A 45,621-nucleotide genomic window follows, 5' to 3' on the forward strand; every position below is an offset into this window, starting at 1 on the left:
TTTTGCTCCATCACAAAAATTACATCTGCCCAGCGGATTAAATCCGCATTAACAGGGCGCCTCGCATTGCGGCTCGTTCCCGCTGAACGGGTGACCCAACTTTCATGGTTGCGCCAGATCTGTTCAGCGGTTGGACTACGCCATTGGTTTTTACTGCAAATGAATAAAATATTCACGAGTTATTGTGTGTCTCTTCAAGGCTAATACGGGCAAGCTGTATATTACTCACTTGCGGGTATGCCATACCTAATTGGGCTGCACGGATCATTTTTTCGCTTCGACCGTACATCTGTTTCCAGTTTTTTTCAGGTGTATAGCAGTCAACTAGGCGTGAATTTAGTTGATCGCGGGATTTATTGATCCGAGCTTTGGCTCTGCGCCATGCTCTATTTCGGGTATTATCCATATCTTCCTCATTATTTATCGGGGTTCAGCAGCCGCGATAATACGGGTCAGAGTATGACTAACAATGGCATGATAGGTTGTTTCGGCAGCGCTATCAACACGCTGTTAGGTTTTTCAGATTATTGCTTAATTTACAAAGAAAAATCCCCTAGCCGCAGCATAGGGGATAATTCATTAAGCCATTTCAGAGAGATCTTTCAAGTATTGAAAGATTTGTCGATAGGCTTTTGGTGGTTTGTTACCTTCACGCTCTTTTTTCGCATTACGGACTAATGCACGCAGTTGTTGCCTGTCTGTTTGTGGGAACAGGGCAACCACGTCTTCAATGACTTCATCACCGCCATCTAATAAACGGGTACGTAAGTCTTCCAGTTTATGTAAAATGACCACTTGCTGGTTGTGACGGTTTTTAAGCTTATCCAGAGCCTCTGTAATTGGCTCAACTTCACGTGAACGTAATAATTTACCGATCAGTTGCAATTGGCGACGACGGCCTTCACGTTTGATTTTTTGGGCAAGTTCAATGGCTTCAAGTAATTGAGTATCTAACGGGATGCGCTCTAACTCACTTTTACTTAAATCTACGAGCTCAGCCCCTAACTTTTTGAGGATCTCAGCATCGCGTTTAATTTCGCTTTTACTGACCCAAATGATTTCCTCGTCTTCTTCGTCTTGCGGCGCTGGGATATCATCCAGCCAGTCATCAGGCTGTTTGGCCATATCGATTTTCCTTTTTACCGAACACAGTGGTTTAATTACGCGTAATTAATATGATTTACTGTGTTGTGAGTGTTAACATTCATCTATTATATATTGTAACTGGGAAAACCCCTCTATGACTACCTAGCATTTGCTTGTTAGGGCAGAAAATCACGTTTCCCCCACATTATTGATTGGACTAAAGCATGAGTGTAACTGAACAAGTCACCGAACAACGTAAAAAACTCGAAGAAGCCGTCGCACACGCATTAGAATTTGCCAAAACACGTTGTGATGCCGCGGAAGTCGCAGTAAACAAAAGCACAGGGATTAGTGTGAGTACCCGCCAAGGGGAAGTCGAAAATGTTGAGTTTAACAGTGATGGCGCGCTAGGGATCACCGTTTATCATCAACAACGTAAAGGCAGTGCGTCTTCTACAGACTTAAGCCCTGAAGCCATTGAACGGACTGTTCAGGCGGCAATTGATATTGCTAACTACACCTCAGAAGACCCGTGTGCAGGGCCAGCAGACAAATCTTTGCTGGCTTTTGAAGCACCAGACCTCAACCTGTTCCAAGCGAGCGAGCTTTCTCCTGAAGAAGCGATCCGCTTAGCGTCGATTGCGGAAATGTCAGCATTAAATGCAGACTCACGCATTGTAAACACGGAAGGTGGAAGTTTTAACGGCCACTATGGGGTTCGCGTATTTGGTAACTCCCATGGCATGTTGCAAAGTTACTGTTCTAGCCGTTATTCAATGTCGAGCTGTGTGATTGCTGAGCAAAATGGTGAAATGGAGCGTGATTACGCTTATACGATTGGCCGTAGCTTAGGGGCATTACAGTCGCCTGAGTGGGTTGGGCAGGAGTGTGCTCGCCGTACTTTATCTCGTTTATCGCCACGTAAATTACCGACAATGAAAGCCCCTGTTATTTTTGCAGCAGAAGTGGCAACTGGTCTATTTGGTCATTTAGTCGGCGCTATTAGCGGTAGCAGTATTTATCGTAAATCCTCTTTTTTATTGGATAGCTTAGGAAAGCAAATTTTACCAAGCTGGCTAACTATCAATGAGCAACCTCATTTAATGGGTGGGTTGGCGTCATCCCCTTTTGATAGCGAAGGTGTTCGTACCTGTGAACGCAATATTGTTGAAAATGGTGTTTTGCAAACGTGGTTGATGACCAGCTATTCCGCAAGAAAGTTAGGTCTGCAAAGTACGGGTCACGCGGGTGGCATCCATAACTGGCGTATTGCAGGGCAAGGCCTTTCTTTCGATGCATTGCTGAAACAAATGGGAACAGGGCTAATCGTTACTGAATTAATGGGCCAAGGGGTTAGTGGTATTACGGGGGATTACTCTCGTGGGGCTTCAGGTTTTTGGGTCGAAAACGGTGAAATTCAATACCCTGTGAGTGAGATTACCATTGCTGGGAACCTAAAAGATATGTGGGCGAATATGGTCACTATCGCTGATGATATTGAAACTCGTAGCAATATTCAGTGTGGTTCGGTATTGATCCCTGAAATGAGTATTGCGGGAGAATAGTTTTCTACTTTGCTCATTTTAAAGCAACAAAAAAGGCACTCAATTGAGTGCCTGAATATGTTAGAGGACTTACCAGAGTTTTTTAAATAAAACTTTTTTCGCTAAGCCTTCCTTAATTCAGCCGTTGTCGAGATTAACGGTGAAACTCACCAGCCGCTTCTGGCTGATAAACAATTTCAAGTACGCGAACACGTGTTTGAACGCCGTTTGGCAGTTCCCAGCTGATTTCATCGTTGACATGCAAGCCTAATAAGGCCGCACCAATCGGTGCCATAACAGACAGCTGCTCTGCGCTATCTTTCAGTGACGCCGGGTAAACTAAGGTACGTGTGCGCTCTTCGTTGCTGATTAAATCCAAAAAGCGAACGGTACTGTTCATCGTGACCACATCAGCAGGCATTTCTTGTGGGGTCAGAATATCCGCACGGTCAAGTTCATCATTGAGCGCATCGGCAACCGGTGTGCCCGCATAAGCCGGCTGTTCCATCAGTGCATCTAAACGTTCAGCATCTAAATCATTGATAATAATTGTTGGCTTTGTCATACCACACTCCAATAGAGACATACAAAGCAAACACCCCCCACCCATAAGGTAGGGGGTGTCGCTAGAAATAAGTTTGTTTAAAATATTAGGCGCTATACGCTTTAAAGGGAAGAGATCATGATCACGATCTCTAAGCCTACCTTTGTAAAAAATACAGATTGATATTTTTATCGTTAGGTTTGAATTGACTACTCTTCGTCAAACCCACTTTCGAACAGGTTAATAATTGCGGATAATGCCTGATTTTCATCTGGGCCGCTAACCTCAATATCAATATTACTGCCTTGTTCTGAGTCTAACATCAACATCGCAATAACGCTATCGGCCTCAGCCTCAATTTGATTATTATTACGCAAAATAACTCTTGAGTTAAATTGTTTAACTAAATCATAGAGTAACATAGCAGGCCTTGCATGCATTCCAAGCCGATTTTTGAGCGTTATTGTGGCTTTTACGGTCATTGCTGTTACTTGCGTTTTTCCAACGTTCTGTGGCGTGACTGCACATTTTTACCACGAGAGCGGAAATAGTCGGCAAGTTGTTCAGCGACATACACTGAACGGTGCTTACCCCCGGTACAGCCAATTGCGACAGTCAAGTAGCTACGGTTATTGGTTTCTAACATCGGTAACCATAATTCTAAATAGCTACGGGTTTGGTAAATGAAGTTATGGACTTCAGTATGCCTATCTAAGAATGCAGCCACGGGTCTATCAAGGCCTGTCATTGGACGCAATTTCGGATCCCAGTGCGGATTGGGCAAAAAGCGCACATCGAATACATAATCTGCATCAATAGGAATTCCATGTTTGAAGCCAAAAGATTCAAACACCATTGTCAGTTCACGCTCACGTTTGCCCATCAAACGTGTTCTTAGCATCTCAGCTAATTCATGAACGGACATTTCAGAAGTATCGATAACTAAATCAGCCCGAGAGCGTAAAGGCTCAAGTAGCTCATTTTCTTCATCTATTGCGCTTTCAAGTGAAAGATTTTTACTTGAAAGCGGGTGTAGTCGACGGGTATCACTGTAACGGCGAATAAGCGTGTTACGATCGGCATCTAGAAACAATAATTGAGGAGAGAAGGTTGAAGGTAATTTATCAATCGCTTCTTCGAAAATCTCTGGATTGTCGGGCATATTACGCACGTCGATGCTTACCGCTGCTGAAATATTACGATCAGCCAGTGAATTCGCTAACTCCGGTAGTAATACAACCGGTAGGTTATCTACGCAATAGAAACCCATATCTTCCAGCGCACGTAAGGCAACGGATTTCCCCGAACCGGAACGGCCGCTGACTATCATCAGCACCATGAGCTTGCTCCCTTTTGTTTCCTAATAATGTGCTTCTTGAAAAGCAGTATTTGCCAAATAATATTACTTAGAAACCATAACAATATCATTTGCATATGGCAAGATACATAATTTATCACTTACTCTGTAATTATGCGGTATAGCTCTTCATCACTTTGTGCACTGCGTAGGCGTTTACAGAGCGTTTTATCGGCTAATTTTTTGGCGATAAGCGACAATGTATGCAAGTGCGTTTTACATTGGTCTGATGGCACAAGTAACGCGAACAACAAGTCAACAGGCTGATTATCAATTGCATCAAACGCAATCGGCTCCTCTAAATGCAAAAAGACACCGACAGCACGACTACTTTCACCTTCGTTCAGCTTTCCATGAGGAATGGCAATACCACCACCAATACCTGTTGTGCCAACTTTTTCTCTGGTTAATAACGCTTCAAATACCGTATTTTCAGGTAATTCCAATTCAACGGCAGCCAGCTCACTAATAATTTCTAAAGCTCTTTTTTTACTGGTGCACACAATATTATTACGTGTACAGGCTGATGATAAAACAACGTTTAACTGGATTTCTATATCACTATTCATTTTATTGTTCACTTAGGACTACAAAACCAGATGGTGTATCCCACCATCTGGTTTGAAACATTATCCGGCTCATTAATAAGCCGTATCAATGTATTAATGTTGTCTCAGTTTTTCTTTATGTTTGGTTAATTGGCGCGACAGTTTGTCTACGAGTATATCTATAGCGGCGTACATATCGTTTTCTTCCGCTGATGCGTGGAGATCCGCTCCATTGACTTGCACGGTTGCTTCCGCAATTTGCTGAACTTTTTCAACTTTCAAGACAACTTGGATATTATTAATACGATCAAATAATTGTTCCAATTTTTTGAGTTTTTTCTCAACAGTCTCGCGCAATGCAGGAGTAACTTCAATATTGTGTCCAGTAATCTGAAATTCCATACAATCTTCCTTATTTTATCAATTAAACCAGTTGTTTACGCTGGTTAGAGGGCGGAATGGATAACGATTCTCGATACTTAGCAACAGTTCTGCGAGCGACTTGAATGCCTTGTTCAGCCAGCATACTCGTCAATTTACTGTCACTCAATGGTTTTGCTGGGTTTTCAGCAGCAACCAGTTTTTTCACCAATGCTCGAATTGCGGTTGAGGAGGCTTCGCCACCTGTGTCCGTATTAACATGGCTGGAGAAAAAATATTTCAACTCAAAAATGCCTCGTGGGCTATGGAGAAACTTTTGAGTTGTCACTCGTGAGATAGTTGATTCATGCATGTCCACTTGATAGGCGATATCGGCCAGTATCATCGGTTTCATGTACTCCTCTCCCAGCTCAAAGAATTCTTGTTGCTGTTCTACAATACAAGTCGCGACTTTTAATAGTGTCTCGTGGCGGCTCTCAAGGCTTTTAATCAACCATTTTGCATCTTGCAGATGACTACGAATATATTGGGAGTCATCTTCACTCGCTGAATTATTCAGCATCGAAGCATAATGGTTATTAATGCTTAGCTTAGGGATGCTATCTGTATTTAACTCAACTTGCCAGTGCCCTGCGATTTTTTTCACTAAAACATCAGGAATGACGTATTCCGATTCCCCGGTATTGATAGATTGGCCAGGTTTTGGATTCAACGTTAAAATCAGGTCTATTGCGGTTTTGAGCGCATCTTCTTTTAAGCGAGTTAATTTACCTAACTGGCGAAAATCACGGTTAGCCAGTAAATCAATATGGTTACTAATAATGAGCTTCGCATCTTGTAGCCCATCAGTTTCTTTAGGGTAGAGTGACAATTGAATTAATAAACACTCTTTTAAGTCTTGTGCTGCGACACCCAGTGGGTCGAAATGCTGAATACGTTTAAGGACAGCAATGACTTCCTCAATACTAATCTCTGGGTTATCAATCCCTTCATGTATATCAGAAACTGCTGTTGTCAGGTAACCGGAATCATCTATTGAATCAATAATAGCGGTGGCTATTGCCCTGTCCGTATCAGTAAAAGGGGTCAGCTCAGCTTGCCACGTCAGGTAATCTTGCAATGTTTGCGTTGTTTCACCTTGGTAAACAGGGAGTTCATCAAAATTATAATCATTACTGGTCCCTGACGGTGTTCCTGCCGTATATATTTCATCCCAATTAGTATCTAAAGGGAGTTCATCTGGCATATCATGGTTTTCGAGCGCGTCTTTGGTATCGAGCTCACTGGTATCGGAATTTTCATTTAGGGAGTCAATAGATTCAGACTCGGAATTTAACTCTTCTTGTTCAAGAAGTGGGTTGGTTTCCAAGGCGAGTTGAATTTCTTGCTGAAGCTCAAGTGTAGACAGCTGCAACAAGCGAATGGCTTGCTGCAATTGAGGGGTCATTGCAAGTTGTTGACTGACTCTAAGCTGCAAGCTTTGCTTCATGAATCTGTTTTATTCTCCCTAAAAAATGACGATACGCTAATTTATAACCGGAAACCTTCACCCAAGTATACACGTTTCACTTGTTCGTTCTCTAAGATCATGGTTGGTGACCCATGAGCAATTAAGTGTCCTTGGCTGACAATATAGGCTCTTTCACATACATCTAAGGTTTCACGCACGTTATGGTCGGTGATTAATACACCGAGGCCGTAATCCCTTAAGTGCTGAATGATTTTTTTGATATCTAAGACGGAAATAGGGTCAACACCCGCAAAAGGTTCGTCTAATAAAATAAATTTTGGGTTAGCTGCAAGTGCTCGAGCAATTTCAACACGGCGGCGTTCCCCACCGGATAGCGATTGCCCCATGCTGTCCCGAAGATGGGTAATACTAAATTCTTCCATCAGCTCTTCAGCACGCTCTTTACGTTGCTGAGAGTTCAAATCTTCGCGAATTTCTAACACAGCCATTAGGTTATCATAAACACTGAGGCGACGGAAAATGGAGGCTTCTTGAGGAAGATAGCCAATTCCACGGCGTGCACGTTCATGCAACGGTAGAAGGCTGATATCTTCACCATCAATCATAATTTTGCCAGCATCCCGCTGAACAATACCCACAACCATATAAAAGGTCGTTGTTTTACCGGCCCCGTTTGGTCCCAACAAGCCAACGATTTCACCTGATTTAACTTCCAGGCTGACATCTTCAACGACTTTACGTTTTTTATAGGCTTTAGCTAGATTCTCAGCGGTTAGTGTCGCCATAACAGTTATTTACTCTTACTTTCTGATGAATTTTTATTCGCTGCAGGGCCTTTTTCTTGCAATTGGGCTGGCAGTATTACGGTAGTGACGCGTTTGCCTTTATCACTAAATGCTTCCATTTGTTGCGTTGGCACGATATAGGTAATTTTGTCACCCTGAATATTGCTGTCTAATTGCTCAAGATAAGCATTGCCTGTTAATGTGACGAGTTGTTTATCAACCTCATAACGGGCTTTACTGGCATGGCCTTTAATTGGCTTGCCATCATCCTGCAACTGGTAAAAGGTAACTGGGGTCCCGAAGGCCTCAATCACAATTTTATCTGAGTCACTACTTGGGCGTGTAACAACCACTTTATTGGCTCTGATATCAATAGAGCCTTGTTTAATAACAACATCATCTGTAAAAGTGGTGACGTTTTTTTCTAAATCAAGAGATTGTTTGACCGAATTAATCGTCATTGGCTGCTGCGTATCACTTTTTAATGCCATCGCAGGTAGGCTAAGAGCCAAAATTGCACTGGCAACAGCTCCTTGAATAAAACGTTTCTTAGTTACTTGATTCATTTTAATGCTCTTCTGGTTGTAACACATAATGAGTTTTTACATCTTCGATTAATTCAGCCGTTCTTGTACGAAGGTTTCCCTTCATTTTCATACCAGTAGAATTGAGACCTTGTCCAACAATGGTCACTTTATCATCAGATGAAACGTCTTGTGTTGTCAAATTGACAACTGCACTCTCAGTTGTAATTCGTTGGATCTGCGAGTCTTTAGTTAAGCTATCAACTTGAACATCGCTATATAAATAGAGAATTCTATCGTTCGTTAACCTTGCTTTGAAAGCCTTAACTGTCCAGGTAGGCTCACCGGCTTCGTTATAAGTGGTTAGAACAGGTTTCGAAAACCACGTGATTTTCCCTTCAGTGTAGTTATCTATTTTATCTGAAACGAGTTTATACGCTAAATTACCCGTTGGATTATAGACAAAAGTCACTGAATCATCAGTTTGATAATTAGGTTGCCCATCATTAATTACTTTATCCTCTGCGCTGTCGGAATCATTACCCGCTAAATTCCAACCGATAAGTCCTAATACCACCAAGGATAAAATAATAATTAACCACTTCTTCGCATTGCTCATGAATTCAATCTATTCGTTATATTGATAAACCTTTTGCTTCTTCTAGTTTGTCTTGAGAAAGCAAAATAAGGTCACAAAGTTCGCGGACTGCACCTTTTCCCCCGCCAATACGAGTCACGTAATCCGCTTTCGGTAATAGCAAAGGGTGGGCATCAGCGACGGCGACGGATAAGCCTACTTTAGCCATAACAGGCCAGTCAATCAGGTCGTCCCCAATATAAGCTATTTCTTCATCTGATAATTGTAGTGTATCTAACAGTTCGTGATACGCCAAAAGCTTATCGCTTTGGCCTTGGTAAAGATATGTAATGCCTAATGTTTGGGCTCTATCTTCAAGAAGCTTCGCTTTTCTTCCTGTAATGATGGCGACTTCAATACCGGACGTTAATAAGCAACGTATCCCATAGCCGTCACGGACATTAAAGGCCTTGAGTTCTTCGCCATTATTTCCCATATAGACCAAGCCATCGGACATGACACCATCAACATCGCAGATCAGTAATTTGATTTTTTCTGCTTTGATTAAAACAGTATCGGCAACAGGGCCATAGCAGGTTTCCAAAAAGGTAGACGTCATGGTATTTCCTTCTGTTATACAACACCTGCTTGTAGCAGATCGTGCATATGTAGCACACCAACTAATTTGTTATCATTTGCGACTAATAACGAAGTCACGTGTCGAGACTGCATTAAATTGAGCGCTTCAACCGCTAACATGGTTGGCGATACCCGAATTCCACCCGGGGTCATTAAATCAGCAATTTTAGCGTTATTCAGGTCGATACCCATATCAAAAATACGGCGTAAATCCCCATCAGTGAAAATACCTTCAATATTCATGTCATCATCACAAATGACTGTCATACCCAGTTTTTTGCGGGTAATTTCCACTAAAGCCTCACGTAAAGACGCGCTTTTAGGAATATGGGGGATATCATCACCCGTATTCATTAAATCACGAACGAGGAGTAAAAGTTTGCGCCCAAGTGCGCCACCCGGATGCGAAAGCGCAAAATCATTAGCCGTGAAACCGCGCGCAGTTAATAAGGCAATCGCTAATGCATCTCCCATCACGAGTGTTGCTGTTGTACTCGTGGTAGGTGCAAGCCCTAAAGGGCAGGCTTCTTGAGGCACTTTGATGCACAAATGCACATCTGCATATTTTCCCATATTACTTTCAGGGTTGTTAGTCATACAGATTAAAGGCACTTTAATTCTTTTTAAAACAGGGAGTAAAGCTAAAATTTCCCCTGACTCCCCAGAATTTGAAATGGCTAACACAACATCTTTATGCGTAATCATCCCAAGGTCGCCGTGGCTAGCTTCTCCTGGATGAACAAAAAATGACGGCGTACCTGTGCTCGCTAGTGTGGCAGCAATTTTACGCCCAATATGCCCCGATTTCCCCATTCCCATTACGACGACTTTGCCTTCACAGTTAAAAATAAGCTGGCAAGCGCGGTCAAAATCAGTATTGATATATTGTTCTAGGTTTTTTAAACCTTCATGTTCGATATGGAGAACTTCTTTACCTACTTTCTGAAAATCGAAGTTTGACATTTCTAGTTCCATGCGTAGCTTTTAAGTTAATCGGATTAGCGAAATCAAATTGTATAACGAATACTTGGTATCAGTAAGTATTTTGTCAGTTAAGCACTTTTTAATGTTAGTTTTAGACTTAATAAGTATTTTTTGGCACTTCGATGTAGAATTTAATACGTATAAGATGGTTTTATTAGCATCTTGAACCAAAAAAAGATAGGCAAATTCGCGTATCCTCAGTTAGGTAAATCATAGCATTCTAAGAGCTATCTGCTGTTAATAGCGAAAGCTTTTGCTGACTATAAAGAAATTATATTGTTTTTTCTCTGTTTCCTTTAGGTAAAAACAAAGTTGTAATACTAAAAGTCATATTTTCGACGCTATAATACTATAAATTCTATTTTGTTGTGATATTTGACGATTTTCAGTTTATCTTTCGGTAACATCTGAACGGATAAAAATATTTACGCGTGGTGTATAACGAGTTATTTAACAATGCAAGCACAGACAGACAACTTAATTGAAGTACGGAACATGTCATTTACTCGAGGAAATCGGAAAATATTTGAAAATATTAATCTGACCGTTCCTCGTGGGAAAATTACGGCAATTATGGGGCCGTCAGGGATCGGTAAAACCACATTACTGCGCTTGATTGGTGGGCAATTACGGCCAAATGAAGGTGAAATTTGGTTTGATGGTGACAATATTCCTGCACTGTCACGCTCAAAACTGTATCAGTCTCGTAAAAAGATGAGCATGCTGTTTCAGTCGGGGGCGTTATTCACAGACATGGACGTATTCAATAATGTGGCTTTCCCGTTGCGTGAGCACACTAACCTGCCTGAATCGCTGATCCATACTACAGTGATGATGAAATTAGAGGCGGTTGGCTTGCGAGGAGCCGCAAAATTAATGCCATCTGAGTTATCGGGAGGTATGGCTAGGCGGGCAGCTTTAGCGCGTGCTATCGCTCTAGATCCTGATTTAATCATGTTTGATGAGCCTTTTGTTGGTCAAGATCCGATTACTATGGGTGTTTTGGTTAAATTGATTGATGAGCTTAATCAAGCATTGGGTGTCACCTGTGTCGTGGTTTCCCATGATGTTCCAGAGGTATTGAGCATTGCAGATAATGCTTATATTGTTGCGCAGCAGCATGTCATTGCTCAGGGAACGGGTGAAGAATTGCGTGAAAACCAAGACCCTCGTGTGCGACAATTCCTTGATGGTATTGCGGATGGGCCTGTTCCATTTCGTTTTCCCGCCAATGATTATCTAGCTGATTTATTAGGGTAAATAAAATGATAATAAAGGCGATTGCAGCCTTCGGACGCCGATGGATTGACATATTTTCCGCGTTTGGTCGAGCAGGCTACATGCTGTTTCGCGCCTTACTTGGCAAACCAGAGTTTCGTAAACAATGGCCATTATTGATGAAGCAATTGTACGCCATTGGTGTGCAGTCATTGCTGATCGTTGCCGTCTCAGGGTTATTTATTGGGATGGTTTTAGGGTTACAAGGTTATTTGGTTCTCACGACGTTTAGTGCTGAAGCTAGCTTAGGTATGATGGTGGCGCTTTCACTATTGCGTGAACTAGGCCCTGTTGTGACTGCCTTGTTGTTTGCCGGACGAGCGGGTTCAGCGTTAACAGCTGAAATTGGCTTAATGAAAGCGACTGAACAGATTTCTAGCCTTGAAATGATGGCAGTTGACCCTCTTAGGCGTGTCATCGCCCCACGTTTTTGGGCTGGTTTTATTAGTATGCCATTGTTATCTCTAATTTTTGTTGCTGTCGGTATTTTAGGTGGTGCATTAGTTGGGGTTGACTGGAAGGGTATTGATGAAGGCTTTTTTTGGGCTTCAATGCAATCTTCCATTGATTGGCGGCTAGATTTAGTCAACTGTGTGATCAAAAGCTTAGTCTTTGCCATCACGGTTACTTGGATCGCATTATTTAATGGCTATGATGCCATCCCAACTTCGGAGGGGATAAGCCAAGCTACAACAAGAACAGTTGTACATGCGTCATTGTCTGTTTTAGGACTGGATTTCGTACTTACCGCACTGATGTTTGGGAACTAAGTCATGCAAAGTAAAAAAAGTGAAATATGGGTTGGTTGTTTTATGTTGCTGGCGATTGCCGCAATTATCTTTTTATGTTTAAAAGTCGCTGATTTAAAATCGATAGGAAGCCAATCCACCTATCAAATATCAGCATCTTTTGAAAATATTGGTGGCTTAAAAGAAGGCTCTCCAATCAAAGTGGGCGGTGTGGTGATTGGTCGAGTTGCCAGTATCACATTAGATAAAAAAAATTATGTTCCTGAAGTGAAAATTGATTTATTGAGTGAATACGACAATATTCCTGATTCGAGCTCACTGTCAATTCGCACATCAGGTTTGTTGGGTGAACAGTATATTGCAATGAATATCGGCCCAGATGATGAAGAATTAGGTATCGCAATCTTAAAAAATGGCGGGCGCCTTGAAGATACGAAGCCAGCTATGGTATTAGAAGACTTAATTGGCCAGTTTTTATATAAAAGTGGTGATAGCCAAGGTGCAGAGCCAGAGTCAACTGCACAGTAATTTGATGCTCCCTTTGAAGAATAAAGGAATGAATTATGTTTAAACGTTTAATGATGGTTGCTATGTTGGCAATTGCGCCATTTGCCATGGCAGTAGACCAAACCAACCCTTATAAATTAATGGATGAAGCGGCGGCGAAAACGTTTAACCGCTTGAAATCAGAGCAACCAAAAATTAAGCAAGACCCCGAGTATCTCAGAACAATTGTTCGTGAGGAACTATTACCTTATGTACAAGTTAAATATGCAGGGGCTTTGGTGCTAGGAACCTATTATAAAGGGGCTACCCCTGCCCAGCGCGAGGCTTACTTCAACGCGTTTGAAGATTACCTTGAGCAAGTTTATGGCCAAGCATTGGCGATGTATCATGGCCAAACGTATCAAATTGCACCAGAGCAACCACTGGGTGATAAAAACATTGTGGCTATCCGTGTGACGATTATTGATACCAACGGTCGTCCTCCCGTACGTTTAGATTTCCAATGGCGAAAAAATAGCAAAACAGGTTATTGGCAAGCTTACGACATGATTGCAGAAGGCGTGAGCATGATTACGACTAAGCAAAATGAATGGGGTGATATTCTACGTAAGCAGGGTGTCGATGGCTTAACAAAACAGTTAGAAATCAGTGCAAAAGCGCCAATTACTTTAGAAGAGAAAAAGTAATATGAGTCAGTTGTTAGCATGGGAACTCAATGAAACAACACTGTATCTCACCGGGACATTAGACCGTGATTCGTTAATGTCGTTTTGGGATAAAAAAAACTCATCGCTGGAACAGGTTGAAAATATAGATGTTTCTGGTCTTAAGCACGTGGACTCAACAGGGTTAGCGATGCTGGTTCGCTTAAAAAGTGAACTCCAAGCTAAAAACCGTTCACTGAATATTATCGGTGTCAGTGATAACTTGAATACATTGATTGAACTATATGGGGTTCAAGCGATTATCCTCAATTAGGTTAAACATCCTAAATTGGGTCAAGTTATGTAAAAATAAGCGCCTCTATGTGCTTTTCGGCACGAGAGGCGTTTTCTTTGGTTTAAGTGTTGAGCCTAATCCTTTAGGATAGGGGATTAAGCTCTGAGTATTCTTATTGGGATGCTTCTGTACGCTATGCATGCAATTTGCACTATTTAGAGTAAAATTATAAATCACAAATAATTAATAAATTGAGTCATTATGGATACCAACGAAATTAAGCAAGTATTGATGGAAAAACTGTCTCTGAATGAGGCTATTGTTACTGGTGATGGTAGCCACTTTCAGGTTATTGCTGTCGGTGACATGTTTGACGGTATGAGCCGTGTTAAGCAACAGCAAGCAATTTATGCGCCTTTAATGGAGTATATTGCGGATAACCGCATCCATGCTCTGTCTATTAAAGCGTACACCCCTGCGCAATGGGAGCGCGATCGTAAACTTAGTGGTCTTTGATTTCAAAGCCTAAGCGAACAGACTGTAAAATTCGACATACGAGAATACTTGAATGGATAAGTTTTTAGTTAAAGGACCAACCCGCTTACAGGGTGAGGTCACTATATCTGGCGCAAAAAATGCGGCATTACCAATCCTGTTCGCTGCTCTATTGGCTGAAAAGCCAGTAGAAATACAGAATGTCCCTCATTTGAGGGACATTGACACAACGATTAAATTATTGAATCAACTAGGTACTAAAGTTAAACGCAATGGCTCAGTTTACGTCGATGCAAGCACTGTAACGACATACTGTGCGCCTTATGACCTCGTTAAAACCATGCGTGCATCCATCTGGGCTTTAGCGCCATTGGTCGCTCGTTTTGGCCACGGTGAAGTTTCTTTACCTGGAGGCTGTGCTATTGGTGCTCGCCCAGTTGATTTACATATTTCTGGTTTAGAGCAATTAGGCGCAAAAATTGTTTTAGAAGATGGTTATGTGAAAGCCACGGTTGATGGTCGCTTGAAAGGTGCTTGCATTGTGATGGATAAAGTCAGTGTGGGCGCGACAGTCTCTATTATGACGGCTGCGACCTTAGCTGAAGGAACCACAATCATCGAAAATGCGGCACGTGAACCTGAAATTGAAGATACAGCCAACTTCTTAAATACTCTTGGCGCAAAAATCACAGGCGCAGGTACTGACCGTATTGTTATAGAAGGTGTTGAACGTTTAGGTGGGGGGGTCTATAAAGTACTGCCTGACCGTATTGAAACAGGAACATTTTTAATTGCTGCAGCGGTTTCACGTGGCAAAGTCATCTGCCGTAATGCACGTCCAGATACACTCGATGCAGTGTTAGCTAAACTACGTGAAGCAGGAGCTAAAATTGAAATCGGTGATGACTGGATTAGCTTAGATATGGAAGGCAAGCGTCCAAAAGCAGTGACATTACGTACAGCACCACACCCTGGGTTCCCAACTGATATGCAAGCACAGTTTAGTTTACTCAATCTTGTTGCTGATGGGGCGGGGATGATCACTGAAACCATTTTTGAAAATCGTTTCATGCATATCCCTGAGCTAATTCGTATGGGTGCTCACGCTGAGATTGAAAGCAATACTGTGTTATGTCACGGTGTTGAAAAATTAACCAGCGCACAGGTAATGGCAACAGATTTACGCGCTTCTGCGAGTTTAGTTATTGCTGGCTGTATTGCTGAAGGGACAACAACAGTTGACCGTATTTATCATATTGACCGTGGTTATGAGCATATCGAAGATAAACTACGTGGCTTAGGTGCTGATATTCAGCGCGTGCATTCAGATGATTAATGCTTTGAAAAGGTGAATGAAGTGTTGGCTTCATTCATCTATTTGATAAATCAAAAAAGGTTGTTCGATATCGAACAACCTTTTTTACGAAAGACCGTTTTAAAATGATTATCCTGCCTGTTCATCAGGAATTTCTTCGATAATCACATCAATATTTTTAATTTCGCCATCTCGTAAAATCTGTACTGCGGTTTTGCTCCCGGGGCGGATTTCTGCAACTAAGTCCATGGTTTCTGCGGCTGAAATAGCCGGTTTGCCATCAACGGATAAAATGATGTCTCCTTGCAATATCCCCGCTTTGGCTGCGGGCCCGTTTGGGGCAACCTGGAAAACCCGTAACCCTTGTATTTGGTTAATATTATTGTTATTTGACCTAATTTGAGGCAGTTCGCGTGCTGTAATACCAATATAACCACGGATAACTCGACCATCACGAATTAGTTTATCCATGATTTTAGTCGCAAGGGCAGTAGGAATGGCAAAGCTTAAACCTTCAGAGCTAATGCCCTGGCCAGCAGTGAAAGAAAGCGTGTTGATTCCGACTAACTCACCTTCGGTATTAATTAATGCCCCACCAGAGTTACCCGAGTTGATTGAGGCATCTGTTTGCAGGAAATTTTGCCGGCGAGTAGAGCTTAGCCCTACGCGACCCGTTGCACTGATAATCCCCTGAGTAACAGTTTGACCTATATTGTAAGGGTTACCGATTGCAAGTACGACATCACCAACATGAGTGACTCGTTGTGTATTAATTGGAATAACAGGTAGGTTATCAGCGTCAATTTTCAGTACGGCGAGATCAGTTAATGGATCAGAACCAACCAATAGGGCATCAAAAATAGCACCATCTTGTAAAGCCACTAAGATTTGGTCTGGGTTATCAACGACATGTTTATTCGTGATAATGTAGCCATTTTGGCTCATGATCACACCTGAACCGAGAGACTTTAATTCACGTCCTGACTGGGAGAAGCTTCCTTTTGAACTGCTGTAAACATAGACCACTGCAGGTGCAGCACGACGTACAGCTTTGTTATAACTGACGGGTTCACTGCTTGTTTTACCATATAGTAAATCGGCTAAACCTTGAGGGCGCAAAGAAGGAACCGCAACGATAATAATCAATGCAGTCAACAGGCCAAGCATGACAGATAAAGTTAGCTTCTTCACCATAGGATATAGAATATTTAGTTATTGCTTAAACATGTTCTGAGCATAACACAAAAAAAAGGGTACAGCAGAGTGATACTGTACCCGTTTATTGATTTTCAGAGGGTTTTTGATGAATTAATTTTTCATCAGTAAATATAAGGTTTCACCATCACGTAATACTTTCATTGCTAACACCGGAGGTTTAGCGTCGATAATCTTACGGAATTGCTCAATAGTCTCAACACGAGCGTCATTGACACCAAAGATTAAATCACCTTTTACGAGGCCAATGGCTGCGGCTGGCGATTTTGGCGCCACGCTGTCAACTTGTACACCTTTAGTGTTGCTAACGGTTGCATTAGAAATTGTTGCACCTAATAACGATTCACTCAGTTTTTCTGCTTTTGTTGCTGAGCCTTCGTCGTTCTCAAGAACCACTTTGACTTCCATCGGTTTGCCTGAGCGAATTAAACCAATAGTGATCTCTTTACCAATTTGGCTGGTACCGATTTTAGCTCTTAACTCAGCAAAGCTATTAATGCGTTTACCATCAACAGAGACTAAAACGTCACCGGATTTAATACCTGCTTTAGCAGCCGATGATTTAGGTAAAACTTCACTTACGAAAGCACCACGCTGTGCATCAATATTAAATGCTTTAGCGATATCGGAGTTCATCTCGGTACCTTTGATACCTAAGATCCCGCGTTTTACTTCACCATGCTTAATTAACTGCTCGCTAAGGTTTTTAGCCATATTACTTGGGATCGCAAAACCGATACCGATATTACCGCCACCTGGTGCCAAAATAGCGGTATTAATACCGATTAATTCACCATTTAAGTTAACGAGTGCACCACCAGAGTTACCACGGTTAATGGAAGCATCGGTTTGGATAAAGTTTTCTAACCCTTCAAGGTTTAAGCCACTACGCCCCAGCGCAGAGATAATCCCTGATGTAGCTGTTTGGCCTAGGCCAAATGGGTTACCAACCGCAACAGCGAAGTCACCAACACGTAATTTGTCGGAGTCTGCAATACTAACCGCAGTTAAGTTTTTGATATCTTTTGCATTGCTTATTTTCAATAACGCGATATCAGTTTGTGGGTCTTTGCCAATTAAGTTAACCGCAATTTCACGGCCATCATTTAATTGAATTTGAATTTTGTCAGCACCATCAATTACATGATTGTTAGTTAAAATATAACCTTGCTGGGCGTCAATAATGACACCAGAGCCCAAGCCTTCAAATGGACGCACGCTTTGTTGTTGCTGTGGTATATTTGGGCCAAAAAAGAATTTAAGCTCTTCTGGAATTTGTTGGTTCTGTACGCGAGTACCAGACACATGAATATTCACTACAGCAGGCAATACTTTTTCAAGCATAGGGGCCAAGCTAGGCATGTTCTGGCTTTGTGCTGTAGCCGGTAAAGTGGCGGGTAATGCTGCACTGCTAACAGCAGGAATAGCCGCTAAAGATAACCCTAAACTCATTGCTACTGCGGTAAGAAAAAAGTTTTTTCTTTTCATAATTCAGTCGATTCTCTCAAGAATAAATTATTAACTCACTGTGAATGCAATTTTAGAAGAAACACAATGCGTTGATATAATATTGGTTGGTATCAGATTCAATTTTACTGATGACTATGACTACCGATTATGCGCAAAAGTTCCCATGACGGGTAGCGAATATCTACTCTTTTACATCTATTTACATGTGCTTTAAGTGAAACTTTAACTTCTATACACTATATAAATGAATTGTTAAATTATATTTGGATGGAAATCTTGTTCAGAATTATTAAATAAAAATTTAATAATGGAAGACATACGGAAAGTGACTAAATTTAGTGCGTTTTATAGAAAATCACCAGTAAGTGGTGCTTACTGGTGATAAAAGATAAAAATTTACTTTTCTTTCTCTTCGATAGGACGGAAAAGACCCGAAGCACCATCTGAGTAATCTCTTGGTGGCATTTTAACTGGCGCTTGGTCGTTATCCGCTTCAGATTCGGTTAAACGATAGTTAAATGGGTTGTCTTGTGCTGGCATATCAGGCATTAATTCAGATGAACTTTGTGCCATGTGTTGATATAGCTGACGGTAGTCACGCGCCATTTTATCCAATAATTCTGCGCTACGAGCAAAATGGCTAACAAGTTCTTTACGGTACTCTTCGAGTTCAGTACTTTTTTTGTCTAGCTCAGCTTGCGCTGTTTTTTGTTGGCGAAGCTTTGGGTTGCCATAGCGCACAACTAATGCACCGATGATAAAACCCACAATCAATCCGATTAATGCATACTCCCAGGTCATGCTGACTCCTTCATTACTTCAATGTTCACAGATTCAATGTTCGCAGAAATTAGTGTTGTTACCGTTACTATACCTTAAATAATTCAAGTTGCATGTAAGCGTCAAGTAAAGCACCTTAACATATTGTAATCTGACTAGTTAAGTGATGACAAAATCTACAAGCCTTGAAGTCGACAGGTTAAATTAGCCAACAACTTATTAAGAGTGGAATCTTAAATCGAATTTCCTTACTCTATAGCGGCTCGTTAACCGAAAGTTAAATGATAACTGAATCTGGTTATAATAAAGGCAGTGTATATCAAATAACGGTAAAAAAACCGAAAAATTTTTAAGGATTATTCAGTTAATGTCGCAGATGACCCCTACAATGCGTTATCAACAAGCGCTTGCTGATGGCAACTATCAGCCAGATGACGTCCAAAGGCTCGCTGTGGAACGCTTGGATAAAATATATCAGCAGCTTGTTAATGCAACTTCTTCCACTTTACAAGATAAGCCTTCAGGTTTAAAGCAACGCTTTAGTCGTCTTTTAGGTAAAACGTCAACAGCACCGATTATCCCCGTGCAAGGGCTCTATATGTGGGGAGGGGTAGGACGTGGGAAAACATGGCTAATGGATATGTTTTACGAAAGTTTACCAGGTACCCGTAAACTTCGCTTACATTTTCATCGCTTTATGAAAAAAGTACAAGAAGATTTGATAGCATTGCAAGGGCAAGAGAACCCGCTAGATATTATTGCGGATGAGTTTAAAAAACAAACAGATGTGTTGTGTTTTGATGAGTTTTTTGTGTCAGACATTACCGACGCTATGATCCTTGGCACTTTGCTTGAAGGGCTCTTTGCTCGAGGCATTACACTGGTCGCTACCTCAAATATCATCCCTGATAATCTCTATCGTAACGGTTTGCAGCGAGCGCGTTTCCTGCCTGCTATTGAGCAAATTAAAAAATACTGTGATGTGATGAATGTCGATGCAGGCATTGATTACCGCTTAAGGACTTTAACTCAAGCACATCTTTTTTTATCCCCGATTAATTCTCAAAACCGTCAGCATTTGGATGAGGTTTTCATTAAATTGGCAGGTAAGAAAGGAGAACAACATCCCGTCTTAGAGGTTAACCATCGTAAGATGCAAGCTATTCATGCAGCGGAAGGGGTGTTAGCCATCGAGTTTAAAGTGTTGTGTGAAGAGCCTCGTAGTCAAAATGATTATATTTACCTATCAAATTGCTACCACACCGTGTTGTTGTACAATGTGCCCGTGATGGGAACAACAGATGAAAACCCAGCACGTCGTTTTTTGGCATTAATTGATGAGTTTTACGAACGAAAAGTTAAATTGGTTATTAATGCGGAAGTGCCAATGGAATCGCTGTATCAAGGGAAACTTTTGGCTTTCGAGTACCAGCGTTGCTTGTCTCGATTACAAGAAATGCAAAGTGAAGAGTACTTGAAAATACCGCATTTAACTTAAGGGAGTAATCAAACAGGGTTGTTAGCAAAAGTTACCTGGATTGCATAATTTAAGTACAAAATGCGATGTTTATTCGAGCAAACGTAAAAAAAATGCATTTGGGGTCGATTTTTGTTTCTGACTTCTCTATAATCTTGCGACCCCACGTTACAGCGTTATTTTTTATTTCCCAAAAAATAACGCATAAATGCCAGTTAGGCTGCTCGAAGGGGTAGGTTTACTGGACAAAGAGTCGTGTGAACCTCAGAAAGCTTATGAACATGAGTGTTCACCAACGTGTAACTTCAATATTGGGTAAGTTTTAATGAAAACTTTTACAGCTAAACCAGAGACCGTAAAACGCGACTGGTACGTTGTTGATGCAGATGGCAAAACTTTAGGCCGTCTTGCAACTGAAATTGCTAGCCGTCTGCGCGGTAAGCATAAAGCGGAATACACTCCGCACGTGGATACTGGTGATTACATCATCGTTCTGAATGCAGAAAAAATTGCTGTTACCGGCAATAAACGCGAAGACAAAATCTACTATCGCCACACTGGCCATGTAGGTGGAATCAAGCAAGCAACTTTCGAAGAAATGATTGCTCGCAGTCCTGAGCGTGTGCTTGAAATCGCGGTTAAAGGCATGTTGCCAAAAGGACCTCTGGGTCGTGCAATGTACCGTAAACTGAAAGTTTACGCAGGTAATGAGCACAACCACGCGGCTCAACAACCGCAAGTTCTTGACATTTAATCGGGATTATAGCAATGGCTGAAAATCAATACTACGGCACTGGTCGCCGCAAAAGCTCATCTGCTCGTGTCTTTATTAAGCCGGGTAGCGGTAACATCACAATCAATCAACGTACACTGGAACAATACTTTGGTCGCGAAACTGCGCGCATGGTAGTTCGTCAGCCGTTAGAATTGGTTGAAATGTTGGAAAAATTGGATCTGTACATCACTGTTAAAGGTGGTGGTATTTCAGGTCAGGCAGGCGCAATCCGTCACGGTATTACACGTGCACTGATGGCTTATGATGAGACTCTTCGTTCTGATCTGCGTAAAGCTGGTTTCGTTACCCGTGATGCGCGTTCTGTTGAACGTAAAAAAGTGGGTCTGCGCAAAGCACGTCGTCGTCCACAGTTCTCCAAACGTTAATTTATTACCCTTTGGGTATAAAATTGATGAAAAAACCCGTCTTAATGACGGGTTTTTTATTGTCTATTGTTTTACTTATATTTTTATTATTAATGATAGAATAACTGCGACTAATCATGATGCTTTATAAAAGAACGAATATATAGTTTAAAGAGAAAATAATAGTTTAGCCTAAAATTAAAAATAATTATTAGTTAACTGAATTGGCATATCTTTAATGAATACGACTCAAAATATGGAGTTAACTTTAGGGTTTTTATTCTTTATTTTTGATTTAATTTTTAATTAAATTCTAGTTTCCTTCCTGTTTCTTTCTTGTTATGAAATAAATCTATGATTTTTTCGATGTGCCGCCCCTAAGTTGTACAAAATCTGTTAGAATATGCCCCTGTTTTTTTATTTCACATTTCTCGCCTTTACTGTGCGGGAGGGTTGTGTTGACTTTCAATATGGATAAATGAAAGTTAAACACAGGGGATTTTAAAATGGGTAATGGGTAATTAAAAATTAATTACATTTCGTCCATTTTGTATTTTGGAGGTTTTAATGGCTGTCGCTCCTAATAAACGTTCGGTAATGACATTGTTCTCTGGCCCTACTGACATTTTTAGCCATCAGGTACGTATTGTGCTGGCTGAAAAAGGGGTAAGTGTTGAAATTGAACATGTCGAACCCGGTCATCTGCCTCAAGATCTGATCGATCTCAACCCATATCAGAGCGTTCCAACATTAGTTGACCGTGACCTGACTCTCTATGACCCACACATTATCATGGAATACCTTGATGAGCGTTTTCCTCATCCGCCATTAATGCCAGTTTACCCTGTTGCGCGTGGTACTAGCCGTCAATTGATGCACCGCATTCAAAATGATTGGTATTCATTAATGAGTAAAATAGAGAACGGCAGTGCGCAAGAAGCCGCAAATGCTCGTCGTCAGCTGTCTGAAGAGTTGATCGCTGTTTCTCCTGTTTTTGCTGAAATGGAATTCTTTATGAGTGAAGAATTCAGTCTCGTAGATTGCTATTTAGCACCATTATTATGGCGTTTACCTGTTCTTGGTATTGAATTGAACCCATCTAGCAGCAAATACTTGCAGTTATATATGCAACGTGTGTTTGCACGTGACGCATTCTTAGCATCGTTGACTGAATCTGAGCGCGAAATGCGTTTGTCTACAAGAGGCTAAAAGAATGATGGAAATGACAGCAATGTCACCACGTCGCCCTTATTTGTTACGTGCCCACTATGAGTGGTTGCTTGATAACGATATGACTCCGCATTTGGTGGTTGATGTCACCGTTCCTGCTGTTAACGTTCCTATGGAATTTGCCCGTGATGGGCAAATTGTGTTGAATGTTGCGCCAAGAGCTGTTGGTAATTTTGAAATAACCAATGATGAAGTGCGTTTTAATGCTCGTTTTGGTGGAATACCTCGCCAAGTTTATGTCCCTATGGCCGCAATTATGGCGGTATATGCACGTGAAAATGGGGCTGGAATGATGTTTGAGCCTGAAGCTGCTTATGATGCAGAGTTATCAGCAGGTTTTGAACACGTTGAAGAACCTGAAGACAACATTACTTTAGTTCATGAAGCTGAATCTGTGGATGAAAAGTCACATGAGCCATCAGGGGATGAACCACCACGACCACCAAAAGGTAGGCCTTCTTTAAGGGTTGTTAAATAACCTATTAGGCGGGTTAGCAGCAAATTATAAGAACAGGGGGGAAACCCTCTGTTTTTATATTCCCTCTATGTTCAAATAAATGGATAACTAAACCCCTAGAAATAACAAAATACCTTCAGCAGCATTACGCCCATCATCAATCGCAGTCACAACAAGATCTGAACCTCTTATTATATCTCCACCAGCAAACACTTTTTCATGGGAAGTTTGAAAAGGGATGGGACTATTACGGTTTGCTAAAATATGACCATACTTATCACGCTTGATTAACGCGTTATTCAACCAAACTTGGTCATGAGGTGCAAATCCATAAGCCACAATTACGGCATCGGCTTCGATAAAAAATGTTGAATCATCAATGAGTTCTAATTGATAGCGGCCATTTTCTAATTTGCCATTTTGTGTGCGAGTGGCGTAAACCCCTGTAAGCTGTTGTTGCTCATTAACGACAAACTGAGTGACTTGCAAATTAAAGTGGAACTGAGCGCCTTCATCTAATGCATTGACGACTTCTTTTCGTGAGGCTGGCAGACTTTGTTCATCTCTACGATAGAGACAACTAACTTGCTTCGCTCCTTGGCGAATAGCGCTACGAACACAATCCATCGCGGTATCTCCACCTCCTAATACGATAACGCTTTTTGAGTGTAAATTGATATAGGGCTCATCATTAGGAATAGGAAGTTGCATTAAATGGCGCGTATTTGCGATTAGGTAGGGGAGTGATTCAAAAACGCCTTGAATCGGTTTTTTAGGCACGTTGCCTCGAATTGCTTGGTAAGTACCAGTACCAATAAAAATAGCGTCATAAGTGCAAAGAAGCTCATCTAGAGAGATATCTGTACCCACCTCGGTATTCAATTGAAACTGAATGCCCATTTCTGTAAATATTTCTCGTCTTTGGACCATTAATTTCTTTTCTAATTTAAATGAGGGAATGCCAAAAGTTAGTAATCCCCCTATCTCAGGGTGTTTATCAAAAACGACGACATTTACACCATTTCGAATAAGTACATCAGCGCAAGAAAGGCCTGCAGGGCCTGCACCAACAATGGCGACACGTTTGTTTACAGAGCGAATAGGGGAAGAGGTTGGACGCCATCCCATCTCAAAGGCGGTATCATTAACATATCGTTCAATATGACCGATAGTAACAGAACCTGTTGTATCATGAAGTACACATGCTAATTCGCAGAGTTTTTCTTGTGGGCAAACGCGCCCACAGATCTCAGGTAAGCTATTGGTATGATGAGATAATTCAGCCGCTTCAATTATTTTTCCTTCAGCAGCAAGTTTGAGCCACTTTGATATTGGGTTATGTAACGGGCACTTCCATTCACAAAAAGGGCTACCACAAGCGAGGCAGCGGCTCGCTTGCTGTTGTACATCAACGGCATTATCGGACTCATAGATTTCAGTAAACGCTATTTTGCGGATTGCCAGCGCTTTTTTGAGCGGTTCGCGACGTTGGTGACCGAAAATATTCGAACTCATGGTATTCCTTACTGAATTTTGTCTGATTTTACTTGAGATAGCTTGGGCTTTTACTGTGATTTTAGCGGCCTTACCCAAAGAACAATAGTGCTATTATTTTGATTTTTATGTGATTATGATTAAAAGTTATCCGAAATGAACTTTTACTTTATCTAATAGAAAGAAAATACCTGATTGTTTTTTATCATTAATCGTAAAAAATGGCTATTGAATGAGCAGGATCGACATTTCGAGTGAATAATCATCCGAAACTGCCTTGTTTGATATATGATTCAAAGAGAATTTAACTAAGGGGTGGTTATGAAAGTACTTCGCGGCCTGGCGCAATACTATGTCGATTTAATGATGAAGCTCGGTCTAGTGCGTTTTTCTCTGTTACTTGCAGCTGCATTGGTTGTTCTCGCCATGATAATGCAAATGGCAGTGACAATTGTTTTAAGAGGGCATGTTGATAGCCTCGACATGGTGGGGTCAATTTTCTTTGGGTTAATTATTACTCCATTGGCCGTCTATTTTTTGTCGGTGGTGGTTGAGCAACTTGAAGAGTCTCGGCAGCGTTTATCGCGAATGGTTGATAAACTTGAAGTTATGCGAAAGCGTGATGCGGATTTAAACATTCAATTGCAGGGAAATATTGAACAACTTAACCTTGAGATTCTCGAACGAGAAAAGGCCGAGCGCGCTCACTTAGAGCTCCTTGAGCAATTAAAACAAGAAATGAAATACCGTGAGCAGACACAGATTGAACTTGAGCAGCAATCTGTATTACTTCGTTCATTCTTAGATGCTTCTCCTGACTTAGTCTATTACCGCAATGAAAATAATGAGTTTTCGGGATGTAACCGAGCAATGGAACTGTTGACTGGGAAAAGTGAAAAACACTTAGTTGGGTTAACGCCATTAGATATTTATGATGTTGAAATTGCCTCCAAGGTTATGGAAACCGATGAAAAAGTTTTTCGTCATAATGTTTCTCTCACTTATGAACAATGGCTGGTATATCCAGATGGCCGTAAAGCCTGTTTTGAGCTCCGTAAAGTGCCTTTTTATGACCGAGTTGGCAAACGACATGGCCTGATGGGCTTTGGGCGTGACATAACGGAGCGTAAACGCTATCAGGAAGCGTTAGAGAACGCGAGTAGGGAGAAAACCACCTTTATTTCTACAATCAGCCACGAGCTTCGTACACCCCTTAACGGCATTGTTGGTTTGAGTCGAATTTTATTAGACACCGATTTAACTTCGGAACAATCTAGCTATTTAAAAACTATTCATGTTAGTGCCGTCACTTTGGGTAATATATTCAATGATATTATTGAGATGGATAAAATTGAACGCCGTAAAGTTCAGTTAGATAACCAGCCAATCACATTATCTGAATTTGTGAATGACTTAGAGAATTTAAGTGGGTTATTGGTACAGCCAAAAGGGCTTAAATTTGTCATGGACGTTGCGCCTGCATTACCCAAAACGGTTTTAACCGATGGGACTCGTTTACGGCAAGTCCTATGGAATTTAATTGGTAATGCAGTTAAGTTCACGCAGAAAGGTGAAGTGAAGCTTAGTATTTGGCAAGAAGCTGAAAATAAATTGTTTTTTAGAGTTCAGGATAGCGGCATAGGCATACCGAAAGATGAGTTAGATAAAATCTTTGCAATGTATTATCAAGTAACAGATTCTGCTGGTGGTAAACCCGCTACGGGGACGGGGATTGGGCTTTCTGTATCTCGTCGCTTAGCACAAAATATGGGAGGCGATATACAAGTTGAAAGTGAAATAGGCCAAGGTTCCACTTTTACTTTATCCATTACAGCGCCAGTTGTTGAAAATAATGTTATTGAACAGCAAGATCCTGAAGACGATTACCCATTGCCAGCATTGCATATTCTACTCGTAGAAGATATTGAACTGAATGTTGTTGTTGCTTGTTCTGTATTAGAAAATTTAGGCAACACGGTCGACGTGGCAATGAATGGTAAAGATGCCCTCGAGATGTTTGCCCCTGGGGAATATGACTTAGTTTTATTGGATATTCAATTACCTGATATGACAGGCTTAGATATCTCAAGGCAACTAAAACAGCAGTATGATAAGCAAGACCTGCCACCATTAATTGCATTAACTGCAAATGTTCTCAAAGATAAGAAAGAATACTTTGATGCAGGTATGGATGGCGTATTGAGTAAACCATTATCAGTTCCTGCATTGACCCAAGTTATTGAGCAATTTTGGGGTGAGCAATCTGTTCAACCTGAAGAAGCATCGAATGACCGTGAGGCTTCAAGTGTTGATGAGTCAATATTAGATTGCGATATGCTAGAGCAGTATATTGAATTAGTTGGCCCTAAGCTTATTTATGATGGGCTAGATGTCTTTGAAAAAATGCTTCCAGGCTACTTAGCTATTCTTGACTCGAACATGGTGGCTAAAGACCAAAAAGGCATTGTTGAGGAAGCCCACAAAATCAAAGGAGCGGCAGGCTCTGTTGGCTTAAAGAACTTACAGAAAATAGCACAACAGATTCAATCTCCTGAATTACCAGCATGGTGGGACAATGTACAGGAATGGGTGGATGAACTAAAACAAGATTGGAAAGCAGATATAGAAACTTTGAGAAACTGGGTTGATGAACGTACCAAAAAATAACCCCAACCGAAGTTGGGGTGCGCGAATACTGCGCCAACACCAGGGAAATCGTTGATCTGCATGTGTTTTTTGTTTTTTGCAAATCATTAAATTAGGTATATCACTGTAAAGGGCAACATCAAGATACCAAAATTTAGCGAATCTGTTACAAGATTCATTAAAATCTGTGATGAAGATTGATGTTTATGCACCTTAGCGCTTGAGAGATAATTTACTACAAATGGAGGAAGATATGAAATCAATTGCGGTTATTTTAAGTGGCTGTGGTGTTTTTGATGGAAGTGAGATCCATGAGTCAGTGCTAACTATGTTAGCTTTGAGTCAAAATAATGCTGAAATTCACTTTTTTGCACCTGATGAGCTACAACCTACTGTTATTAATCATATGACTGGGGAGTCTAAATCAGAAAAACGCAATCAAATGGAAGAATCTTCACGTATTACACGTGGGAAAATATCGCCTTTGTCATCAGCTGATGCTTCAACGCTAGATGCCCTCATAATTCCTGGTGGTTTTGGTGCCGCAAAAAATTTATGTGATTTTGCAGTTAAAGGAAGTGAGTGTGTAATTAATAAAGAACTATTAAGTTTAGTACGCCAAATGCACCAACAGAAAAAGCCGCTAGGGCTGATGTGTATTGCTCCTGTGATGCTTCCTAAAATGTTAAATACATCAGTAGTACTAACTATTGGTAATGATAGTGAAACGATTGCTCAAATAGAAATTATGGGAGGAAAGCATATTGAATGTGCTGTTGATGACATTGTAATTGATGAAGTTAACCGAGTTGTTACAACACCTGCTTATATGCTGGCTCAATCAATTTCTGAAGCAAATACGGGCATTAATAAGCTTGTTAAGAAAGTATTGGAAATGGCGTGATTATTTGAATGCGAACTATTGTTTCTAAATTATGGCACTGGTTAAAGAAGATCACATTTTCATTACTTGTGGTGTGGATTTGTTCAGTCGTTTTATTTAAATACATACCAGTGCCTTTTTCTGCGGTGATGATCGAACGACAAATTACCGCATGGGTAAACTTAAATTTTTCTTACGTATCTCGTTCTGAATGGGTAGACGAAAATCACATTTCTCCGTATGTTTATTTAGCGGTAATTGCTGCAGAAGATCAAAATTTTCCTCATCACTGGGGTTTCGACCTTGATGCAATCGAGCGTGCTTACAAACACAACTTGAGCAATAAACAAACAATTAGAGGGGCTTCAACTATCTCCCAGCAAACAGTAAAAAACTTGTGGTTATGGGATGGGAGAAGCTGGCTAAGAAAGGGCCTAGAGACAGTAATGACTCCTGTTATGGAGCTGTTGTGGTCAAAGCAAAGGGTTTTGACTGTTTATCTTAATATAGTTGAGTTTGGTGATGGAGTTTTTGGGGTTGAAGAGGCTGCAAATAAATTCTTTAATAAGCCTGCTAGCAAGCTCTCAATGAGTGAGGCTGCGCTATTAGCTGCAGTTCTTCCTAATCCTCATAGATATAGCGTAAAAAAACCATCTTCTTACGTCCTCAAAAGGCAAGCTTGGATCTTGAATCAAATGCACTTATTAGGAGGTAAGAATTATCTGAAAATAAACCAATTGATGGATGAATAAGAAAAAAGCCATGGTTTTTCTCTCACGGCTTTTGTATTTATAACAATATATTATTGTTTATGATTAATTAAGATAAGTGAAAGCAGTCGTTACTCGACGAACACCATCTGTTTCACTGGCGATTTTAGCCGCCGCATCACCTTCTTGCCTTGTTAAAACACCTAGCAAGAAAACCTCACCATTTTCAGTAATAACTTTTACACTACCAGATTTAACACTATCACTAGCAAGGATTTTAGATTTCACTTTGGTTGTTAACCAAGTGTCTTTTGAAGCAGTTCCCAAATCAACGGGCTCTCCACTACGGACTTCATTATAAACTGCGATGGTGCCATCAACGTTAGAGGCTATTTGTTTTGCTCGTTCAGCCCAAGCCATATCAGGGCTTTGGCCAGTTAACAGCACATTACCTTTATAAGCGGTCGCAATGATACGAGCCTTACCTGTGATATCCTTATCTTTATTCAGTTGTCCACTAACCCTAGCTTCTAAGGTCCCATCGTCAACTTGTTGACCAACTGTACGAGGGTCTGTGGCACTTTTCGTTGCAACGGCCGCAGAACCTACGACGGCAGCCCCTATACAGCCTTGTAATAGAACAGTACTGATGACTATGGCAAAAATTGGTATTAATCGCATTTTGTCTCCTTAATCGTCCTGATGTGGGAAAAGAGTATTATCTATGAGGTCACACAGACAATTTACAGTAAGAAGATGAACTTCTTGAATTCGAACACTTCGTTGGGATGGAATACGAATTTCAACATCTTGGGGGCCAAGTAAACCCGCGAGTTCCCCTCCGTCATAGCCTGTTAAGGCGACAATTGTCATGTCTCTAGTGACTGCAGCTTCAACAGCTTTAATAATATCACTGCTATTACCATGGGTTGAAATTGCCATCAAAACATCGCCATGCTGGCCTAATGCTCTAACTTGTTTCGCATAAATTTCAGAAGGTTGCTTACTACCCGAAATGGCAGTTAACACGGCATTATCGGTATTAAGTGCTAAAGCGGGTAAGCTAGGGCGCTCGGTTTCAAAGCGATGGATCATACTCGCAGCAAAACGTTGTGCGGTAGCAGCGGAAGCGCCATTACCACAACATAAAATTTTGTTGCCATTAAGTAAAGACTGAACCATCATCATCGCGGCTCTTGAAATGGCATCAGGCAGCGCTTCAGCGGCTGCTATTTGAGTTTGGATGCTTTCAGTAAAGCAAACTTTTATTCGGTCTAGCACGAGTTTTTCCTTTGTCGCCTCGATATAATTCAAATCATTTTGTGTATTACCATTATATTTGAATTATAGCGTTGTTGACTGCATGAACAGTGTATAAAGCTGACTATCTTATCTGTTAATAAACATCATTTTCGTTGAATGCATTTTGTACCCAGTCAAATCGGTTTCCCGTGATGGCACAGATATCAAAACGGCATGCGCTAGTTTCAAAACTTTCTTGTCTTTTTGAGAGCCAAATTTTAGCAGCAGCTAATAGTTTTCGACGTTTGTGCCAGTTTACTGATAAAAGTGCATCTCCATAGTCACAATTTTTGCGAAAACGAACTTCAACAAATACCCAACCTGTATTATCTCGCATGATGAGGTCGATTTCTCCGCCTCGGTTCCTTGCATTACGTTCGACAAATGTTAATCCCTGTTGTTGCAGGAAAGCGAGTACTTGGTTCTCATAGTACCGGCCTGTTAACCATTGTATGGCTTTTGGCATAATTTTCATGACGTCCTTGTCTGAAAAAAAGTGAAGTATTGAATGATGCTATTGCGCCGAAACCACTTTACCTTGTTTAAATTGCAGCCAAGGTAATTCTCGGTACACCACACAGTTTGGTGTTGTGCTTAAGATCCCGGATGCGCCATTGATACGAAATTGCCCAGATTGTTGCAGCTTGTCGTAATTGTTGGCTAAAGACCATGCATCAATACCCATGGCATATAAACGGAATAAAGAGTAATCATTACTCAGCTTTTGTTGAGCTTGTTTACGTAAGTTATTGTTTGCGCCTGCGAGTAAAGGGATTTCGCTAAATTTAACGCCATCCATTTCAAAGCGATAGTCTGCACCAGACCCTGCTTGGTTACTACGGGAGCTTGTATAAAGCGCAGGACGAGAGCGGGAGCTAATCGCCATTTCAATCATTGGTTTGATTAAGGTGAGCTCATCACGAGTAGCAACAATATAAACGCTGTCAATCGCCCCTGTTGAATCGATATATTGTGGATCTATTGATTGTGTATCTATCGACTGTGTACCCGCATTCACTGGCGTTCCAGTCATACGGATCCCTGTACCACGATTAATTGACTCTTTTAAAGAAGGGACTGAGCCAAAGGTTTGCATTAGAACGGTCCCGCCGCCTTTTTCTTGCCACCCTTGGGCAAAGGCTTTGGCTATCCTATCACCGAAAGCATTAGCGGGAACTAATACCAATGGCATTTGCTTGCCCTCAGCTTTCATGTAAGCCGCCGCATTTTGTGCTTCATCTTCTGGCGATAATGAAAAATAGCAAAGATTTGGTCGAGGCTGTAATTGGTTCGCATCAAGTTCATTGAGCGCGAGCACACTAACAGGTGCCCCCATTTGGGTAATGGTTTGAACATCACTTTTTAATAATGGCCCAACAATGAGATTAAAGCCTTCATTTTTTGCTTGTTCAATAAGCTCAGGCATTTGCTTGTTTGTCGTATCAAACACCTTGACGCTTTGGGTGTTCACAGGGGCGGCATCGATACGCAAAGCGGATGTCACTACATCGCTATCGCTAGTAGTAGGGGCATTACCTGTGGTTGCCGCAACTTGTTCATAGATTTGGTCGAGGACATCATTTCCACTACTCGCTGGTGTTACGGCAGCTTGAGGGGCAGACCCTTGAGGTAGGCCTTTTTGCGCATCCATAAAGCCTTGCATGATCGCTTGGCCAAATACTTGCCCTTGGCCACTCATGGGTAAAAATAAAGCAATCTTAGGGGTTTTACCCACTTGAGGTATCATGGCTTGCTGCAAAAGAGTCGGCGTTGTCGTCACTGCTGGGTTATTTGAATAACGCATTTTCCAATCGTTATAGCCAGCGAGTAAGGCATCTGTGTCATCTCGGTTATTTTGATAAATATCTAAAAGATCGACCCAGCCTTGGAGAATATTTTCATCGGCACCAACGCCATGAATTTGTTCTGGCGTTAACTGTGTTAACATCTGCCATAACCCATCAATATTAGCTTGGCGTTCAGCGGCTGTTTTTAATAAAGGTTCTTGGCTAATGTAGGCGCGTATCGCCTCCATTGAAGGCTTACCTTGTGCAGCATCGATGATTGCTTGGTAATGGCTAGCATTATCAGATGTGCTTTGCTCAGGCGTTTTTTGGGTTGACGGAAAATATTCCGAGACAATTTGGCACCCTGACAGTGCAAATGTGGACAGCATTGCTGTGCACATTAACCCTTTTTTCAAATGCAAAAAAATTGAAGGACGCATACTGTATCCAATGGTGTATTTTTCAATTGCTTAATTTTAAACCGGCTATTTGGATGAAACAATGAACCAACCTAATCAAGCTGTGGTTATGGCATCCACGCTGTATATCGTTCCTACCCCAATTGGTAATATGAAGGATATCACGCAACGCGCGTTGGATGTTCTTAAACATGTTGACCTTATTGCTGCAGAGGACACTCGGCATTCAGGCATTCTATTACAGAATTTTGCGATAAATGCACGGTTGTTTGCTCTGCATGATCATAATGAACAGCAAAAGGCAGATCAATTAATTAGTCGACTTCAACAAGGCGATAGTATCGCATTAGTCTCCGATGCTGGTACACCTTTAATTAATGATCCGGGTTATCATCTCGTCAATCGTTGCCGCGAAGCGGGTATTCGAGTTGTACCTTTACCGGGGCCTTGTGCCGCTATCACTGCGTTATCTGCCGCAGGTTTGCCCTCAGACCGTTTTTGTTATGAAGGATTTTTACCCGCAAAAACAAAAGGCCGTAAAGATGTTTTACAATCACTCGAACAAGAAACTCGCACGCTGATTTTCTATGAATCAACCCACCGTTTGTTAGACAGTTTAGCAGATATGGTGGAAGTCTGGGGACCGGAGCGCCATGTTGTTTTAGCGCGAGAAATCACTAAGACGTGGGAGTCCATTGAAGGCCGCCCCGTAGGGGAGTTGCTCGCTTGGGTAAAAGAAGATGAGAATCGTCACCGCGGCGAAATGGTGTTAATTGTTGAAGGGTATAAGAAGCCTGAAGATGATTCTGCAATTTCACCGGATGTGGTTCGTACCTTGAATTTATTACAAAAAGAGTTACCACCGAAAAAAGCGGCTGCAATCACGGCTGAAATTTATGGCCTCAAGAAAAATATGTTGTATAAATTGATGCTTGATAATCAAGCTGATGAATGATTCTTGAGCAAATAGACGAGTTCATTTATATAAGTGGTAAATGAAAGTCGTTAGAGTCTGTACAAGACACAGTAAAGTGCCTATAATTCGCCGCGGAGTTGGCCAGACAACCGCTGCTTTATCGTAGTCCCTTCGGGAGACGGGTAGAGGGGAGGAAAGTCCGGGCTCCATAGGGCAGGGTGCCAGATAACGTCTGGGAGGCGCGAGCCTACGACTAGTGCAACAGAGAGCAAACCGCCGATGGCCTGTTTACAGGATCAGGTAAGGGTGAAAGGGTGCGGTAAGAGCGCACCGCGCGACTGGTAACAGTTCGTGGCACGGTAAACTCCACCCGGAGCAAGACCAAATAGGGGTTCATATGGTGCGGCCCGCATTGAACTCGGGTAGGTTGCTGGAGCCAGTGCGCAAGTGCTGGCCTAGATGAATGGTTGTCCATGACAGAACCCGGCTTATCGGCCAACTCCCTTTTTTCTTCATATTTCGCGCTGTACCTTTGTTGGCTGCATTCAGCCACCTCGGTACAACACGAACTATTTAGAAAAAATCATAATCTTTTTATTTAATATAAAAATATTTCTCTTGTTTGTCTTCACCATTTGCTATGTCAAACCATCTACATCACAACCCTCTGATGCAAATCAATACGCTCTCTGAATATGTAAATAGAATAGTGGTATTTATAATGCATGTTAAAGAGATGTGCGGATATGATAGAAAAACCACGTATAAGGTACCAACGTCGCCCCGGTACAACAGGAGGAAAGCTCCCTTGGAATGATTGGCGAAACGCGTCAACTTGGCGTAAATTTGTACAGGTAACACTGTTAGCAATTAACCTTTATATCGGTATTACTTTCTATTACTGGGTTCGTTACTACGAAACGGGTGGGGCAACGCTTTATCTTCCTCGCCCTGGTGGAATTGAAGGCTGGCTGCCGATTGCTGGGTTAATGAATTTAAAATATACGTTGGAAACGGGCAGCTTTCCTGTCATTCATGCGGCCTCAATGTTTCTTTTAGTTTCTTTTATCGTGATTAGCTTGCTGTTCAAAAAAGCATTCTGTTCATGGATGTGCCCGATTGGCACAATATCAGAGTACACAGGTAAGTTAGGGAAAAAACTCTTTCGTTATCAAAACCAAATCAGTTTACCTAAATGGCTCGATATCCCTTTAAGAGGCCTAAAATATTTATTATTAGGTTTCTTTCTTTATATTGCATTTTCCATGTCTGCGCAGATGATCCAATATTTTATGATGTCCCCTTATGGGATCATTATTGACGTAAAAATGTTGGATTTCTTTCGCTATATTAGCTTATTTGCGCTTATCACTGTGGTCGTTTTAGTGGTGGCAAGCTTGTTTATTCGTAACGCTTGGTGCCGTTATTTATGTCCTTATGGTGCATTATTAGGGCTATTTTCGTTATTTTCACCGTTTAAAATTCGCAGAAATAGGGAAAGCTGCATTGATTGTGGAAAATGTGCGAAAAATTGCCCGTCACGGATCCCTGTCGACAAGTTAATTACGGTAAGAACAGTGGAGTGCACGGGATGTATGACGTGCGTGGAATCTTGCCCTGTTGCATCAACGCTAGATTTTTCATTGCAAGTGCCAACAAAAAAACGTCAGTTTCGGTTATCGGGTATGCTGATGGCCATTTTAACCTTAGCAATTTTATTTATAACCATTGGAATTGCCATGTATTTTGGCGTTTGGGGTAGCCCAGTGCCTGATAATTATTGGTTTCATATTATACCGAATGCAAGAACGATAGGTCATTAACTCATAGTAAAAAATCCCCCGCTCATATTTGATGAGTGGGGGATTTATTGTTCTGTCATTGTGACAATGACTTATATTATAACGTCTCGCTTATATTTATTTTCTTACTTACTACTCACTACCGCATCAATTAACCGCTTGCTTAACCATCTGCAATAATTGACGCACATCTTCTGGACGAGTATTGCCCGACTCTTTATCAATGATTGAACTATAAATATGAGGAATGATTTTCTTCACGCCAGCATCGAGGGCAATTTGCAAAATTTCGGCAAAATTATCTAAATCAATACCGCCTGTAGGCTCTAAAGAAAAATCAAATTCAGCACACGCTTTGGCGATGGCTTTATATTCTTCAATATAAGTTAGCCCTTTCATATTAAAGAATTTAACAGAGTCAGCTCCCATGTCTTTAAGCATCATAATGGCAGTTTCAATCGGCACAATGCCATCTGGCGCTTGAGAACTTAGTGGGCCAGTTGAAATTTTAACCATACCAACGGTACCTGTTGGTGAAATCAATGCGTTAACGAAGGTTTCATTTTGGCCTAACAATGCACGGCTAATCGGTGCACCAGTAAAGACTTGGTTTACGTGCTGTGGCTGAACTTCTTTTGAAATCAACGATACCATAGTGGATTGGTTTGGATCGCCAGCACCAAGGCCAACAGATAACGCATTATCCGTTTCTTGTGCATAAATGCGCATATCAGCAATCGCGCTTTCTAAATCAGGGTAATTTTTAGATAAAACACCAACAACAACAAAGGTTTCTGCTGCGGCATAGATATCTTTTGCATTTTGATGGCTGCCCGCCAAAACGTTTAAACAGACACGGTCACGATAAAAATTCGGTGACAATTTCATCTTAAATTCCTTCTACTAACAAACGAATATTCTTTGAAATAACATTAAGTTGCTCAGTACTGACACTACGAATGTCAGCTTCTACTTTTCCTTCGTTGGCTTTGTATTCACGGAAGTAAATCGCGGTATCACCTTGCTTTAATTCAGCCATGATTTGGTAAGTGGTTTTGCCTATCGTTTTTTCATCAAAGCTAATTTCAGTGCGAGCAATATCACGTCCCGCAGCATCCCAGACAATTTGGGCCGAGATACCTTTAATCGCATTTAAATCGCTGATGAATTGACTCATTCGATTGACCATCTCTGCGCCCGTCTCTTTTGTCGCAGTGAGATACTGTTCGATAGCAAGGGTGAGGCCCAAAATACCTTCTTTGCCCACTTTCATCGCACGGCCAATACCTTGGCTTTGGCGTTTTACCCACTCAACATACTGTTTTTTACCGATAACAAGGCCGCTTGTTGGGCCTTCAATCGCTTTTGCGCCACTGTAAATCACAATATCACCACCAGCTTGGTAGTAAGCCGTGAGCTCTTCTTCAGCAGCAGCATCAACAATCAGAGGGAGCTGGTGTTCATGAGCCACTTTGGCGGCTTGTTCAACCGTCAACATGCTTTTTTGTACGGTATGGTGCGATTTGATATACAAAATAGCAGCGGTATTGGGGGTGATTTTTGCAGCTAATTGAGCAGCGTTGCACTCATTAGCAAAACCCGCTTCTACCACTTTACCACCACCTAAGCTCACCATTGTGTCGACAGGGGCTCCAAAGTTAACGTTATGGCCTTTAGGTAAAATAATTTCACGTGGAACCACTTTGTCGGATGAATGCAAATTGAGCAGTAAATCATCGTTATCTTGTACAATGACTGCCGCAACCGCTTGTGCAATACCAGCAGATGCACAGGAAACAACAACTGCAGCTTCAACGTTTAATAGACTAGCAATGTATTCGCCAGTTTTGTTAACTAAGTCTTTAATTTCAAAATAATTATTTAGGCCGTAAGCAACACGTTCGACAACTTCTGGCGTTGGCGTTGAAACACCAAGGATTGTCATGCGGCCAGAAGCATTAATAACGTGTTTTAACTGATATTTATCATAAATCGATTGCATGTTCGGATTCACCTTGTGCATGAATAATGTGTTTTCCACCGACGATAGCGGCCAGCGGTACGAAGCGGTGTGTGCCTATACGCTGTTCGCCTTCTGCATCGGTGAGCTCAGTTTGCTCTTCTTTGAGGTCAAAAAGGGTAATGTCGGCATCAAAGCCTGGCCTTAAATACCCTTTCGCTGGCAAAGATAAGAAATTGGCCGCTTTTTCGGTCACACAGCGAAGCACTTGTTCCGCACTAAAACCCATGCACAGGAATTTAGTCATCACAAAAGCGAGACTATAAACTGGGCCATTAACGCGGTTGCGGTGGTAAATATCTGAACTGATGATGTCAGGGTAAGTGCCGATACGCATTGCTTGTTCGGCAACTTTAAAGCTGAAACTTTCACCACCATGGCCAACATCCAATATGACACCGCGCGCTAAAGCGCGAGCAATTGACGGTTTTAGATAGCCATCTTCGCCTAAAATTTTATTGGGTTTACCGTTAAAGCAGTGAGTGATGATATCGCCGCGCGTCAGTAAGTCAGCGACTTCATCGATATCCGGTGGGTTGTTGCCAATGTGTACCATGAGTGGAAGATGATGTTTTTTTTGCATTTCTTTGGCTTTAACCAGTGGGGCAATGCCATTTTCACCCACCACGCTTTTACTCATACGGGCTTTCATACCAACGACAAAGCCTGAGTGGCGTTCGATAGCGTCTTGAAAGCAGGTTTCATTGATGTTGTTCATATCGGACAGTTCATTTTGTGCAATGATGCCAATACGCGAAATATTCAGTAGAGAAAAGACATTCGTTTTTGATTTCTGGGTGAGCTGATAAAATTTATCAATATCATCAGCACCGACACTACCTGCATCAACCAGTGAGGTAACTCCGCCAGCGGCTCCTGCTAAATCAGGGTCATCGAAGTAAATAGGTGACTCAACAAAGCAATGAGCATGAGAGTCAATCCACCCAGCACTGACATAAGTTTTTCCTTGTAGGTCAATGACTTTTTCGGCTTGCTGATTATTCGCTAACTCAGGGCCTGCCGCTTCGATTTTTCCATCTCTAATAAGAATGTCGATTATGGTGCCATCGATACATTTGCCATGCTTGATGATTAGGGTGTACATAGTTGTCCTCTTTATGATGTCAACCGCAGCGTTGTTGGTTACTCTTATGCTACTCTTTGAACTATTTCGAGCCTGTTTTTAATGATGTTATTTAGTGACCCGGAGCAGATGCTCCGGGAGGATACGAGTTAGGCGACGATTGGGAAGAAATAACCGAACAACATCGCCCCTAAAATTGCCCCGCCGGCAACGGGTTTTTGCCATACATAGAAAATCAATGCGCCAATTAAAGAGCCAATTCCGATTGGAATGGATGCGGCCATCGCGGCTAAAATAATTAGTGGACCTAAGAAACGGCCGGAGGTATTACCCGCGCCCATCATGACGTCAGCACCAAAGGTTGAGTTAGCCTGAGCAATCGTGAATTTGCGTGCAAATACAATCAGTAAGCCGATTAATACGCCAAGGAATAAGCCAGTTATTAACGACATCCAGAAGTTAGTGACTAAAAAATCCCAACCCGCGGCTAAAAATAAGGCGGGAACACCGAGGCCAATACCGGTTTGTAGCGCGCCACCGATATCTAAAATACCTACCAGTGAGCCTTCGATAATCCGAGCAAATAGGAAACTCGCACCAAATGCGGCAACCGCACCATAAACTCCGGTATCTAAGCCCGCACGTAACATGGCGACGAACGCCACTTCGTTAAATGCTCCAAAGCCGTAGACGACATACATGTGGGTACCTGCGAAGATCCCTGCTGATAACAGCCCAACAAAAATCGGGAAGGACCACTCTGCATACCAAAAATCTTGTTTGTTAATTTCAGTTGTCATGATTATTTCCCGCTCAGCAGACCGTGGACGTATTCAAGCCACAATGGTTTATCTAGGTTGAAAGAGGTGATCATCTTCAGGTCGAATTCACGGAAGAAGCCGCTAAGAACAAACAGCAGAACGACTGTTACCATCATTGTGCGAGTGATACGGTTCCAGCCGTTGTCATCAACGCCTTTACCGATCAAGATACCTAAAACTAAACCAGGGATGGCATTACCCATGATTAATTGGGCACAACCACCAAATAGCGTTGCCCAGAAACCTGAACGGCGGCCTGCATCCATAGCGGCTAACCAGAAGATAACAGGCATCACTGTGTTAACGAGCAAGTTTGCGGCAGGCACTAGTACATTAATGGCTGTTGTTTGCAGAGCAGCCGGAACTGCAGAAGCGGTAGTGTTCAAGAAGGCAACAACGAGTGCCCCGATGATGGCACAAGCGATAGCCATTTTTTTCGGGTTATGCAGTGTGTCAGCAACGCTACGGTTTTTGGTTAGTAACGCTGCGGCCCCCCAGTTTGGGATGATGCGGTGGTCAACGTCTTGTGTAAATGCCCCTGCAGCAACTGACGATGCCCATGCGTTAAAGAAGAACCCTAAGCCGAAAGAAAAGTGAGATGCGGGATCGCCTTCACAAGCGTTCAGCTCACCCAATGTACGGAATGCCCCCATGCCCTGTATGGTTGGCGCGTGGAACATACGCGCAGCCCCTGCGCCTAAGCCAAAGCCGCAGAGCCCACCGATGATTAGGGACATACCCAATATTTCTAAAAAAGATGCAGTTTCACTCATGGAATTAACTCCAGACCTGATTGCTATTATTGTTCTGTAAATGGTATTTCGTTGACAGAAAGTAAAGTGACATCCAGCGAAACGTCGAGTACAACACGAAAATGTTCACGTTTGCGTGGCAAAAAGAGAAAGAGAAATTTTTCTGTCCGCGAATGAGAGTGAGCACTAATCACTTCAACATCCTTTGGTTCTATCCGTAGGATGATGTCTGTGCTGTTTTTAAGTACGGTTTTTTGAATTGAATTTAAGGCGTCAGCTATCGCTTTTTGCTTAGTGTCGCCTTGCCCTGTTACCCGCACAACCGTTTCGATAGATTTTTTCATTAAGCGTTGCCGTATTTTTTATTGAATGCTTTTACCAAGCGCTCGCCTAACTCTTCCTTGTCCATAAAACCGAAACCTAATACATTGCAACCGTCTGCAATCGCGGTTTCTCCCTCTTCAATAGAGCGCATCCCATAGCGAGCTTTATAGCCATATTTCGTTTGAGCGGTAATTGCGCCAGCGCCACCACTACCACAAAATGAGATACCTAAATCAGCTTGCTCTGCGTTCATGACATCACCGAGTTTCATGTCAGCAGCGACACCCGGAACAACAACAGCTTTACCACCGGCAGCTTCAACACCTGCAGCCACTTTTTGGCCTTTACCTAAACGGTCACCGATAACAACAACTATCTGTTTCATAAAATATTCTCCAAATCCTACAAAATTAGTAATTAATCATTTGAACGTGCGACTTCAAAGTGAACAGAGAGTAAATAGGTCTCTTCAGGTGCTAAACCGGGAAGTGTGTCAACGACCCGTTGTGCGAGCGTAATCGAATGTTCAGAAATTTCATCGAATAGGCTGATATCGACTTCTGGTAAGGCTTCACCCGTTTTTGCTCTACCGACCATGGCACGTAAATGAGACTCCAACATTTGTTGTTGTACATCTGTGGTATAGCAGCCCTCCTGCTTGAGCCAGTCAGTAATCACTGCTAGCAGTTTTTGTGTCACCTCATCAATATCAAGGTTATGTTCTAACATTTTAAAAACGACAACTGATTCACTCATAACTATTTAAAATCCAAAGTAATATTGCAAGTTAGACTACTCTGTTCCTTCATGTCTTATACATTAGACGCTTATTCGTATTTTTTGCAGGCAGGGAATTTCCACTTGTAAGTGGAAATTTTTTGGAAGCTAATGAGTGTATATTTGGTGTGTTTTTTGTTCTATTTGGAAGTTAAGTGGAAGAATTGACATTAATCAACTCTCTGAAAAGGATGAAAATAACAATACTTTGAATAAAATATGTTATTTATCAATTGATTATTTTTTTAACTAAAAAATGGAAACAAAAAAATGAACTGGAAAGGAAAGTGGAAATTATAAATGGAAATTATTTTACATTAGTTGTAATTGCTTCCACTTAGTCGTTTTGTGTGTAAAACAGGCCGTTTAGGATAGGAAAATATTTGCGAGAGTTGTGGTTAGGATCACGTAAAAATCAGCAACCTCCTCTTTTCCGCTAAAAAGTGGAAGTTGCTATCAAATTAAAGGATACGCGCCAAGCTATCTTTAGCTATCACCTGGAATTCATTGAAATTTTTGACACTGACTAAGCGACGAGTCGTTTTTTCTTTTACAAAGGTAACGAATAAATCATAAATAGCCATTGCTTCTTCATAGTCTGTTTTACTTATCGCGAGTAAGAAAATGACATAAGCGTTCTCTTTGGTTTCTTTATTCCACTCAATGCCTTTGGGGGCGACAACGGTTGCAACTACCGTTTTATTGGCAAGTAGCCCTAAAGAGTGGGGCAATGCAATGCCTTCCCCGAGCAATGTGGAAACAATTGACTCACGCTCTTGCAGTGAAGGGTGAAAATCGGGTGTAACATAGCCTTCTTGCTGTAATTTATGGCAAACCATTTGAAAGAGCGCTTCTTGGCTAATTTTTTCATTAATGACCATGAAGAACCGTTCATCAAAAAAACGCTCGATAATATAAGGGCGAGTTTGGTCAACCATGGCGAGGCGGCCAACTTGCTCTAGCTGATAGGGGGTCGGAAAAGGCGCGATTTTAATGACAGGCTTGTTTTTCTCTGAAATTCGCACCGTGGTAATGACGAAATCTTCAGAGACTTCATCCAAGGACTCGTACTCTTGTAACGTTAACCCTCGGCTAAATTTGAGCTGTGGAAATTCACGCATGATTTTAGATTCAACCACGCGAAACGTGGAGTTTCCTGCATCTGTTACCACCAGTACTTCCGTTTGTCGTATTGAGCCTGCGCCATAATTTCTTTCAAGACTGACACCGATATGCACCGCTAAATAACCTAATTCGTCCTCGCTGATTGGATGAGGGAGTAACTGCTTGCTGGCACTGGTCAATGCGCTCAGTGTGACGTCATAGGCAAAAGGATAATATTGTTTAATATCAGAAAGTAATGGATTTGGTGTGGAAATATGGTATTGCAAGCGAGTGATCAACGCAGCGAGATGCGTATTGAGATCTTTTTTGAGCTTTTCATCGTTACGCAAATCATAATTATATAATTCATTAATATAATTTAAAATATATTCGCATAGCTCATTATGCGTTCCATTTTTTTGCGTGCTAGAGTCTTGGTGACTAATGCGTTGGGCGATAATTTGGTCATGTAAATAGCTAAGTTCTGCCCCTGAAAGGTCATTGCCAAGGAAGTAGATTAATCCTTTGGATATTTCACCACAGGCTTTGCGGATCGCTTCTTCACTGTCATCATCTTTGACAGCGGTGGTGAGTTCATGGCCGCGAGTGATGCGTAAAATAGTGACTGCACAATTAAAAACCAAGTACAAATGCCCTTCATTACTAATACGAATATCAAAGCGATTCATACTGTTATGCAAAACTTTATCGATGTATGTCAGGTCTAAATTATCAAGGCAATCAGGACGGAAAGTGGATAAATCAGGCGTTATCTGTGCGGAATAACGACGCCATAAAGTTTCGGTCATACAAGCTCGAACCGCCCACTCGCTACCGTTTAAACGAATGCCTTGATGAGGAATACTTTCTAACGCAATTTGGTATTTCTGAAGCTGTTCTCGCACCGCGCCCATATCTTGCTGTAATGTACCGCGGCTGATAAACCATTCTTCAGCGATATCATCAAGCTTTACGGGGAGTGATAGCATTAAGAGCTTTAATAGCAGCGCATCAATGCGCTCTTTGCTCGTACGAGGAATATGATTGTCTTCATCATTTTGCTGCGTAAAAGTGGCAAATAGGGCTTCATCTTCAATTTTCAATCGGTAACCACGACCTCGCTCATACACAATATGTGCACTATATGGCTGTATCAATTCATTGATTTCATTGATATCAGAACGAATAGTTCGAGTAGAAACCGAAAAGTTTTTTGCTAATTCGTCTTGAGGCACAACCTCATTAAGAATTTGAGCAAAAATTTGATTATGTCGCTGTTGAGTGAATAGAGCCACGGAAACACCTTTAAAATCAAAACAAAAAAGCATTTGAGCAAGAAAATTACGTGTTTTTTGCTCGCTAATGGCAGGACTCTAACACAAGCGTGTCAATATGTAGGATATGTAAATCATGAAATTTGCGAATCCGTTCGCAAAATTCATGCTGTTATAGCTGGAAGGGGGGAGTTTTTATTCCCCAAGGTCGATTAACAGGCCTCTAAACGGTTTATCTGCACTAATGATGACTTGATTATCGTCTTGGATAAACGCCCCGTCATTGCAATTCATTCCTAACTGCTCGCCTTTTGGTGTACGCAATGTTGCTCCACCATGTATAGATTGAAGGAATGAGTTCCTTCCTTTTAGCGTTATCGATGATGACTCATTGGCTGCCAAATGAATTTGGGTGATCCAAATTTGTTGACGTAATTGAATACTTTGTTCCTCCCCGTCAGGAGATGCGATAAGTTTGTTCTCATTTTCATTAATGGTTATTTTTTGCAAAGGTAACGATTCTTGCTGTGGGCAAGCATTTAGCCAGAGCTGTAAACGCGTTAGCGGTGTTTTGGGACACACATTTTGTTCACTGTAGCTGAGGTCTGGGCGCGGTGAAAAACGCACACATTCACCTTCATTCGCTTGGATAGTATTACCTGAGCTATCACGATACTCCGCATGCCCTTTTAGGATGATATTTAAGATATCGACATGTGGGTAGGTTCTTGGCTGTAATGCATTTTGTGGCGCGATAACTTCTTGATTCAGCACTCTGAGTGTTTTAAAACCCATAAAGTCTGGGTCAAAATAATGACCAAATGAAAAGGAATAACGCGCTTGTAGCCAACCATAATCAGCTTTGCCGCAATGATTAGCGGGTCTTAGTATCATCATAATGGTTAACCCCCTATCGAAAATAAATAAGTTAATAATCTATTGTTATAATAAATAGCTGGACGTTGAATTGTTAGCCAGTTAATCTGTTTCCCTTATTCAAATTTCCTGAAAGAGAAGCTTCATGAGTAAAGAGAGAGCATTAACACTTGAATCATTAAGGGTTATGGATGCAATCGACCGCCGTGGTAGTTTTGCTGCAGCCGCTGAAGAATTGGGGCGAGTTCCTTCTGCGCTGAGTTATACCATGCAAAAATTAGAAGAAGAGCTCGATGTCATTTTATTTGACCGTTCAGGGCATAGAACTAAGTTTACTAATGTCGGTAGGATGTTACTTGATAGAGGGAGGATCCTACTTGAAGCCGCTGATAAGCTAACATCTGATGCAGAAGCCCTGGCAAAAGGATGGGAAACGCATTTAACCATCGTGTGCGAGGCGCTAGTTCCTGCTCATTCTCTTTTTCCGCTGGTGGAACGATTGGCGGAAAAATCAGAAACACAGTTATCTTTAATTACTGAGGTTTTAGCGGGCGCATGGGAGCGCCTTGAAAGTGGTAAAGCGGATATCGTGATTGCCCCTGATATGCATTTCCGATCATCTTCAGAGATTAACTCTAAATCGTTATATACCATTAATCATATTTACGTGGCGAGCCCGGATCATCCCATTCACCAAGAGCCAGAACCGTTATCTGATGCGACTCGAGTGAAGTACCGTGGGATCGCAGTGGCTGATACCGCACGTGAGCGGCCTGTGATAACGGTGCAGTTGTTGGATAAGCAACAACGATTAACGGTGTCGACGATTGAAGATAAACACAATGCACTGTTGGCCGGCCTTGGTGTTGCGACGATGCCGTACCCAATGGTTGAGCAAGATATTCGTGAAGGGCGTTTGAAGGTGGTTGGCGCTGAGTTTAGCCATGAGACGAATATTATTATGGCGTGGCGTAGAGATAGTATGGGGGAGGCTAAGTCGTGGTGTCTCCGAGAGATCCCAAAATTATTTAGAGTGTAAACTCGTTATATTTTGAGCCGTAGGGGTGTTGGCTTTATTGAGTCACCCGAGTCACATACTTATGTATGCTCACGGGATGACTCAATTTGCCGCCTACCT

Annotated in this window: 51 protein-coding genes and 1 other RNA gene (1 of these 52 cut by a window edge); 20 read left to right on the forward strand and 32 right to left on the reverse strand. The window is 41.7% G+C overall.

All coding sequences use genetic code 11. The annotated features are described in order from the left end of the window. From PR809_RS12785 to yjgA, 3 genes are all read right to left on the reverse strand, one after another. On the reverse strand, positions 1-176 hold the 5' portion of the coding sequence (locus PR809_RS12785; protein ID WP_102137939.1) for a low molecular weight protein tyrosine phosphatase family protein. Its footprint begins 154 nt before the window's first position; 176 of the gene's 330 nt are visible here — the first part of the coding sequence; the start codon lies at positions 174-176; the stop codon falls past the left edge of the window. Next, positions 173-406 (reverse strand): hypothetical protein, encoded by a 234-nt coding sequence (locus PR809_RS12790; protein ID WP_102137938.1) that lies wholly within the window; start codon positions 404-406, stop codon positions 173-175. The genes PR809_RS12785 and PR809_RS12790 overlap by 4 nt, the downstream gene beginning before the upstream one ends. A gap of 173 nt (positions 407-579) precedes the next feature. Next, a complete protein-coding gene (gene yjgA / locus PR809_RS12795; protein ID WP_004258329.1) occupies positions 580-1,125 on the reverse strand; it encodes a ribosome biogenesis factor YjgA in 546 nt (181 codons plus the stop codon). A 185-nt stretch (positions 1,126-1,310) separates the two neighbouring features. On the opposite strand from yjgA, the gene pmbA reads away from it, so the two are divergent. Next, positions 1,311-2,651, forward strand: a complete 1,341-nt coding sequence (pmbA, locus tag PR809_RS12800; protein ID WP_102137937.1) for a metalloprotease PmbA — start codon at positions 1,311-1,313, stop codon at positions 2,649-2,651. Between the two features lie 133 nt (positions 2,652-2,784). On the opposite strand, the gene rnk is transcribed toward pmbA, so the two are convergent. The 11 genes from rnk to kdsD all read right to left on the reverse strand — a co-directional run bounded on the left by rnk (position 2,785) and on the right by kdsD (position 10,419). Continuing rightward, entirely contained in the window at positions 2,785-3,195 is a 411-nt protein-coding gene (rnk, locus tag PR809_RS12805) for a nucleoside diphosphate kinase regulator (RefSeq protein WP_102137936.1), read from the reverse strand. 188 nt (positions 3,196-3,383) lie between these two features. Continuing rightward, on the reverse strand, positions 3,384-3,656 hold the full coding sequence (gene npr / locus PR809_RS12810) for a PTS phosphocarrier protein NPr (RefSeq protein ID WP_102137935.1): 273 nt from the start codon (positions 3,654-3,656) through the stop codon (positions 3,384-3,386). Positions 3,657-3,661: 5 nt separating this feature from the next. After that, positions 3,662-4,513 (reverse strand): RNase adapter RapZ, encoded by an 852-nt coding sequence (rapZ, locus tag PR809_RS12815; protein WP_004258318.1) that lies wholly within the window; start codon positions 4,511-4,513, stop codon positions 3,662-3,664. A 119-nt stretch (positions 4,514-4,632) separates the two neighbouring features. Continuing rightward, on the reverse strand, positions 4,633-5,100 hold the full coding sequence (gene ptsN, locus PR809_RS12820; protein WP_102137934.1) for a PTS IIA-like nitrogen regulatory protein PtsN: 468 nt from the start codon (positions 5,098-5,100) through the stop codon (positions 4,633-4,635). Between the two features lie 93 nt (positions 5,101-5,193). Further along, on the reverse strand, positions 5,194-5,481 hold the full coding sequence (gene hpf, locus PR809_RS12825) for a ribosome hibernation promoting factor (RefSeq protein WP_102137933.1): 288 nt from the start codon (positions 5,479-5,481) through the stop codon (positions 5,194-5,196). A gap of 22 nt (positions 5,482-5,503) precedes the next feature. Then, a complete protein-coding gene (gene rpoN / locus PR809_RS12830) occupies positions 5,504-6,949 on the reverse strand; it encodes an RNA polymerase factor sigma-54 (protein ID WP_102137932.1) in 1,446 nt (481 codons plus the stop codon). Between the two features lie 41 nt (positions 6,950-6,990). Further along, the gene (gene lptB / locus PR809_RS12835) at positions 6,991-7,716 is read right to left on the reverse strand and encodes an LPS export ABC transporter ATP-binding protein (protein WP_166264317.1); all 726 of its coding nucleotides are present in this window, start codon (positions 7,714-7,716) and stop codon (positions 6,991-6,993) included. Positions 7,717-7,721: 5 nt separating this feature from the next. Further along, positions 7,722-8,282 carry a lipopolysaccharide ABC transporter substrate-binding protein LptA gene (gene lptA, locus PR809_RS12840; protein WP_102137930.1) on the reverse strand — a complete coding sequence of 187 codons (561 nt, stop codon included), beginning with the start codon at positions 8,280-8,282 and terminating at the stop codon, positions 7,722-7,724. A 1-nt stretch (position 8,283) separates the two neighbouring features. Then, positions 8,284-8,859 (reverse strand): LPS export ABC transporter periplasmic protein LptC, encoded by a 576-nt coding sequence (gene lptC, locus PR809_RS12845; protein ID WP_102137929.1) that lies wholly within the window; start codon positions 8,857-8,859, stop codon positions 8,284-8,286. 16 nt (positions 8,860-8,875) lie between these two features. Continuing rightward, entirely contained in the window at positions 8,876-9,436 is a 561-nt protein-coding gene (gene kdsC, locus PR809_RS12850; protein ID WP_102137928.1) for a 3-deoxy-manno-octulosonate-8-phosphatase KdsC, read from the reverse strand. 14 nt (positions 9,437-9,450) lie between these two features. After that, positions 9,451-10,419: an arabinose-5-phosphate isomerase KdsD gene (gene kdsD / locus PR809_RS12855; protein ID WP_166264319.1), complete on the reverse strand. Its 969-nt coding sequence runs from the start codon at positions 10,417-10,419 to the stop codon at positions 9,451-9,453. A 477-nt stretch (positions 10,420-10,896) separates the two neighbouring features. On the opposite strand from kdsD, the gene mlaF reads away from it, so the two are divergent. The 7 genes from mlaF to murA all read left to right on the forward strand — a co-directional run bounded on the left by mlaF (position 10,897) and on the right by murA (position 15,744). Beyond that, on the forward strand, positions 10,897-11,700 hold the full coding sequence (mlaF, locus tag PR809_RS12860; protein ID WP_102137926.1) for a phospholipid ABC transporter ATP-binding protein MlaF: 804 nt from the start codon (positions 10,897-10,899) through the stop codon (positions 11,698-11,700). Between the two features lie 5 nt (positions 11,701-11,705). Continuing rightward, positions 11,706-12,488, forward strand: coding sequence for a lipid asymmetry maintenance ABC transporter permease subunit MlaE (gene mlaE / locus PR809_RS12865; protein ID WP_102137925.1), 783 nt, complete (start codon positions 11,706-11,708; stop codon positions 12,486-12,488). 3 nt (positions 12,489-12,491) lie between these two features. Further along, positions 12,492-12,995 carry an outer membrane lipid asymmetry maintenance protein MlaD gene (mlaD, locus tag PR809_RS12870; protein WP_102137924.1) on the forward strand — a complete coding sequence of 168 codons (504 nt, stop codon included), beginning with the start codon at positions 12,492-12,494 and terminating at the stop codon, positions 12,993-12,995. 35 nt (positions 12,996-13,030) lie between these two features. After that, complete coding sequence (mlaC, locus tag PR809_RS12875; RefSeq protein WP_102137923.1) at positions 13,031-13,660, forward strand: phospholipid-binding protein MlaC; 630 nt, start codon at positions 13,031-13,033, stop codon at positions 13,658-13,660. A 1-nt stretch (position 13,661) separates the two neighbouring features. Then, a complete protein-coding gene (gene mlaB / locus PR809_RS12880; RefSeq protein WP_102137922.1) occupies positions 13,662-13,952 on the forward strand; it encodes a lipid asymmetry maintenance protein MlaB in 291 nt (96 codons plus the stop codon). Between the two features lie 222 nt (positions 13,953-14,174). Then, on the forward strand, positions 14,175-14,429 hold the full coding sequence (ibaG, locus tag PR809_RS12885; RefSeq protein WP_004258269.1) for a BolA family iron metabolism protein IbaG: 255 nt from the start codon (positions 14,175-14,177) through the stop codon (positions 14,427-14,429). A gap of 52 nt (positions 14,430-14,481) precedes the next feature. Next, positions 14,482-15,744, forward strand: coding sequence for a UDP-N-acetylglucosamine 1-carboxyvinyltransferase (gene murA, locus PR809_RS12890; RefSeq protein WP_102137921.1), 1,263 nt, complete (start codon positions 14,482-14,484; stop codon positions 15,742-15,744). 108 nt (positions 15,745-15,852) lie between these two features. On the opposite strand, the gene degS is transcribed toward murA, so the two are convergent. The 3 genes from degS to zapG form a co-directional block, all read right to left on the reverse strand. Next, positions 15,853-16,917 (reverse strand): outer membrane-stress sensor serine endopeptidase DegS, encoded by a 1,065-nt coding sequence (degS, locus tag PR809_RS12895; protein ID WP_195697720.1) that lies wholly within the window; start codon positions 16,915-16,917, stop codon positions 15,853-15,855. A gap of 114 nt (positions 16,918-17,031) precedes the next feature. Then, the gene (locus PR809_RS12900) at positions 17,032-18,426 is read right to left on the reverse strand and encodes a Do family serine endopeptidase (protein ID WP_102137919.1); all 1,395 of its coding nucleotides are present in this window, start codon (positions 18,424-18,426) and stop codon (positions 17,032-17,034) included. Positions 18,427-18,804: 378 nt separating this feature from the next. Beyond that, positions 18,805-19,209, reverse strand: coding sequence for a Z-ring associated protein ZapG (gene zapG, locus PR809_RS12905; RefSeq protein WP_004908297.1), 405 nt, complete (start codon positions 19,207-19,209; stop codon positions 18,805-18,807). Between the two features lie 346 nt (positions 19,210-19,555). Here zapG and zapE point away from each other — a divergent pair, with 346 nt between their 5' ends. The 5 genes from zapE (at position 19,556) to sspB (ending at position 23,513) form a co-directional block, all read left to right on the forward strand. Further along, a complete protein-coding gene (zapE, locus tag PR809_RS12910; RefSeq protein ID WP_206277133.1) occupies positions 19,556-20,686 on the forward strand; it encodes a cell division protein ZapE in 1,131 nt (376 codons plus the stop codon). A gap of 304 nt (positions 20,687-20,990) precedes the next feature. Next, positions 20,991-21,419, forward strand: a complete 429-nt coding sequence (gene rplM / locus PR809_RS12915) for a 50S ribosomal protein L13 (RefSeq protein WP_004258237.1) — start codon at positions 20,991-20,993, stop codon at positions 21,417-21,419. A 14-nt stretch (positions 21,420-21,433) separates the two neighbouring features. Then, positions 21,434-21,826 carry a 30S ribosomal protein S9 gene (gene rpsI / locus PR809_RS12920; protein ID WP_004258235.1) on the forward strand — a complete coding sequence of 131 codons (393 nt, stop codon included), beginning with the start codon at positions 21,434-21,436 and terminating at the stop codon, positions 21,824-21,826. Positions 21,827-22,372: 546 nt separating this feature from the next. After that, positions 22,373-23,014: a stringent starvation protein SspA gene (gene sspA, locus PR809_RS12925; RefSeq protein WP_004258227.1), complete on the forward strand. Its 642-nt coding sequence runs from the start codon at positions 22,373-22,375 to the stop codon at positions 23,012-23,014. Positions 23,015-23,021: 7 nt separating this feature from the next. Continuing rightward, positions 23,022-23,513, forward strand: a complete 492-nt coding sequence (gene sspB, locus PR809_RS12930) for a ClpXP protease specificity-enhancing factor (RefSeq protein WP_181490174.1) — start codon at positions 23,022-23,024, stop codon at positions 23,511-23,513. Between the two features lie 87 nt (positions 23,514-23,600). On the opposite strand, the gene PR809_RS12935 is transcribed toward sspB, so the two are convergent. Next, on the reverse strand, positions 23,601-25,007 hold the full coding sequence (locus PR809_RS12935; RefSeq protein WP_206276419.1) for an FAD-dependent oxidoreductase: 1,407 nt from the start codon (positions 25,005-25,007) through the stop codon (positions 23,601-23,603). A gap of 300 nt (positions 25,008-25,307) precedes the next feature. On the opposite strand from PR809_RS12935, the gene arcB reads away from it, so the two are divergent. The 3 genes from arcB (at position 25,308) to mtgA (ending at position 29,267) form a co-directional block, all read left to right on the forward strand. Then, positions 25,308-27,653, forward strand: coding sequence for an aerobic respiration two-component sensor histidine kinase ArcB (gene arcB, locus PR809_RS12940; RefSeq protein ID WP_206276420.1), 2,346 nt, complete (start codon positions 25,308-25,310; stop codon positions 27,651-27,653). A 232-nt stretch (positions 27,654-27,885) separates the two neighbouring features. Further along, positions 27,886-28,536 carry an isoprenoid biosynthesis glyoxalase ElbB gene (gene elbB / locus PR809_RS12945; protein WP_102137914.1) on the forward strand — a complete coding sequence of 217 codons (651 nt, stop codon included), beginning with the start codon at positions 27,886-27,888 and terminating at the stop codon, positions 28,534-28,536. 8 nt (positions 28,537-28,544) lie between these two features. Further along, complete coding sequence (gene mtgA, locus PR809_RS12950) at positions 28,545-29,267, forward strand: monofunctional biosynthetic peptidoglycan transglycosylase (protein WP_166264327.1); 723 nt, start codon at positions 28,545-28,547, stop codon at positions 29,265-29,267. A 63-nt stretch (positions 29,268-29,330) separates the two neighbouring features. Here the strand turns inward: mtgA and dolP are convergent, their stop codons facing one another. The 4 genes from dolP to PR809_RS12970 all read right to left on the reverse strand — a co-directional run bounded on the left by dolP (position 29,331) and on the right by PR809_RS12970 (position 32,754). Continuing rightward, the gene (gene dolP / locus PR809_RS12955; RefSeq protein ID WP_102137912.1) at positions 29,331-29,906 is read right to left on the reverse strand and encodes a division/outer membrane stress-associated lipid-binding lipoprotein; all 576 of its coding nucleotides are present in this window, start codon (positions 29,904-29,906) and stop codon (positions 29,331-29,333) included. Positions 29,907-29,915: 9 nt separating this feature from the next. Further along, positions 29,916-30,506, reverse strand: coding sequence for a DnaA initiator-associating protein DiaA (diaA, locus tag PR809_RS12960; RefSeq protein ID WP_004908326.1), 591 nt, complete (start codon positions 30,504-30,506; stop codon positions 29,916-29,918). Between the two features lie 115 nt (positions 30,507-30,621). Further along, entirely contained in the window at positions 30,622-31,002 is a 381-nt protein-coding gene (locus PR809_RS12965; RefSeq protein ID WP_102137911.1) for a YraN family protein, read from the reverse strand. A 39-nt stretch (positions 31,003-31,041) separates the two neighbouring features. Then, positions 31,042-32,754 carry a penicillin-binding protein activator gene (locus tag PR809_RS12970; protein ID WP_166264329.1) on the reverse strand — a complete coding sequence of 571 codons (1,713 nt, stop codon included), beginning with the start codon at positions 32,752-32,754 and terminating at the stop codon, positions 31,042-31,044. Positions 32,755-32,815: 61 nt separating this feature from the next. Between PR809_RS12970 and rsmI the strand changes: the two genes are divergently transcribed. The 3 genes from rsmI (at position 32,816) to PR809_RS12985 (ending at position 35,472) form a co-directional block, all read left to right on the forward strand. After that, on the forward strand, positions 32,816-33,688 hold the full coding sequence (gene rsmI, locus PR809_RS12975; RefSeq protein WP_166264331.1) for a 16S rRNA (cytidine(1402)-2'-O)-methyltransferase: 873 nt from the start codon (positions 32,816-32,818) through the stop codon (positions 33,686-33,688). Positions 33,689-33,782: 94 nt separating this feature from the next. Beyond that, an RNA gene (rnpB, locus tag PR809_RS12980) (RNase P RNA component class A) lies at positions 33,783-34,156 on the forward strand. Between the two features lie 239 nt (positions 34,157-34,395). Further along, positions 34,396-35,472 (forward strand): 4Fe-4S binding protein, encoded by a 1,077-nt coding sequence (locus tag PR809_RS12985; RefSeq protein ID WP_206276421.1) that lies wholly within the window; start codon positions 34,396-34,398, stop codon positions 35,470-35,472. A gap of 126 nt (positions 35,473-35,598) precedes the next feature. Here PR809_RS12985 and dagF read toward each other — a convergent pair whose 3' ends face one another. The 10 genes from dagF to PR809_RS13035 form a co-directional block, all read right to left on the reverse strand. Then, entirely contained in the window at positions 35,599-36,339 is a 741-nt protein-coding gene (dagF, locus tag PR809_RS12990; RefSeq protein ID WP_102137907.1) for a 2-dehydro-3-deoxy-phosphogluconate aldolase, read from the reverse strand. Position 36,340: 1 nt separating this feature from the next. Further along, entirely contained in the window at positions 36,341-37,453 is a 1,113-nt protein-coding gene (locus tag PR809_RS12995; RefSeq protein ID WP_206276422.1) for a DgaE family pyridoxal phosphate-dependent ammonia lyase, read from the reverse strand. Continuing rightward, positions 37,437-38,576: an amidohydrolase/deacetylase family metallohydrolase gene (locus PR809_RS13000; protein WP_166264337.1), complete on the reverse strand. Its 1,140-nt coding sequence runs from the start codon at positions 38,574-38,576 to the stop codon at positions 37,437-37,439. Before PR809_RS13000 ends, PR809_RS12995 begins: the two co-directional genes overlap by 17 nt. A 128-nt stretch (positions 38,577-38,704) precedes the next feature. Beyond that, the gene (locus PR809_RS13005; protein WP_206276423.1) at positions 38,705-39,355 is read right to left on the reverse strand and encodes a DUF4310 family protein; all 651 of its coding nucleotides are present in this window, start codon (positions 39,353-39,355) and stop codon (positions 38,705-38,707) included. A 2-nt stretch (positions 39,356-39,357) separates the two neighbouring features. After that, positions 39,358-40,149 carry a DUF4311 domain-containing protein gene (locus PR809_RS13010; RefSeq protein WP_102137903.1) on the reverse strand — a complete coding sequence of 264 codons (792 nt, stop codon included), beginning with the start codon at positions 40,147-40,149 and terminating at the stop codon, positions 39,358-39,360. A gap of 26 nt (positions 40,150-40,175) precedes the next feature. Next, the gene (locus PR809_RS13015; RefSeq protein ID WP_004258180.1) at positions 40,176-40,472 is read right to left on the reverse strand and encodes a DUF4312 family protein; all 297 of its coding nucleotides are present in this window, start codon (positions 40,470-40,472) and stop codon (positions 40,176-40,178) included. Then, positions 40,472-40,837 carry an SFCGS family glycine-rich protein gene (locus tag PR809_RS13020; protein ID WP_004258177.1) on the reverse strand — a complete coding sequence of 122 codons (366 nt, stop codon included), beginning with the start codon at positions 40,835-40,837 and terminating at the stop codon, positions 40,472-40,474. The genes PR809_RS13015 and PR809_RS13020 overlap by 1 nt, the downstream gene beginning before the upstream one ends. Before the next feature lie 32 nt (positions 40,838-40,869). After that, positions 40,870-41,208 carry a transcriptional antiterminator gene (locus PR809_RS13025; protein ID WP_102137902.1) on the reverse strand — a complete coding sequence of 113 codons (339 nt, stop codon included), beginning with the start codon at positions 41,206-41,208 and terminating at the stop codon, positions 40,870-40,872. Positions 41,209-41,690: 482 nt separating this feature from the next. Next, complete coding sequence (locus tag PR809_RS13030; protein WP_206276424.1) at positions 41,691-43,661, reverse strand: BglG family transcription antiterminator; 1,971 nt, start codon at positions 43,659-43,661, stop codon at positions 41,691-41,693. Positions 43,662-43,802: 141 nt separating this feature from the next. Then, positions 43,803-44,504: a pirin family protein gene (locus tag PR809_RS13035; protein WP_102137900.1), complete on the reverse strand. Its 702-nt coding sequence runs from the start codon at positions 44,502-44,504 to the stop codon at positions 43,803-43,805. Between the two features lie 124 nt (positions 44,505-44,628). Between PR809_RS13035 and PR809_RS13040 the strand changes: the two genes are divergently transcribed. After that, a complete protein-coding gene (locus PR809_RS13040; protein ID WP_102137899.1) occupies positions 44,629-45,522 on the forward strand; it encodes a LysR family transcriptional regulator in 894 nt (297 codons plus the stop codon). The last annotated feature ends 99 nt before the right edge of the window (positions 45,523-45,621 follow it).

The sequence above is a fragment of the Providencia sp. PROV201 genome, from assembly GCF_028479545.1.
Classification (GTDB): domain Bacteria; phylum Pseudomonadota; class Gammaproteobacteria; order Enterobacterales; family Enterobacteriaceae; genus Providencia; species Providencia huaxiensis.

Bases quoted from the DNA above. Each gene is read 5' to 3' on its own strand.
- PR809_RS12790 (WP_102137938.1), bottom strand. From the start codon at position 406: ATGGATAATACCCGAAATAGAGCATGGCGCAGAGCCAAAGCTCGGATC.
- yjgA (WP_004258329.1), bottom strand. From the start codon at position 1,125: ATGGCCAAACAGCCTGATGACTGGCTGGATGATATCCCAGCGCCGCAA.
- pmbA (WP_102137937.1), top strand. From the start codon at position 1,311: ATGAGTGTAACTGAACAAGTCACCGAACAACGTAAAAAACTCGAAGAA.
- rnk (WP_102137936.1), bottom strand. From the start codon at position 3,195: ATGACAAAGCCAACAATTATTATCAATGATTTAGATGCTGAACGTTTA.
- npr (WP_102137935.1), bottom strand. From the start codon at position 3,656: ATGACCGTAAAAGCCACAATAACGCTCAAAAATCGGCTTGGAATGCAT.
- rapZ (WP_004258318.1), bottom strand. From the start codon at position 4,513: ATGGTGCTGATGATAGTCAGCGGCCGTTCCGGTTCGGGGAAATCCGTT.
- ptsN (WP_102137934.1), bottom strand. From the start codon at position 5,100: ATGAATAGTGATATAGAAATCCAGTTAAACGTTGTTTTATCATCAGCC.
- hpf (WP_102137933.1), bottom strand. From the start codon at position 5,481: ATGGAATTTCAGATTACTGGACACAATATTGAAGTTACTCCTGCATTG.
- rpoN (WP_102137932.1), bottom strand. From the start codon at position 6,949: ATGAAGCAAAGCTTGCAGCTTAGAGTCAGTCAACAACTTGCAATGACC.
- lptB (WP_166264317.1), bottom strand. From the start codon at position 7,716: ATGGCGACACTAACCGCTGAGAATCTAGCTAAAGCCTATAAAAAACGT.
- lptA (WP_102137930.1), bottom strand. From the start codon at position 8,282: ATGAATCAAGTAACTAAGAAACGTTTTATTCAAGGAGCTGTTGCCAGT.
- lptC (WP_102137929.1), bottom strand. From the start codon at position 8,859: ATGAGCAATGCGAAGAAGTGGTTAATTATTATTTTATCCTTGGTGGTA.
- kdsC (WP_102137928.1), bottom strand. From the start codon at position 9,436: ATGACGTCTACCTTTTTGGAAACCTGCTATGGCCCTGTTGCCGATACT.
- kdsD (WP_166264319.1), bottom strand. From the start codon at position 10,419: ATGTCAAACTTCGATTTTCAGAAAGTAGGTAAAGAAGTTCTCCATATC.
- mlaF (WP_102137926.1), top strand. From the start codon at position 10,897: ATGCAAGCACAGACAGACAACTTAATTGAAGTACGGAACATGTCATTT.
- mlaE (WP_102137925.1), top strand. From the start codon at position 11,706: ATGATAATAAAGGCGATTGCAGCCTTCGGACGCCGATGGATTGACATA.
- mlaD (WP_102137924.1), top strand. From the start codon at position 12,492: ATGCAAAGTAAAAAAAGTGAAATATGGGTTGGTTGTTTTATGTTGCTG.
- mlaC (WP_102137923.1), top strand. From the start codon at position 13,031: ATGTTTAAACGTTTAATGATGGTTGCTATGTTGGCAATTGCGCCATTT.
- mlaB (WP_102137922.1), top strand. From the start codon at position 13,662: ATGAGTCAGTTGTTAGCATGGGAACTCAATGAAACAACACTGTATCTC.
- ibaG (WP_004258269.1), top strand. From the start codon at position 14,175: ATGGATACCAACGAAATTAAGCAAGTATTGATGGAAAAACTGTCTCTG.
- murA (WP_102137921.1), top strand. From the start codon at position 14,482: ATGGATAAGTTTTTAGTTAAAGGACCAACCCGCTTACAGGGTGAGGTC.
- degS (WP_195697720.1), bottom strand. From the start codon at position 16,917: ATGGTGAAGAAGCTAACTTTATCTGTCATGCTTGGCCTGTTGACTGCA.
- PR809_RS12900 (WP_102137919.1), bottom strand. From the start codon at position 18,426: ATGAAAAGAAAAAACTTTTTTCTTACCGCAGTAGCAATGAGTTTAGGG.
- zapG (WP_004908297.1), bottom strand. From the start codon at position 19,209: ATGACCTGGGAGTATGCATTAATCGGATTGATTGTGGGTTTTATCATC.
- zapE (WP_206277133.1), top strand. From the start codon at position 19,556: ATGTCGCAGATGACCCCTACAATGCGTTATCAACAAGCGCTTGCTGAT.
- rplM (WP_004258237.1), top strand. From the start codon at position 20,991: ATGAAAACTTTTACAGCTAAACCAGAGACCGTAAAACGCGACTGGTAC.
- rpsI (WP_004258235.1), top strand. From the start codon at position 21,434: ATGGCTGAAAATCAATACTACGGCACTGGTCGCCGCAAAAGCTCATCT.
- sspA (WP_004258227.1), top strand. From the start codon at position 22,373: ATGGCTGTCGCTCCTAATAAACGTTCGGTAATGACATTGTTCTCTGGC.
- sspB (WP_181490174.1), top strand. From the start codon at position 23,022: ATGGAAATGACAGCAATGTCACCACGTCGCCCTTATTTGTTACGTGCC.
- PR809_RS12935 (WP_206276419.1), bottom strand. From the start codon at position 25,007: ATGAGTTCGAATATTTTCGGTCACCAACGTCGCGAACCGCTCAAAAAA.
- arcB (WP_206276420.1), top strand. From the start codon at position 25,308: ATGAAAGTACTTCGCGGCCTGGCGCAATACTATGTCGATTTAATGATG.
- elbB (WP_102137914.1), top strand. From the start codon at position 27,886: ATGAAATCAATTGCGGTTATTTTAAGTGGCTGTGGTGTTTTTGATGGA.
- mtgA (WP_166264327.1), top strand. From the start codon at position 28,545: ATGCGAACTATTGTTTCTAAATTATGGCACTGGTTAAAGAAGATCACA.
- dolP (WP_102137912.1), bottom strand. From the start codon at position 29,906: ATGCGATTAATACCAATTTTTGCCATAGTCATCAGTACTGTTCTATTA.
- PR809_RS12965 (WP_102137911.1), bottom strand. From the start codon at position 31,002: ATGAAAATTATGCCAAAAGCCATACAATGGTTAACAGGCCGGTACTAT.
- PR809_RS12970 (WP_166264329.1), bottom strand. From the start codon at position 32,754: ATGCGTCCTTCAATTTTTTTGCATTTGAAAAAAGGGTTAATGTGCACA.
- rsmI (WP_166264331.1), top strand. From the start codon at position 32,816: ATGAACCAACCTAATCAAGCTGTGGTTATGGCATCCACGCTGTATATC.
- PR809_RS12985 (WP_206276421.1), top strand. From the start codon at position 34,396: ATGATAGAAAAACCACGTATAAGGTACCAACGTCGCCCCGGTACAACA.
- dagF (WP_102137907.1), bottom strand. From the start codon at position 36,339: ATGAAATTGTCACCGAATTTTTATCGTGACCGTGTCTGTTTAAACGTT.
- PR809_RS12995 (WP_206276422.1), bottom strand. From the start codon at position 37,453: ATGCAATCGATTTATGATAAATATCAGTTAAAACACGTTATTAATGCT.
- PR809_RS13000 (WP_166264337.1), bottom strand. From the start codon at position 38,576: ATGTACACCCTAATCATCAAGCATGGCAAATGTATCGATGGCACCATA.
- PR809_RS13005 (WP_206276423.1), bottom strand. From the start codon at position 39,355: ATGACAACTGAAATTAACAAACAAGATTTTTGGTATGCAGAGTGGTCC.
- PR809_RS13010 (WP_102137903.1), bottom strand. From the start codon at position 40,149: ATGAGTGAAACTGCATCTTTTTTAGAAATATTGGGTATGTCCCTAATC.
- PR809_RS13015 (WP_004258180.1), bottom strand. From the start codon at position 40,472: ATGAAAAAATCTATCGAAACGGTTGTGCGGGTAACAGGGCAAGGCGAC.
- PR809_RS13020 (WP_004258177.1), bottom strand. From the start codon at position 40,837: ATGAAACAGATAGTTGTTGTTATCGGTGACCGTTTAGGTAAAGGCCAA.
- PR809_RS13025 (WP_102137902.1), bottom strand. From the start codon at position 41,208: ATGAGTGAATCAGTTGTCGTTTTTAAAATGTTAGAACATAACCTTGAT.
- PR809_RS13030 (WP_206276424.1), bottom strand. From the start codon at position 43,661: ATGCTTTTTTGTTTTGATTTTAAAGGTGTTTCCGTGGCTCTATTCACT.
- PR809_RS13035 (WP_102137900.1), bottom strand. From the start codon at position 44,504: ATGATGATACTAAGACCCGCTAATCATTGCGGCAAAGCTGATTATGGT.
- PR809_RS13040 (WP_102137899.1), top strand. From the start codon at position 44,629: ATGAGTAAAGAGAGAGCATTAACACTTGAATCATTAAGGGTTATGGAT.